The organism is Amycolatopsis sp. NPDC003676 (genome assembly GCF_053587275.1).
Map to the genome: position 1 here is coordinate 1 of NZ_JBSFNS010000004.1, position 54,771 is coordinate 54,771.

General features: G+C 68.5%; 58 protein-coding genes and 1 pseudogene (1 of these 59 only partly in view). 34 read left to right on the top strand and 25 right to left on the bottom strand.

Features of this window, described 5'->3' with window-relative positions; all coding sequences use genetic code 11:
* Window positions 1-483: 483 nt before the first annotated feature.
* Window positions 484-858: a DUF5997 family protein gene (locus ACWDNU_RS03320; protein WP_449667568.1), complete on the bottom strand. Its 375-nt coding sequence runs from the start codon at window positions 856-858 to the stop codon at window positions 484-486.
* Window positions 859-902: 44 nt separating this feature from the next.
* Here ACWDNU_RS03320 and ACWDNU_RS03325 point away from each other — a divergent pair, with 44 nt between their 5' ends.
* A complete protein-coding gene (locus tag ACWDNU_RS03325) occupies window positions 903-1,640 on the top strand; it encodes a LysR substrate-binding domain-containing protein (RefSeq protein ID WP_449667569.1) in 738 nt (245 codons plus the stop codon).
* 15 nt (window positions 1,641-1,655) lie between these two features.
* A complete protein-coding gene (locus tag ACWDNU_RS03330) occupies window positions 1,656-2,450 on the top strand; it encodes an SDR family NAD(P)-dependent oxidoreductase (RefSeq protein ID WP_449667570.1) in 795 nt (264 codons plus the stop codon).
* Here ACWDNU_RS03330 and ACWDNU_RS03335 read toward each other — a convergent pair.
* Window positions 2,444-3,316, bottom strand: a complete 873-nt coding sequence (locus tag ACWDNU_RS03335; protein ID WP_449667571.1) for a CPBP family intramembrane glutamic endopeptidase — start codon at window positions 3,314-3,316, stop codon at window positions 2,444-2,446. The genes ACWDNU_RS03330 and ACWDNU_RS03335 overlap by 7 nt on opposite strands.
* Window positions 3,317-3,342: 26 nt before the next feature.
* A complete protein-coding gene (locus ACWDNU_RS03340; RefSeq protein ID WP_449667572.1) occupies window positions 3,343-3,525 on the bottom strand; it encodes a hypothetical protein in 183 nt (60 codons plus the stop codon).
* A 147-nt stretch (window positions 3,526-3,672) separates the two neighbouring features.
* Between ACWDNU_RS03340 and ACWDNU_RS03345 the strand changes: the two genes are divergently transcribed.
* Together ACWDNU_RS03345 and ACWDNU_RS03350 are read left to right on the top strand one after the other, a co-directional pair.
* The gene (locus tag ACWDNU_RS03345; protein ID WP_449667573.1) at window positions 3,673-4,920 is read left to right on the top strand and encodes a sensor histidine kinase; all 1,248 of its coding nucleotides are present in this window, start codon (window positions 3,673-3,675) and stop codon (window positions 4,918-4,920) included.
* Window positions 4,908-5,561 (top strand): response regulator, encoded by a 654-nt coding sequence (locus ACWDNU_RS03350; RefSeq protein ID WP_449667574.1) that lies wholly within the window; start codon window positions 4,908-4,910, stop codon window positions 5,559-5,561. Before ACWDNU_RS03345 ends, ACWDNU_RS03350 begins: the two co-directional genes overlap by 13 nt.
* 229 nt (window positions 5,562-5,790) lie before the next feature.
* Here the strand turns inward: ACWDNU_RS03350 and ACWDNU_RS03355 are convergent, their stop codons facing one another.
* Together ACWDNU_RS03355 and ACWDNU_RS03360 are read right to left on the bottom strand one after the other, a co-directional pair.
* Complete coding sequence (locus tag ACWDNU_RS03355) at window positions 5,791-5,934, bottom strand: hypothetical protein (protein ID WP_370939955.1); 144 nt, start codon at window positions 5,932-5,934, stop codon at window positions 5,791-5,793.
* A complete protein-coding gene (locus ACWDNU_RS03360; RefSeq protein ID WP_344266772.1) occupies window positions 5,931-6,167 on the bottom strand; it encodes a hypothetical protein in 237 nt (78 codons plus the stop codon). Before ACWDNU_RS03360 ends, ACWDNU_RS03355 begins: the two co-directional genes overlap by 4 nt.
* A gap of 236 nt (window positions 6,168-6,403) precedes the next feature.
* On the opposite strand from ACWDNU_RS03360, the gene ACWDNU_RS03365 reads away from it, so the two are divergent.
* The gene (locus tag ACWDNU_RS03365) at window positions 6,404-7,093 is read left to right on the top strand and encodes a TetR/AcrR family transcriptional regulator (RefSeq protein WP_449667575.1); all 690 of its coding nucleotides are present in this window, start codon (window positions 6,404-6,406) and stop codon (window positions 7,091-7,093) included.
* Window positions 7,094-7,192: 99 nt separating this feature from the next.
* Here the strand turns inward: ACWDNU_RS03365 and ACWDNU_RS03370 are convergent, their stop codons facing one another.
* Window positions 7,193-8,023 (bottom strand): SAM-dependent methyltransferase, encoded by an 831-nt coding sequence (locus ACWDNU_RS03370; protein ID WP_370939952.1) that lies wholly within the window; start codon window positions 8,021-8,023, stop codon window positions 7,193-7,195.
* Between the two features lie 147 nt (window positions 8,024-8,170).
* Here ACWDNU_RS03370 and ACWDNU_RS03375 point away from each other — a divergent pair, with 147 nt between their 5' ends.
* The gene (locus ACWDNU_RS03375; protein ID WP_370939951.1) at window positions 8,171-8,602 is read left to right on the top strand and encodes a Fur family transcriptional regulator; all 432 of its coding nucleotides are present in this window, start codon (window positions 8,171-8,173) and stop codon (window positions 8,600-8,602) included.
* 29 nt (window positions 8,603-8,631) lie between these two features.
* Window positions 8,632-10,860 (top strand): catalase/peroxidase HPI, encoded by a 2,229-nt coding sequence (gene katG, locus ACWDNU_RS03380; RefSeq protein WP_449667576.1) that lies wholly within the window; start codon window positions 8,632-8,634, stop codon window positions 10,858-10,860.
* Between the two features lie 81 nt (window positions 10,861-10,941).
* Here katG and ACWDNU_RS03385 read toward each other — a convergent pair whose 3' ends face one another.
* The 3 genes from ACWDNU_RS03385 to ACWDNU_RS03395 form a co-directional block, all read right to left on the bottom strand.
* Window positions 10,942-11,838, bottom strand: coding sequence for a C1 family peptidase (locus ACWDNU_RS03385; protein WP_449667577.1), 897 nt, complete (start codon window positions 11,836-11,838; stop codon window positions 10,942-10,944).
* Between the two features lie 238 nt (window positions 11,839-12,076).
* Entirely contained in the window at window positions 12,077-12,751 is a 675-nt protein-coding gene (locus ACWDNU_RS03390) for a TetR/AcrR family transcriptional regulator (RefSeq protein WP_449667578.1), read from the bottom strand.
* A gap of 49 nt (window positions 12,752-12,800) precedes the next feature.
* Window positions 12,801-13,373 (bottom strand): TlpA family protein disulfide reductase, encoded by a 573-nt coding sequence (locus tag ACWDNU_RS03395; protein ID WP_449667579.1) that lies wholly within the window; start codon window positions 13,371-13,373, stop codon window positions 12,801-12,803.
* 60 nt (window positions 13,374-13,433) lie between these two features.
* Here ACWDNU_RS03395 and ACWDNU_RS03400 point away from each other — a divergent pair, with 60 nt between their 5' ends.
* The 3 genes from ACWDNU_RS03400 to ACWDNU_RS03410 are packed head-to-tail and all read left to right on the top strand — an operon-like array spanning window position 13,434 to window position 16,455.
* Window positions 13,434-14,600: a sensor histidine kinase gene (locus ACWDNU_RS03400; protein WP_370939946.1), complete on the top strand. Its 1,167-nt coding sequence runs from the start codon at window positions 13,434-13,436 to the stop codon at window positions 14,598-14,600.
* On the top strand, window positions 14,597-16,051 hold the full coding sequence (locus ACWDNU_RS03405) for a BTAD domain-containing putative transcriptional regulator (protein ID WP_370939945.1): 1,455 nt from the start codon (window positions 14,597-14,599) through the stop codon (window positions 16,049-16,051). The genes ACWDNU_RS03400 and ACWDNU_RS03405 overlap by 4 nt, the downstream gene beginning before the upstream one ends.
* Entirely contained in the window at window positions 16,048-16,455 is a 408-nt protein-coding gene (locus ACWDNU_RS03410) for a VOC family protein (protein ID WP_449667580.1), read from the top strand. The genes ACWDNU_RS03405 and ACWDNU_RS03410 overlap by 4 nt, the downstream gene beginning before the upstream one ends.
* On the opposite strand, the gene ACWDNU_RS03415 is transcribed toward ACWDNU_RS03410, so the two are convergent.
* From ACWDNU_RS03415 to ACWDNU_RS03445, 7 genes are all read right to left on the bottom strand, one after another.
* On the bottom strand, window positions 16,433-17,293 hold the full coding sequence (locus ACWDNU_RS03415) for a hypothetical protein (RefSeq protein WP_449667581.1): 861 nt from the start codon (window positions 17,291-17,293) through the stop codon (window positions 16,433-16,435). The genes ACWDNU_RS03410 and ACWDNU_RS03415 overlap by 23 nt on opposite strands.
* Entirely contained in the window at window positions 17,290-17,598 is a 309-nt protein-coding gene (locus ACWDNU_RS03420) for a type VII secretion target (RefSeq protein ID WP_370939942.1), read from the bottom strand. Before ACWDNU_RS03420 ends, ACWDNU_RS03415 begins: the two co-directional genes overlap by 4 nt.
* A complete protein-coding gene (locus ACWDNU_RS03425) occupies window positions 17,595-18,002 on the bottom strand; it encodes a YbaB/EbfC family nucleoid-associated protein (RefSeq protein WP_370939941.1) in 408 nt (135 codons plus the stop codon). Before ACWDNU_RS03425 ends, ACWDNU_RS03420 begins: the two co-directional genes overlap by 4 nt.
* A 29-nt stretch (window positions 18,003-18,031) precedes the next feature.
* The gene (locus tag ACWDNU_RS03430; RefSeq protein WP_449667582.1) at window positions 18,032-18,829 is read right to left on the bottom strand and encodes an ESX secretion-associated protein EspG; all 798 of its coding nucleotides are present in this window, start codon (window positions 18,827-18,829) and stop codon (window positions 18,032-18,034) included.
* Entirely contained in the window at window positions 18,826-19,152 is a 327-nt protein-coding gene (locus tag ACWDNU_RS03435) for a hypothetical protein (RefSeq protein ID WP_116203433.1), read from the bottom strand. The genes ACWDNU_RS03430 and ACWDNU_RS03435 overlap by 4 nt, the downstream gene beginning before the upstream one ends.
* A 16-nt stretch (window positions 19,153-19,168) precedes the next feature.
* Window positions 19,169-20,320: a WXG100 family type VII secretion target gene (locus ACWDNU_RS03440; protein ID WP_449667583.1), complete on the bottom strand. Its 1,152-nt coding sequence runs from the start codon at window positions 20,318-20,320 to the stop codon at window positions 19,169-19,171.
* Between the two features lie 88 nt (window positions 20,321-20,408).
* On the bottom strand, window positions 20,409-20,948 hold the full coding sequence (locus ACWDNU_RS03445) for a PadR family transcriptional regulator (protein ID WP_449667584.1): 540 nt from the start codon (window positions 20,946-20,948) through the stop codon (window positions 20,409-20,411).
* A gap of 72 nt (window positions 20,949-21,020) precedes the next feature.
* Between ACWDNU_RS03445 and ACWDNU_RS03450 the strand changes: the two genes are divergently transcribed.
* From ACWDNU_RS03450 to mptB, 3 genes are all read left to right on the top strand, one after another.
* Entirely contained in the window at window positions 21,021-22,010 is a 990-nt protein-coding gene (locus ACWDNU_RS03450) for a hypothetical protein (protein ID WP_449667585.1), read from the top strand.
* An 82-nt stretch (window positions 22,011-22,092) separates the two neighbouring features.
* Window positions 22,093-22,743, top strand: coding sequence for a superoxide dismutase family protein (locus ACWDNU_RS03455; RefSeq protein WP_449667586.1), 651 nt, complete (start codon window positions 22,093-22,095; stop codon window positions 22,741-22,743).
* A 175-nt stretch (window positions 22,744-22,918) separates the two neighbouring features.
* Window positions 22,919-24,367, top strand: a complete 1,449-nt coding sequence (gene mptB / locus ACWDNU_RS03460; protein ID WP_449667587.1) for a polyprenol phosphomannose-dependent alpha 1,6 mannosyltransferase MptB — start codon at window positions 22,919-22,921, stop codon at window positions 24,365-24,367.
* Here mptB and ACWDNU_RS03465 read toward each other — a convergent pair.
* The gene (locus ACWDNU_RS03465) at window positions 24,364-24,843 is read right to left on the bottom strand and encodes a VOC family protein (RefSeq protein WP_449667588.1); all 480 of its coding nucleotides are present in this window, start codon (window positions 24,841-24,843) and stop codon (window positions 24,364-24,366) included. The genes mptB and ACWDNU_RS03465 overlap by 4 nt on opposite strands.
* Window positions 24,844-24,894: 51 nt before the next feature.
* Between ACWDNU_RS03465 and ACWDNU_RS03470 the strand changes: the two genes are divergently transcribed.
* The 5 genes from ACWDNU_RS03470 (at window position 24,895) to ACWDNU_RS03490 (ending at window position 29,081) form a co-directional block, all read left to right on the top strand.
* Complete coding sequence (locus ACWDNU_RS03470) at window positions 24,895-25,542, top strand: TetR/AcrR family transcriptional regulator (RefSeq protein ID WP_449667589.1); 648 nt, start codon at window positions 24,895-24,897, stop codon at window positions 25,540-25,542.
* Window positions 25,543-25,551: 9 nt separating this feature from the next.
* Window positions 25,552-26,223 carry a haloacid dehalogenase type II gene (locus ACWDNU_RS03475; RefSeq protein WP_449667590.1) on the top strand — a complete coding sequence of 224 codons (672 nt, stop codon included), beginning with the start codon at window positions 25,552-25,554 and terminating at the stop codon, window positions 26,221-26,223.
* Window positions 26,224-26,249: 26 nt separating this feature from the next.
* The gene (locus tag ACWDNU_RS03480) at window positions 26,250-27,800 is read left to right on the top strand and encodes a hypothetical protein (RefSeq protein WP_449667591.1); all 1,551 of its coding nucleotides are present in this window, start codon (window positions 26,250-26,252) and stop codon (window positions 27,798-27,800) included.
* A 79-nt stretch (window positions 27,801-27,879) separates the two neighbouring features.
* Window positions 27,880-28,494: a ClpP family protease gene (locus ACWDNU_RS03485; RefSeq protein WP_037820577.1), complete on the top strand. Its 615-nt coding sequence runs from the start codon at window positions 27,880-27,882 to the stop codon at window positions 28,492-28,494.
* The gene (locus ACWDNU_RS03490) at window positions 28,491-29,081 is read left to right on the top strand and encodes a ClpP family protease (RefSeq protein WP_344266854.1); all 591 of its coding nucleotides are present in this window, start codon (window positions 28,491-28,493) and stop codon (window positions 29,079-29,081) included. The genes ACWDNU_RS03485 and ACWDNU_RS03490 overlap by 4 nt, the downstream gene beginning before the upstream one ends.
* 45 nt (window positions 29,082-29,126) lie before the next feature.
* On the opposite strand, the gene ACWDNU_RS03495 is transcribed toward ACWDNU_RS03490, so the two are convergent.
* Window positions 29,127-29,474 carry a helix-turn-helix domain-containing protein gene (locus ACWDNU_RS03495; RefSeq protein ID WP_449667592.1) on the bottom strand — a complete coding sequence of 116 codons (348 nt, stop codon included), beginning with the start codon at window positions 29,472-29,474 and terminating at the stop codon, window positions 29,127-29,129.
* A 63-nt stretch (window positions 29,475-29,537) separates the two neighbouring features.
* Entirely contained in the window at window positions 29,538-29,960 is a 423-nt protein-coding gene (locus ACWDNU_RS03500; protein WP_449667593.1) for a hypothetical protein, read from the bottom strand.
* Window positions 29,961-30,367: 407 nt separating this feature from the next.
* Between ACWDNU_RS03500 and ACWDNU_RS03505 the strand changes: the two genes are divergently transcribed.
* Genes ACWDNU_RS03505 through ACWDNU_RS03515 form a run of 3 tightly spaced genes read left to right on the top strand, consistent with a single transcriptional unit; the run spans window position 30,368 to window position 33,962 of the window.
* Window positions 30,368-31,702 carry a pyridoxal phosphate-dependent decarboxylase family protein gene (locus ACWDNU_RS03505; RefSeq protein WP_449667594.1) on the top strand — a complete coding sequence of 445 codons (1,335 nt, stop codon included), beginning with the start codon at window positions 30,368-30,370 and terminating at the stop codon, window positions 31,700-31,702.
* 60 nt (window positions 31,703-31,762) lie between these two features.
* Complete coding sequence (locus tag ACWDNU_RS03510) at window positions 31,763-33,190, top strand: MFS transporter (protein WP_449667595.1); 1,428 nt, start codon at window positions 31,763-31,765, stop codon at window positions 33,188-33,190.
* Window positions 33,191-33,200: 10 nt separating this feature from the next.
* A complete protein-coding gene (locus tag ACWDNU_RS03515; protein WP_449667596.1) occupies window positions 33,201-33,962 on the top strand; it encodes a sugar phosphate isomerase/epimerase family protein in 762 nt (253 codons plus the stop codon).
* Here ACWDNU_RS03515 and ACWDNU_RS03520 read toward each other — a convergent pair whose 3' ends face one another.
* Window positions 33,963-34,769, bottom strand: coding sequence for an RraA family protein (locus ACWDNU_RS03520; RefSeq protein WP_449667597.1), 807 nt, complete (start codon window positions 34,767-34,769; stop codon window positions 33,963-33,965). It lies immediately after the preceding gene.
* 141 nt (window positions 34,770-34,910) lie between these two features.
* On the opposite strand from ACWDNU_RS03520, the gene ACWDNU_RS03525 reads away from it, so the two are divergent.
* From ACWDNU_RS03525 to ACWDNU_RS03550, 6 genes are all read left to right on the top strand, one after another.
* Window positions 34,911-36,161: an alpha-L-fucosidase gene (locus ACWDNU_RS03525; protein ID WP_449667598.1), complete on the top strand. Its 1,251-nt coding sequence runs from the start codon at window positions 34,911-34,913 to the stop codon at window positions 36,159-36,161.
* Window positions 36,154-37,995, top strand: coding sequence for a heparinase (locus ACWDNU_RS03530; RefSeq protein ID WP_449667599.1), 1,842 nt, complete (start codon window positions 36,154-36,156; stop codon window positions 37,993-37,995). The genes ACWDNU_RS03525 and ACWDNU_RS03530 overlap by 8 nt, the downstream gene beginning before the upstream one ends.
* A gap of 278 nt (window positions 37,996-38,273) precedes the next feature.
* Window positions 38,274-39,518, top strand: a complete 1,245-nt coding sequence (locus tag ACWDNU_RS03535) for an ABC transporter substrate-binding protein (RefSeq protein WP_449667600.1) — start codon at window positions 38,274-38,276, stop codon at window positions 39,516-39,518.
* Entirely contained in the window at window positions 39,497-40,447 is a 951-nt protein-coding gene (locus ACWDNU_RS03540; RefSeq protein ID WP_449667601.1) for a carbohydrate ABC transporter permease, read from the top strand. The genes ACWDNU_RS03535 and ACWDNU_RS03540 overlap by 22 nt, the downstream gene beginning before the upstream one ends.
* Before the next feature lie 11 nt (window positions 40,448-40,458).
* The gene (locus ACWDNU_RS03545) at window positions 40,459-41,337 is read left to right on the top strand and encodes a carbohydrate ABC transporter permease (protein WP_370939921.1); all 879 of its coding nucleotides are present in this window, start codon (window positions 40,459-40,461) and stop codon (window positions 41,335-41,337) included.
* A gap of 30 nt (window positions 41,338-41,367) precedes the next feature.
* Window positions 41,368-43,311, top strand: coding sequence for a right-handed parallel beta-helix repeat-containing protein (locus tag ACWDNU_RS03550; protein WP_449667602.1), 1,944 nt, complete (start codon window positions 41,368-41,370; stop codon window positions 43,309-43,311).
* 40 nt (window positions 43,312-43,351) lie between these two features.
* On the opposite strand, the gene ACWDNU_RS03555 is transcribed toward ACWDNU_RS03550, so the two are convergent.
* Window positions 43,352-43,744 carry a nuclear transport factor 2 family protein gene (locus tag ACWDNU_RS03555; RefSeq protein WP_370939919.1) on the bottom strand — a complete coding sequence of 131 codons (393 nt, stop codon included), beginning with the start codon at window positions 43,742-43,744 and terminating at the stop codon, window positions 43,352-43,354.
* Between the two features lie 68 nt (window positions 43,745-43,812).
* On the opposite strand from ACWDNU_RS03555, the gene ACWDNU_RS03560 reads away from it, so the two are divergent.
* Window positions 43,813-44,262, top strand: a complete 450-nt coding sequence (locus ACWDNU_RS03560; RefSeq protein WP_449667603.1) for a MarR family winged helix-turn-helix transcriptional regulator — start codon at window positions 43,813-43,815, stop codon at window positions 44,260-44,262.
* A 199-nt stretch (window positions 44,263-44,461) separates the two neighbouring features.
* On the opposite strand, the gene ACWDNU_RS03565 is transcribed toward ACWDNU_RS03560, so the two are convergent.
* From ACWDNU_RS03565 to ACWDNU_RS03575, 3 genes are all read right to left on the bottom strand, one after another.
* A complete protein-coding gene (locus ACWDNU_RS03565; protein ID WP_449667604.1) occupies window positions 44,462-45,214 on the bottom strand; it encodes a GntR family transcriptional regulator in 753 nt (250 codons plus the stop codon).
* Window positions 45,215-45,290: 76 nt separating this feature from the next.
* The gene (locus tag ACWDNU_RS03570; RefSeq protein WP_449667605.1) at window positions 45,291-46,271 is read right to left on the bottom strand and encodes an acetylxylan esterase; all 981 of its coding nucleotides are present in this window, start codon (window positions 46,269-46,271) and stop codon (window positions 45,291-45,293) included.
* An 84-nt stretch (window positions 46,272-46,355) separates the two neighbouring features.
* Window positions 46,356-47,180, bottom strand: a complete 825-nt coding sequence (locus ACWDNU_RS03575; protein ID WP_449667606.1) for an amidohydrolase family protein — start codon at window positions 47,178-47,180, stop codon at window positions 46,356-46,358.
* Between the two features lie 45 nt (window positions 47,181-47,225).
* On the opposite strand from ACWDNU_RS03575, the gene ACWDNU_RS03580 reads away from it, so the two are divergent.
* Genes ACWDNU_RS03580 through ACWDNU_RS03590 form a run of 3 tightly spaced genes read left to right on the top strand, consistent with a single transcriptional unit; the run spans window position 47,226 to window position 50,996 of the window.
* Window positions 47,226-49,085 (top strand): hypothetical protein, encoded by a 1,860-nt coding sequence (locus ACWDNU_RS03580; protein ID WP_449667607.1) that lies wholly within the window; start codon window positions 47,226-47,228, stop codon window positions 49,083-49,085.
* Window positions 49,082-49,981 carry an aldo/keto reductase gene (locus tag ACWDNU_RS03585; RefSeq protein WP_449667608.1) on the top strand — a complete coding sequence of 300 codons (900 nt, stop codon included), beginning with the start codon at window positions 49,082-49,084 and terminating at the stop codon, window positions 49,979-49,981. The genes ACWDNU_RS03580 and ACWDNU_RS03585 overlap by 4 nt, the downstream gene beginning before the upstream one ends.
* A gap of 19 nt (window positions 49,982-50,000) precedes the next feature.
* Entirely contained in the window at window positions 50,001-50,996 is a 996-nt protein-coding gene (locus tag ACWDNU_RS03590) for a LacI family DNA-binding transcriptional regulator (protein ID WP_449667609.1), read from the top strand.
* Here ACWDNU_RS03590 and ACWDNU_RS03595 read toward each other — a convergent pair.
* Window positions 50,993-51,988 (bottom strand): hydroxyacid dehydrogenase, encoded by a 996-nt coding sequence (locus ACWDNU_RS03595; protein ID WP_449667610.1) that lies wholly within the window; start codon window positions 51,986-51,988, stop codon window positions 50,993-50,995. The genes ACWDNU_RS03590 and ACWDNU_RS03595 overlap by 4 nt on opposite strands.
* Window positions 51,989-52,133: 145 nt before the next feature.
* Here ACWDNU_RS03595 and ACWDNU_RS03600 point away from each other — a divergent pair.
* The 3 genes and pseudogenes from ACWDNU_RS03600 to ACWDNU_RS03610 form a co-directional block, all read left to right on the top strand.
* Window positions 52,134-52,241: pseudogene (locus ACWDNU_RS03600) on the top strand (hypothetical protein); the annotation flags it as partial.
* Window positions 52,242-52,874: 633 nt separating this feature from the next.
* Window positions 52,875-54,053 carry an MFS transporter gene (locus tag ACWDNU_RS03605; protein ID WP_449667611.1) on the top strand — a complete coding sequence of 393 codons (1,179 nt, stop codon included), beginning with the start codon at window positions 52,875-52,877 and terminating at the stop codon, window positions 54,051-54,053.
* Window positions 54,054-54,067: 14 nt separating this feature from the next.
* On the top strand, window positions 54,068-54,771 hold the 5' portion of the coding sequence (locus tag ACWDNU_RS03610) for an aldo/keto reductase (RefSeq protein ID WP_449667612.1). It continues 118 nt past the right edge of the window; only the first 704 of its 822 coding nucleotides appear in the window; the start codon lies at window positions 54,068-54,070; its stop codon lies beyond the right edge, outside the window.

Consider the following 54,771-nt stretch of genomic DNA (forward strand, 5'->3'; position numbering starts at 1 on the left):
CACCGCGGTTTCCGGGCGGCCGAGCAGCCGCCAGGTGAGCCAGTCGTGCGGCAGCAGAAGTGACAAGCACCCCCGAACCGCAGGGACGCTTTATATCGGGGTGCGGGGGAGGGGCTGGGTGACTCGATAGCGGGTGCACGGGTGCCGGTTTGTTGGCGGGAGGGGCTGGGTGCCTCGATCGTTGGGTGCGCCGGCGGCGGTTGAGCGGTGAGTGCGCACGGCTCAGTGCCTGGTTGCGTTGGGTTCGCGGCCGGGGGTAGCGCCCCCAATGTGGCATTGGGTGCATCTGACGCACCGAACGCCGCATTGGGTGCGTGGGGCGCACCGGAGGCCGCGTCGCGGCGTTCCGTGAAGGGTCCCTTGAGGGAATGCGTCGGCGACGGAATCCCCGGCTGCGTGGTCGTGAGGGGAACCCTGAGGGAATCAGAGTCCCTGAGGGGAACCCTCACGTACTTCTGCGGCAAGAAAGTCCGAAGTGGACGGTTACTCAGTCTTCTCCGCGTTCAATCGGGCGGCTTCGCGGCGGACCTCGGCTTGGGTTTCGCGTTCGCGTTGCAGCCAGGTGGGATTCTCCGACTTCAAGGCCTCGATCTGGTCCGTCGTCAGTGCCTCGGTGACGCCGCCTCGGGCCAGGCCGCCGATGGAGACTCCCAGTTTCGCGGCGACGACCGGGCGGGGGTGCGGGCCGTTGCGGCGGAGGTCGCGGAGCCATTCCGGCGGGTCCATCTGGAGGGCGTTCAGCTCGTCGCGCGAGACGGCGCCCGCGCGGAACTCTGCGGGGGTGGCTTCGAGGTAGACGCCCAGCTTCTTCGCTGCCGTCGCCGGCTTCATGGTCTGGGGGGTCTTCTGCGCCGTCATGCCCACCAGCGTAACCGGCGACCCCGCGCCGGTAGCCTTGCCACGTGACAGAAGCCGACCAGGCCTCGGCGTTCCGGCTCGCCTACGTTCCGGGTGCGACCCCCGCGAAGTGGGTCCGGATCTGGGGCGAACGCAATCCCGAAGTGCCGCTTGACCTGGTCGCGGTCACTGCTGCCGAGGCCGCCGACGCGGTGCGCGAAGGGCGGGCGGACGCGGCGTTGCTGCGGCTGTCCGAGGACCGCGAAGGGTTGCACGCGATTCCGCTCTACACCGAGACCACCGTGGTCATCGTTCCCAAGGATCACCTGGTCGCGGCGGCTGACGAGGTGTCCATTGCGGACCTCGCGGATGAGCTTGTGCTGCATCCGCTCGACGACTCGCTCGGCTGGGACGAGCTGCCCGGCAAGCCCGCACTCGAGCGGCCGGAGACGACGGCGGACGCGATCGAGCTGGTGGCGGCGGGGGTCGGCGTGGTGCTGGTGCCGCAGTCGCTTGCTCGGTTGCATCATCGTCGTGACCTCACGTACCGGCCGGTCGAGGACGCGGTGCAGTCGCGCGTCGCGTTGTCCTGGCCGGAGGGCGACACCAGCGACCTGGTGGAGCAGTTCATCGGCATCGTCCGCGGGCGCACGGTGAACAGCACTCGCGGGCAGCAGGAAACACAGGCCAAGACGGGCAAGGCGGCGCCGGCGAAGAAGAAGCCGCAGCAGCAGCGCGAACCGGCTCGTCGGCGGAATACGCCCAAGCCCGGCGGGCGCGGCAAGCCTCGTCGGCGTCGTTAACGCAGGGGAGAAGCTGTGGATCTCGGGTTGAAGGGCAAATGCGCGGTCGTCACGGGTGCTAACCGCGGGATTGGGCTGGCGGTCGCCGAGGTGCTCGCGGCGGAGGGGGCGGACCTCGCGCTCGTCGCCCGGGACCAGGAAACGCTCGCGGCGGCGGTGGAAAGCGTCGGCAGGCACGGCACGAAGGTCATCGCGGTGGTCGCCGACACCACCGACGACGCCGCGGTCGCGGCGATGGCGGAGCGGGTCGCGACGGAGTTCGGCGCGGCGGACATCCTGGTCAACTGCGCGGCTCCGGCGTCGAGCGGGGTCCGGACGCCGCTCGACGACCTGCGCGACGACGACCTGCGCACCGAGATCGAGACCAAAGTGCTCGGCTACCTGCGGTGCGCCCGCGCGCTCGCGCCGCGGATGCGGGAGCGCGGCTGGGGCCGGATCGTGAACGTCAGCGGGCTCAACGCGCGGATCGCCGCCTCGACGTTCGGCTCGATTCGCAACGTCGCGGTCGCGGCGATGACCAAAAATCTCGCCGACGAACTGGGGCCGCAGGGCATTACCGCAACGGTGGTGCATCCGGGCTACACGGTCACCGAGCGGACGCCGGAGAAGTTCGCCGAGATCGCCGCGATGCGGGGGATTTCGGTGGCGGAGCTGGAGAAAGGCCTCGCTGCCGGGGTGAGTATCGGTCGGTTGGTCACGGCGGCTGAGGTGGCGGATGTCGTGGCGTTTTTGGCGTCTCCGCGCAGCGTGGCGATCAACGGGGACGCTATCGCGGTCGGCGGCGGTGTTCCCGGGCAGATTTACTACTGAGCGACTTGGAGTTCCCGCACGGCGTGGGGGTAGCCGAGACGGCCCTTGGTCGCGGCGAGCACGATCAGCGCGGCTGCGGCGAAGGCGGCGAACAGCAGGTGCTCGGCGATTTTCGGGTCCGCGCTGGGGAATAGTTCGCCCCAGGCGAGCGACAGGTAGTTGTTGATCCCGGCGTGCAGCAGCAGCGCGATCGGCAGGCTTTCGCCGCTGCGGTTGAACACCCAGGTCATCACGAAGCTGATCGCGATGGCGGTCGCGACGAATTCCAGCACCGACCAGACCGTCACGTTCGGCCAGTGTCCCCATTCGGTGAAGAACAACGGCAGATGCCAGACGCCCCACAGCGGACCGAGGATCAGCGTGCCGCGCAACGGGCCGTACTTCGGCTGCAAGTGCGGCAGGGCGAAATCGCGCCAGCCGGGTTCTTCGGCGAGGCCGGTGGTGATCACCTGCAGGATGAAACCCAAGGCCCACACCAGGATCAGCGACGCGGCGGGGATCTGGAACGGTCCGGCGAAGGGCAGGCTGGAGATCGTCAGCGCGACTGGGACCGCGAAAAGCGCGAGTGCGTACCACCGCCAGTTCACCCGCCAGCGCAGCAGCCGGCCGGCCCACGCGCGCAGCCCGGGGCGGCCTTCGGCGAGTGCGGTGACGAGGAACGCGGCGAAGATCGGGCCTAGGTACGCGCCGGGGAGCATGCCGAGGATTTGCGTCGTGCCGAGTACTGGCGGGAATCCGAAGTGGACGATGCCGAGGCCGTTGTCCGAGAGCACGTAAGGGATCCATGCGAGCCAGCTGAGCGTGATGGCGAGGGTGAAGAAGGTCGTGATGGGGCGGCGTGCGACGAGGGCGCGTAGTGCGGTCATGAGCGAGAGAGTCCTTTGTGGATGGTTCAGCGGCGGGTGCGGTAGTTCGCGATGAGGGCGATGCCCGCGGCGAGGGTGACGACGCCGAAGATGGTGCTCAGCAGGAGGTTGACGCCGAGTGCCGAGGTGATGGCGTTGGCTGCGGCGCTGAGTACGAGCACGCCCCACAGCAGTGGCCGGGTGCCTTGTCTGGCGGGTGTTTTCGTCATGCCGGGAACGCTACGAATCGGGGCTCGCCATGACGATCCCGTGCGCGGGAGAATCCAGGTACAGCAGGCTGTACTTTCGCGCCGCACCGCGGCGTCGTGGCGGATTTCTCGGCTAGGGTTCGGCGGCGTGAGGTGCTAGGAGGTGCGATGGCAACCGCAGGCGAACCTCGGCCGCGTTCGTGGCCGGTGCGGGTCCGGGCCGCTCTCGATGCGTTGGAACACCTCGTCGGCGGGATCGGTACTTCGGTGCTGGCGTTGCTGGTGCTGCTCGGCGTGGTCACGGTCGCGCTGTTGTGCCTCGTGGGCGTCGGATTGGTGCTGGCGCGGCCGATGCTGGGCGTCGTGCACGCGGTCGCCGATCGGGAGCGGATCCGGCTCACCGCGATGAAGCCGGACGTCATCAGCCCCGGTCCGGGTCCCGAGCGGCTCGGGGCGGCGTTGCGCGACCGGACTGTGCAGCGCGAAGTGCTGTGGGTTGTGGTGCACGGCCTCGCGGGGTTCCTGCTCGGCTTCATCGGGCTGACGATCGTGCTCAACACCGCGCGCGACGGGCTGTTCCCGCTCTACTGGTACCTGCTGCCGCCGGACGACGCGACGGCCTCGCTCGGCTGGCCGGTGCACAGCCTGGCCGAAGCGCTTCCGGTGTCGCTGCTCGGCGTCGCGTGGGCGTTCCTTTCCGTCGCGCTGTTGCCCGCGATGGCGCGGCTGCAGGCGCTGCCCGGCCGACGGCTGCTGCCGGCGGGTTCGGACGCGGACGTCACGCTGCGGATCGCCCACCTCACCGCCACCCGCGCCGCCGCGCTCGACGCGCATTCCGCTGAGCTGCGCCGCATCGAACGGGCGCTGCACGACGGCACGCAGAACCGGCTGGTCGCGGTGAACGTCCTGGTCGGCGCGGCCCGCCGGGCAGCCGTGCGGGGTTCGGCGGACGTCGACGAGATCCTCGGCCGCGCGCAGGACGCCACCGAGGCCGCGCTCGCCGAATTGCGCGCGGTGGTGCGCAGCATCCTGCCGCCCGTGCTGGCCGACCGGAGCCTCGCCGACGCGTTGACCGCACTCGCCGCGGACTGCCCGGTGCCGTGCACGATCGACGCCGACCTGCCTGGCCGGTACGCCGTTTCGGTGGAAGCGTCGGTGTATTTCGTGGTCGCCGAGGCGCTCACGAACGTCGCCAAGCACAGCGGTGCCCGTCAGGTGGAGGTCGTGCTGCGTCGGGAGGACGACCTGCTGCACCTCCGCATTACCGACGACGGCCGCGGCGGCGCTGCGGAAACTGGCGGCTCGGGACTCGGCGGGATGCGCCGCCGGATCGAGGCGCTCGACGGAACTTTCGCGCTGGCGAGCCCCGCCGGCGGACCGACCACTCTGACTGTGAGCCTGCCATGCGGATTGTGATCGCCGAGGACGACCCGTTGCTGCGCGAAGGCCTCGCGCTGCTGTTGCGCGCGGAGGGCCTCGACGTCGTCGCGACGACGGACAACCCGGCTGATTTCCTTGCCGCGGTGGACAAATACGAGCCGGACACCGCGGTCGTGGACGTCCGGATGCCGCCGACGCACACCGACGAGGGCATCGTCGCGGCCGTCGAAGCCCGTCGCCGACGGCCGGGGCTGGCGGTGCTGGTGCTGTCAGCGTATGTCGAGCAGGCCTTCGCGACCGATTTGCTGGGCGGCGGCAGCGCGCGGCTGGGGTATCTGCTGAAGGAACGCGTCGGGCGAGTCACGGAGTTCATGGAAGCGCTGAACCGGGTCGCCGACGGCGGGACGGCGATCGACCCGGAGGTGGTGGCGCAATTGCTGACCCGGACGCGCGCGGATTCCGGATTGGAACGGCTCAGTCCGCGAGAACGGGATGTGCTGGCATTGATGGCGGAGGGATTGGGAAACGGCGCGATCGCCGAACGATTAGTGGTGACCGACGGCGCGGTGCACAAACATATTCGCAGCATTTTCGCGAAACTGGATTTGGCTCCGGACGACAGCGCGGATCGGCGGGTTACCGCGGTGCTGCGGTATCTGGACGAAGCCCGCCGTTGATTTTTTGCGTAACACTGGACGAATCCGTGGGGAGTTGGCTATACGCGGCATGGATCGACCGCGCACGGCGAATCCGCCGACATTCGGCGTCGCGCAGTTCACCCGGACGAGTGCAGTGTCGAACGCGCGAATCGGTGACACCGAAGTGGCCTAATCGCGTCTTGCCGCCGGGATGCGGGCGCGTGCGAGTGCCGCACCGGAGAGCCGGTGCGGTGCTGGAGAACGGCGGTTACTTGCCGGAGCCCGCCTTCTTGGCCTCGTCCGTCCCGCCGCTCTTGCCGCCTGCCGGAACGTCCTCTTCGGACCAGTCCAGCCCGGCCTCGGCGACCACGCCGTCGAAAATCGGGGTGGCCACGGCCTGCTCGCCGCTCATGACGCGCTCACCACGTCGATGATCGCGTCGGCCGCGATCCACTGCGGGTTCGCGTCTCTCGCCTGGCCGTCTACCTGGACCGGGACCCAGGTGACCGCCGTCGCGTCGTCGGTGACCGGGGCTCCGGTGACCACCCCGCGCCTGCACAGCTGCCGCCTGCCGGTGCGCTGGCCGACCAGGTAGGTGACCCGGTGACCGGTGGACAGTTCGGGCCGGTGCTGTTCGCCGTCCATGTGTTCCTCCCTGCACGCCACCCTTGTGGGCGACGCTCGCTTCATCGACGCGACTCGCTCCCCGCGTGCCGATGACGCACTCCCGGTCCATGATCTGGGTCACATCGAAGCAACGGCCGCTCTGAACACGACTGCTACATCGAGGCAACGCCGACCACTGACAGTCATCCCGCTATACCCAAAGTAACAGGTACAGCGCCGTATCCAGTATGTGACCCGGCGATACACTCGCGCGGATGACGTCCTCAGGTACTCCGCCCGACGGGCGGGCCGCCCGGTGGGCAGGGCAGCGGGAACGCCGGCGCCGGGAATTCGTGGAAGCCGGAATGCGCGCGATCGCCCGATACGGGCCGGAGGTGTCCACCGAGCAGATCGCCGACGAGGCCGGTGTCGCTCGCACGCGCATTTACAAGCATTTCGCCGACACCGCGGATCTGCAGCGCGCTATCGCGTTGCGCGCGGCGGAAATGATCGGCGCGCAATTCTCGCCGCTGTGGGGAGTTTCCGGAACTCCGCGCGATATGGTGCACGCGACGATCGGCGCGCACATCGAATGGCTTTCCGAGCACCGCGAGCTTTACCAATATCTGATGCGCCAGTCGGTGACCGGGCCGCGCGACGTCGTCGCGGACGTCAAGACCGCGATCGCCCGGCAGCTGACCGTGCTGTTCGAGTACTACCTCGGCCTGTTCGGCGCGGACCAGCGGGTCGGCGAGACCATCGCCTACGGACTGGTCGGGCTGGTCGAATCCAGCACCGCGCACTGGCTCGAGGCCCCGCGCGGCATCGACCGCGACGATCTGCGCCAGCTGCTCGCCCGCTGGGTCTGGTCGATCCTCGACGACACCCTGCGCACGGTCGGCGTGGCGCTCAACCCGGATTCGCCGTTGTCCGAGCTGGATTTCCGCATCGTCGACCGTCCGTGAAGGGTTCCGCGAATGCGTGAGGGCCACCCTGAGGGAATCAGATTCCCTCAGGGTGGCCCTCACGCACGCGAACACCCGCTCCAACCGCAGCGGGAAGCGTCAGGCCTTCCGGCCGACCGCGCCCGCGATGCACTCCTGGACCTGGTTCAGCGGCTGGTAGCGCGGGCCGTCCGGCCACCAGTCCTCGCACAGCACCAGGCCCGGGTCGACCAGTTCGGTGCCGCCGAACATCCGCCCGATCTGCTCCCAGGTGCGGAAGACGCCGCTGCCCATGGGGCTGTGCGTGAACTTCTCCTCCATCCGCCGGGCGATCTCGCTGTGCTCGGGCGTCTCCGGGTCGAGGAAGTGCGCGATCACGACGAACGACCCGGACGGCAGCGCGTCCACGTAGGTCTGCATCATCTCCGCGTAGTCGTCGCCGAGGTAGTGGTGCAGGGTTCCGTTGTGCAGCAACGCGATCGGCTTCGTCCAGTCGAGGAACTCGCGCGCGGTCTCGTTTTGCAGGATCTGCTCGGGCTTGAAGATGTCCGCGTCGATGAAGCGGGTGTTCTCGTTCTCCTCGAGCAGCGCGCGCCCGTGCGCGAGAACCACCGGGTCGTTGTCCACGTACAGGACGCGGGCCTCCGGGATGATCCGCTGCACGACCTGGTGCGTGTTCTCCGCGGTGGGCAGGCCGGAGCCGCAGTCGAGGTACTGGGTGACCCGGCCCTGGGTGGCGAGGAAGCGGCAGGCCCGGATGAGGAAGTTGCGGTTGGCCCAGGCGAGGTCGGCGACCTCCGGGGCCACCGTCGCGACCTGCTCGAGAACCCTGCGGTCGATCTCGTAGTTGTTCGTGCCGTTCAGCGCGGCGTCGTACACCCGGGCGATGCTCGCTCGCGTGATATCGACCCCGACCGGGTGCGAACTGGGCGATTCGACGGCCTCGGTCATTTCTGGCGTCACCTCGGATGTGTCGGGCGTCTCTTTGGCCTACTCACAGTAGCCCGCCGGCGCTGTCAAGCGACCGCCAGGAGGAGGACAACCGGAGTGGGTGACAGATTCTTGATTCATTCCAGAAAATCCGGCAGACTCCGGGGCATGCCGACGACCGCGGACTTCGAGCAGCTGCTGCGCGGAGTGCACTTGCGGATCACGCGCCCTCGGGTGGCCGTGCTCTCCGCGGTGCACGCCAACGCGCACGCGGACACCGAATCCGTCATCGGCATGGTGCGCGCGGATCTCGGCGAGGTTTCCCACCAGGCCGTCTACGACGTGCTGCGCGCGCTGACCGAGGCGGGGCTGCTGCGGCGCATCCAGCCGCCCGGTTCGGTCGCGCGGTACGAGGCCCGGGTAGGGGACAACCACCACCACGTCGTGTGCCGCTCGTGCGGTGCCATCGAGGACGTCGACTGCGCGGTCGGCGAGGCTCCCTGCCTGACCGCTTCGCAGACGCACGGTTTCGTCGTCGAGGAAGCCGAGGTCGTCTACTGGGGGCGCTGCCCCGCTTGTTCCGCTGTGCCGAGTTCCTGAGCAAGACCTGATTCCCGGAAGGATTTCTGTTGTCCGAATCGCTTGATTCCGTTGCCGACGACCGCACGGCGGGATGCCCGGTCACCGGCCGCATGGGGTACCCCTCCGAGGGCGCCGCGAACCGTGACTGGTGGCCGAACCAGCTCAACCTGAAGATCCTCCGGAAGCACGCCCCCGCGGCGGACCCGATGGGCGGGGACTTCGACTACGCCGAGGCGTTCAAGAGCCTCGACCTCGACGCGCTGGCCCGCGACGTCGACGCGCTGCTCACCACGTCGCAGGAATTCTGGCCGGCCGACTTCGGCAACTACGGCCCGCTGTTCATCCGGATGGCCTGGCACAGCGCCGGCACCTACCGGATCGACGACGGCCGCGGCGGGGCGGGCGGCGGCCAGCAGCGGTTCGCGCCGCTGAACAGCTGGCCGGACAACGTCGGCCTGGACAAGGCGCGCCGCCTGCTGTGGCCGGTCAAGAAGAAGTACGGCAAGAAGATCTCGTGGGCCGACCTGATGGTCTTCGCGGGCAACCGCGCGCTCGAGACCATGGGCTTCAAGACCTTCGGCTTCGCCGGCGGCCGCGCCGACGTGTGGGAGCCGGACGAGGACATCTACTGGGGCCCGGAGCGCACCTGGCTCGGCGACGAGCGCTACAAGGGCGACCGCGAGCTGGACAACCCGCTCGCCGCGGTCCAGATGGGCCTCATCTACGTGAACCCGGAAGGCCCGAACGGCAACCCGGACCCGATCGCCTCGGCGCGCGACATCCGCGAGACGTTCGCCCGGATGGCGATGAACGACGAGGAGACCGTCGCCCTCATCGCCGGCGGCCACACCTTCGGCAAGACGCACGGCGCCGGCGACGCGGACGCGAACGTCGGCCCGGTGCCCGAGGCCGCCCCGATCGAGCAGATGGGCCTCGGCTGGAAGAACAGCTTCGGCAGCGGCAAGGGCCGCGACCAGATCGGCAGCGGGCTCGAGGTCACCTGGACCCCGACCCCGACGCAGTGGAGCAACTGGTTCTTCCACAACCTGTTCACCTACGAGTGGGAGCTGACCAAGAGCCCCGCCGGCGCGCACCAGTGGAAGCCGAAGAACAACGCCGCGCAGGGCACCGTGCCGGACCCGGAGAGCGGTGAGCTCAACCGCGCGCCGAGCATGCTGACCTCGGACCTCGCGCTGCGCTTCGACCCGATCTACGAGCCCATTTCGCGCCGGTTCTACGAGAACCCGGACCAGTTCGCGGACGCTTTCGCCCGCGCCTGGTACAAGCTCACCCACCGCGACATGGGCCCGATCCAGCGCTACCTCGGCCCGCTGGTGCCGCAGGAAGAGCTGATCTGGCAGGACCCGGTCCCGGCCGTCGACCACGAGCTGGTCAACGACGCGGACGTCGCGGACCTGAAGGCGAAGATCCTCGAGTCGGGCCTTTCGGTCGCGCAGCTGGTGTCCACCGCGTGGGCGTCGGCGTCGACCTACCGCCACAGCGACAAGCGCGGCGGCGCGAACGGCGCCCGCATCCGCCTCGAGCCGCAGCGCGGCTGGGAGGTCAACGAGCCCGACGAGCTGGCTCAGGTGCTGCGCACGCTCGAGGGCGTCCAGGAGGCGTTCAACAGCGCGCAGACCGGCGGCAAGAAGATCTCGCTCGCCGACCTGATCGTGCTGGCCGGCGCGGCCGGTGTCGAGAAGGCGGCGAAGGACGGCGGCGTCGACATCACCGTTCCGTTCACGCCGGGCCGCACCGACGCGACGCAGGAGCAGACCGACGCGGACTCGTTCGCGCCGCTCGAGCCGAAGGCCGACGGGTTCCGCAACTACCGCGGCAAGGCCAACCCGCTGCCGTCGGAGTACCTGCTGGTCGACAAGGCGAACCTGCTCAACCTGAGCGCGCCGGAGATGACCGTGCTGGTCGGCGGCCTGCGCGTGCTGGGCGCGAACTACCAGAACTCGGCTGCCGGTGTGCTCACCGACCGGCCGGGCACGCTGACGAACGACTTCTTCGTCAACCTGCTCGACATGGGCGCCGAGTGGAAGCCGGCTGACGGCGAGGGCCCGCACGCGGAGTCCTTCGAGGCCCGCGATCTCGCCACCGGCGAGGTCAAGTGGACCGGCACCCGCAACGACCTGGTGTTCGGCTCGAACTCCGAACTGCGCGCCGTCGCCGAGGTGTACGGCAGCGACGACGCCAAGGAGAAGTTCGTGCGCGACTTCGTCGCCGCGTGGCACAAGGTCATGAACAACGACCGGTACGACCTGGTCTGAGTTTCCTGATCCGCTGATCAAAAAAGGGCTCCTTGCGGGAATTCCCGCAAGGAGCCCTTTTTGTCGTTCAATCGCGTGGGGTCAGCTCTGGACGAGCTTGCCCATCGCGTTGACCTCGTCGACGTCGCCGGTGCTGAAGAACGACCAGGGCACGGTCACGAAACCGCTTGCGCCCCAGCCGGATCCCCAGCTGTTCTCGATCTTCACGCCCTGGTCGTTGTAGGCCACGATGGTCACTTCGTGCCCGCCGACGACCGGGTCGCTGCTCGAATCGCCGGGCATATACGAGTAGTCGCTCGCGGTCGAGGAATCCAGGTTCATGAAGCTCTGGTGCACATTGAACCCGATCGCGACCGGCTCGCCCTGGGAAATGGCGTTCTCGATGTCGGACCGCGCCGCGTCGCCGCTCGACGACAATTGCGTGTAGCCGGACAGCTTGTAGTGCGCGGCATTCGCCTTTTCGTTCTGGTCGGGCTGGGTGGTGTAGTCGAAATCGCCCTGCCAGTAGTCGGATTTGGTGTCGATGCCCTGCTCTTGTTCCATCGGCAGCGCGACGCTCGCCCAGGTGCCCTGGTCATTGCCCTTGGCGATCTGGGAGTAAATGAACATCGGGGCCATCGGGCCGCCGGTGATGCCCTGCTCGTTCATCAGCACGCCGTAGCCGGTGTAGCCGGTGGCCCAGGTGACGCACGAGCCGACCTGGCCCTGGTCGCCGGGGGCGTTGGCGTACTGGGTGAGGTCGCCGCTGGAGGGCAGTTCGGCGGTGGCTCGGGGGTGCACGGGGAGCGCGGAGTTCGCGTGGGCGTGCATCCGGGACTGCGCGGCCTTCAGCCCGGCGACGTTCAGCCCGAGGCCGTGCTTGAGGTGCTGCGGGTGGTGCTGGGCGGCGGCCGCGGCGGCAGGGGTCGCGCCCATCGCCGCGGCCAGGCCGGCCGCGGCGAGCAGGGAAACGAGTGCGGACGTTTTTCTGATCTGCATCCTGCGTACTCCTTTGGACATGCAGAAAAAGAAATCGGAAAGGGTGGGGAGGTGGATCCGACCACTGCAAAGGTAGATCGGCGGAAATTTTCCGGGAACCTACGAAAGGAGGGAGCGCATCAACTGCCGAATTGGAGCGGATCGATCAAGCGGACATTATGCCCGTTAACGCCGCTATTCCGGCGTACTGGTCCATTATGGACTCTTGGGAAACTCGTTTTCTTCTGGTCTGAACCATTTAGTCGGGAAGCGGGGTGGTGCGCGCGCCGTTGAGAAGGGCGTCGATCGCCCACCGGGAACGCGCGTCTCCGTTGCCGGAGAACAGGTTCTCGCTCGCCGCGACGATGTGCGGATGCGTTTCGGGCGAGAGGCCGCGGACGGTTTCGGCGAGCGCGTCGTGCCGCTGGTCGGAGTCCGGGCGGTCCTTGCGGGTGCTGTGCTCGACCGCGCTGGCGGTGGCGACGAGCAGCAGCAGATCGACGGTCCACGCGGCGGGGCCGGACGGCACGCCGGCTTCGGCGAGGAGGCCGAGCACGGTGTCGACGATGGCGAGGTAGTTCGGCCCGTTCAAGGGGGTCACGAGCGCGACGCGGGCGAGCCCGGGGTGCGCGTAGAGAACGTCGCGGTAGGTGGACACGACTGTCCACAAGCGACTGCGCCAGTCGCCATCGGCGGTCGTGGCGGTGACTTCGCCGAGGAGTTCGTCGAGCACGGCGGCGTGGAGTTCGTCGGTGTCGCGGACGTAGACGTAGAGCGAGGCCGGTCCGGTGTCCAGTTCCTTCGCGAGCCGCCGCATGGTGACGCGCTCGGCCCCTTCGCGGCGCACGACGTCGAGAGCGGCCGCGACGATGCCCTCGCGGCTCAGCGCGGGCTTGGCGGGACGCTCCCGGCGGTTGTAGCCACTCGCGGTCATCCGCCCATGGTATGCGCACGCCGCCCGAACGGTCTGGACCTTGGCCGGTCTACTCGGCGAGCAGGCTGTCCAGGGTCGGCTGGACGTCGGTGCGCAGGACGGCGCCGAGATAGACGGCCGCGACTCGTTGCTGTTTGTCGACGACGAGCGAGATCGGCACGGCGGCCAGCGGGAGGCCGCGCAGTCGCAGAGCGACCCGGCCGGAGGGATCAAAGATCGACTCGTAGCCGAGCCCGAGATCCTTGACGAAGTCGGCGGCGTACTTCTGGTTGTCGCGGACGTTGAGGCCGAGCACCTGGATCCCGCGACCCCGCCCGGCGTCCGCGATGGTCTGCAAGGTGCGCGATTCGGCCCGGCACGGCCCGCACCAGGCGCCCCAGAGGTTCAGCAGGACGACCTTGCCGGAGTAATCGGCCAGCGAGATGTCCTTGCCGGGCTCGCGCAGGCTCGGGCCCTTGAGCTCCGCTACCTTTTTGCGCTGCGGCACGGGATAGTGGATGGTCGTCTGCCCGCCCGGCGAGACGAATTCGAAGGTGTCCGACTGGCTGACCGCGTCCTTCCCGGTCGCGCACGCGGTGAGGGGCAGCAGTGCCAGCAGGAGGAAGAGGCGAACGAAGCGCACGCGGCATCGTATCGCCGATACGCCCGGCGGCTTCCGATGCGGTTTTCTAGGCTGGACCCCGTGTGGGAGACAGCGAGGGACCGGCTGCGGAGCCGGCTGGCGGACGGCTTGGCCCAGTCCGGGCTCACGCTGCCCTGGTGGGTGCCGATGGGGACGACCGCCTTCACGGTGATCGGGCTGGTCGTGGCGGTGGGACAGCGGGTCGGGCCCGCGCTGCCGGTCGCGATCGCAGGGTTTCTGCTGGCCACGTCGTCGTCGCTGCTGTTCGCGTTCACCGGGCGGCTCGCGCCGTCGTGGCTGAAGGCGCTCGGGATGCTCGCCGGGATCGGGCTGCTGCTGGCGTACCCGGTGGTGCCGGACTTCGCGCCGATGCCGCTGGCCGTGCTCACCGGCGAACTGGGGTCCATCGCGACGGCGCGGGTCGCGTTCGCGGCGACCGGCGGGGCGGTCGCGCTGCTCGGGGCCGCCGCGTTGACGGTCGGGCTCGTCGGGTTCCCCGTGTACACGCTCGCGGTCGTGGTCGGGATGGCCGCCGGGTTCATGCTGCGCTGGTACGTGCGCGCGCTGGACGCCGAGCGCGGCAAGCAGGAGGCCGTGCGCGAACAGGCGAGGCTCGGCGAGCGGCAGCGGATCGCGCGCGAGGTGCACGACGTCGTCGCGCATTCGCTGAGCATCACGTTGCTGCACGTCACGGGCGCGCGGCACGGGTTGCGCACGGATCGCGACATCGACGAGGCCGTCGCGGCGCTCACCGAGGCGGAGCGGATCGGACGGGCGGCGATGGCCGATATCCGCCGCACGGTTGGATTGCTCTCGCAGGAGTCGGCGGGGACGCGGCCGTTGCCCGGTGCGGGCGACATCGCGGAGCTGGTGGCCGAAACGTGCGCGGCCGGGCTGGTCGCGGATTACGAACTGGAGGGCGACGTGACCGCGGTCGACACTACGGTGGGGCTGGGGCTCTACCGGATCGTCCAGGAGTCGCTGGCGAACGTGGTCAAACATGCCCCGGCGGAGAAAGCCTTGGTACGGCTGGAGATCAGCGCTGAAGACGCCCGGTTGACTGTCCGCAATGGACACAACGGCGGCGCGCGCAATTCGGGCGGCTCGGGGCTGGCGGGTATGACGGCGCGCGCGGGTCAGCTTGGTGCGCGGTTGACTGCTGGACCCGAGGGCGGCGAGTGGGTGGTCGACGTGACGGTGCCGTTGGCGCGCGAGGTCGTGTCGTGACCGCTGCCGCCGGGGAAATGCGGGTCTTGCTGGTCGACGATCAGGAATTGGTGCGGTCCGGGCTGCGGTTGATCCTGCGCCGCCGCGACGGGTTCGTGGTGGTGGGGGAGTGCGCGGACGGCGACGAGGTCCCGGCCGCGCTCGAAGCGGCCGGCGGGGTTGACGTTGTGGTGATGGACCTGCGGATGAAGCGCGTCGACGGCATCGAGGCGACGCGACGGCTGCGCGCGTCCGGCCCGCGGCCGCCGGTGCTCGCGCTGACCACTTTCGACGACGACGAGCTGCTCGCCGGAGTGCTGCGTGCGGGTGCCGTCGGGTACGTGTTGAAGGATTCCTCGGCGGAGGACCTGATCCGCGCGGTGCGAGCCGTCGCGATGGGCGAGGCGTGGCTCGATCCGGCGGTCACCGGACGCGTGCTCACGACCTATCGCCAGGCGGCTTCCGATCGCCCGACGGTGCCGTCCGGGTTGTTGACGCCGCGCGAACTGGATGTGCTGACGGCGGTCGCGCGCGGGCTGACGGACGCGGAAATCGCCGGAACGCTGGGGATTTCCGCGAGTACCGTCGAGGCGCATTTCGAGCGGGTGTGCGCGAAACTCCGCCTTCGCGACCGGGCGGCGGCCATCGTCTACGCCTTCGACCACGGCCTGGTCACGCCCGGCTCGGCCCCGGCTCAGGCCGGTCCGGACTCGCTGCGGTTCAGTGTCCTGGGCCCGCTGCAGGCTTGGCGGGGACCGAACCTGCTGGACCTGGGCCCGGTGCGGCAGCAGGCGCTGCTGGCGGCGCTGGTCCTGCGCCCCGGCGAGACGGTCAGCCCTGGGGAGCTGCTCGACGGCGTGTGGGGGCTGGAACCGCCAGGCACCGGTGGCCGGGTGGTGCCGGTGTACGTACATCGGCTGCGGAAATGCCTGCGTGCGGTTGGTGAGCGAACGGAAGACTCAGTAATAGGCAGCGATCGCGGTGGATACCGCTTCGCCCGGGAGCGAGTGCGGCTGGACGTCACCGAGCTGACCGATCGAATCTCGGAAGCCACGACCGCCACTCATAGCGGCGATCCGGCTGCCGCCGTTGATGCTTACGCCGGTGCGTTGGCTCTGTTCCACGGCGAGCCGTTGGCGGGGCTGCCGGGCCCGTTCGTCGAGGGGGAGCGGCTGCGGCTGACCGAACGGCGGTTGACGTTGGTGCAGGAGAAAGCCTTGCTGCAGTTGAAACTCGGGCGGACCGACGAGGTGGTGCACGAGCTGTCGGCGCTGCTGGCGGTGCATCCGCATCGGGAGCCGCTGGCGGTGCTGCTGATGCGGGCGCTCCATGGCGGTGGCCGCCGGGCCGATGCGCTGGCCGTGCATCGGCGGATGCGGGAACGGCTGCGGACGGATTTGGACGTCGAACCGGGGGCGGAGCTGGACCGGGAGCTGCGGGTGGTGCTCAGCTCGGATCGGGGTCCCTCGTGAGTGAACACGGGACCCTGCACCATGTCGAGTTGTGGGTGCCGGATCTCGGCCGCGCGGTGGCGTCGCTGGGATGGCTGCTGGAGGAACTGGGATATCAGCGGTTCCAGGACTGGGCGGCCGGACGCAGCTGGCGGCTCGGGCCGACGTATCTGGTGGTCGAGCAATCCCCGGCGCTGACCGCGGACCGGCATGATCGCTGCCGTCCGGGGCTGAATCACCTCGCTTTTCACGTCAAAGACACCGCGACGGTCGAGCAGTTGGCCGCCGACGCCGCCCGGCGCGGGTGGCAGCTGATGTTCCCGGAGAAACACCCCCATGCGGGCGGCGCGGAGCATTATGCCGCGTATCTGCAGAACGACGACGGCTTCGAGGTCGAACTCGTCAGCTCTGCTGGGCCGAGCTGACCGGAGTGCGCGGGCTGTACTCGTCCGAATCCGCGTACTGCGAAGAAGCCGGATAACGCGAAGAAGTCTGCGAAGAATCCGAAGAGCTGGAGTCCTCAGAACCGCTCTTCGAAGCCTCGCTCAGCTTCGTCATCAGCTGCGTAGCGGCCTCCAGCCCCTGCGTCACCGACGTGATCAGCTGCAGCAAATTATCCGAATCCGACAGCAGAACCCCGAGCTTCTGCGCGATCTGCCCGCCGTACTGGGTAGCGATCGCCACCGCCTGCGGGATCGCCGCCGCGATGCTCGCGCCGAACGTCGCCTGCGCGGCGGCGAACGCCTGCGTCATCAGCTGGATAATCTGCCCGACGGCCTCCGAAATGAGCCCGCCGACCTCCTGCTGCGCCTTCGCGACGACCTTCCCCGCGCCAGTAGCCGCCTTGGCCATCGCGATGCCCGCCTGGCCGACCGCTTCGACGCAGTCCGCGTGTTGCGAGCTGTTGTCGCGGTAGCTGGACGCCGAAGAACCACTCCATCCCGACGTTTCCGGGCCCGCGGACTGCCGGTAGTCGTCCGCGACGGACGACACCTGCTGACCGCCGCCTTCCATGCCCTGCGAGTGCGACGACACCGAGTCCGGGTTGCCCTGCAACTGTTTCAGCGGCTCCTCCAGGAACCGCACCAGTTCGGTGATCATGCCGAAGCCAGCCGACGTCAGCGCGGCGAGCGGGTCCTGCGACGCGCCGAGCAGGTCGAGCGCGGTGGCGCCGCCGCCGAGTCCCGCGGACACCCAGTCGTGGTTTTCGACTGCCTGCGTGGTGGTTTTCAGGTCTGCCAGCACCTGGCTGGAGTCGGTCACGGGAGGTCCTTCCCCGGCAGCGCGGCCGCGTTGCCCTGGTCGCGGCGTTCGTAGCTTTCCGCCGCCTGAGTCAGGTTCGCGCTCACTTTGTCCACAGTGGATGATGCGTGCGAGACGGCGTCGTTGGTCTTGCCGACCGCCGACTGCAGGCCCGCGGTGAGGAACTGCACGAAGACGCCGAGCGCCTGGTCGCCGAGTCCGGACGGGGCACTGCGGGCGACATTCCCGAGCCGGTCGGCAAGATCGCCGACGGTGGCCGCGTGCCGACGCAACTGCGCGGGGTCGACCTCGAAGCCGGCGGTCACGAGATGATCCCCGGGTTCGCGAAGTAGTCGTCTTCCTGGCGCGGTGCCGCGGGGGCGGCCTCGACCGGCAGGTTGTCGCGGACGAGTTGGAGCGCGGGGCCGTCGCCGACGTAGTCGGTCATGATGTCCACGACCTGGGCACCGGCCTGGCGGTGCGCGTCGTGCACGGTGGCCAGGATGAGCCGGGCGAGCGCGTCCGCTTCCAGCGCGCGGGCGGCGGGGCTCAGGCGCAGGTCGGTCAGCGCGCCGCTCGGGCCCACTTCGACCTCGACCTCGCCGCGCGGAGAAGCGGCCCGGCCGCCGACGCGGCTGAGGCTCGCGCTCGCGGCCTCGGCGTTGGCCTGCAGCCGGGACAGGTTTTTCTGGTAGTCGGCGAGCCAGGCCGCCGAGTCTTGGATCGGCACGGAAGGTCCTCCGGTCGGTTTCGGTGTGGTCATCGCGGCCGCCGCGCGGCGGTGGCCAGCTCGCCGAGGGCGAAGCGCAGGTCGGCCGGGCGCAGCGAGTTCACGCTGAGCCAGCCGTCGCGCGCGGGGTTGATCCGGACTCGGCCGCGCGGTCCGTCCATCCAGGACAGTTCGCGGCCCTCCCGGGTGCGCCCGTCGCGGGTCGCGCCGAGCTGGCCGCGGCCGGTCAGCGGGACGACCAGGCCGACGAGGCTGTCCAGCGCCGCCGGGTCGCCGCCGCTGTCGCGGACGAGATCGCGCAAGCGGTGGGCGCGGGAGGTGTCGTCCTCGTCGTCGGAGAGCGCTATCGCCTCCTTGACCGCGTGCGCGGGCAGCGTGACCGGCATCGTGCGGGCCGCCTCCACCTGCGGGATTTCCGCGAGCACGGCGTCCACCAGCGCGGTCTCGTCCACCCGGCGCACCGACAGCGTGTCGGCCTCGAGCCGCTGCCGGCAGATCAGCGCCGAGGACCGGTAGACGAGTGCGGTGACGGCGGTCGCCCCCTCGGCGTCCGCCACCACCAAATCAACGATGCCGCGACGTTCGCGCAGCGCGGTCACGGCTTCCGCGGCGAGACCGTCCGGCCCGGAGTCGTCGGCGAGCCCGCGCGCCTGCAGCGCCTGCCCGGCGGTGGCGAACAGGATCTCGCGTTCGCCTTCGATCCGGCCGTAAGACGGGACCTGCAACGGAAACGGCCAGCTCGCCCCGGCGTGCGCGGCCAGCAGGTCGGCTTCGACGAGTCCGATGTGGACGGTTTCGTCGCCGACACGGGGCAGTGCGGCGGTCATTCGGCTTGCCGTTCGAGCCGCTGGAATGCTTGCTGCACCCCGGATTCGTGCTCCTGATAGCGCCGGATGCCTGCCTGCAGCGCCTCGTGGAACCCGGTCAGTTCGGTGTCGGCCGCGCCCAGCTCGCCAGTGAGACCGGCGTGTCCGGCGGCCTCGCGCAGCCGCTGCGCCAAATGCAGTGCGGGCGGTGCGGTGCCCAGTTGCGGGAGCCGGTCGGCGAGCCGTCCCGCCGAACCGACGAGTTCCCCGGTCTGCTCGCCGAGTCTGCCCAGCGCGGCGACCTGGCGGTCCAGCGCGTTCGGGGCGACCTCGTGGCCAGTCATCGGGTGCTCCTGTCTTTCACAGCCCAATCACCGGGCTGATGGTCTTGTCCTCGGGGTGCAGGAGCGGCTGGTCGAGCACCGGCATCTTGTTCTTGTGCTCCTCTTCCTCCTCCTGCGCGGCGCCCGCGCCGCGGCCGGGCATCATGCCGTTGCCGCTGGCCGCGCGAGCGGCGGCCATCTCCGCCATCGCGGCGTTGCGGGCGAGCATCGCGCCCTCCATGCCGAGCGCGGAGCGAATTCCGGCGGACAGGCCGGATTCGACCGGCGCCGCCGTGGTCAGCGCGCCCCACGGCATGCCACTGCCCGCGCCTGATCCGGCTCCGCCGAGCGGACCGGCGTAGCTCGACGCGCTGGTCGAATCGTCCGCGCCGTAGGAATCCGCGGTGGTAGCCCCGGCGGGCGGCGGATTGATCGCGTGCGAACTCTTGTGCAGACTGGCTTCGTAGCGCTGCATCACGTGCACCGCTTCGGCTTTCTGGTCCGCCGCAGCGACATTCGAGGCGAACAGGCTCGCCCCGCCGCCCGCGACCGCGCCGATCGCCGCGCCCATCAACGCGCCCGGACCGGCGCCGATGCCGCCCGCCCCGGCCCCGAGGATCCCGCCGATGACCGCGCCCGCACCCGCTCCGGCCGCCGCGGCGGCGACTGCGCCCCCAGTCGGGTCGCCTGGCGGCTTCGGCATGGTGTTGCGCGCGACGGCGAGCGAATCGCCCGCGTTCTGGGCCGCGCCGCCGACCGTCCCGGCGCGGTCGCCGATCCCGGACGCGCGGTCGCCGAGCGAACCCAGCCGTCCGGACGCGCGTTCGGCGGCCTGTCCGCTCCAGTTCTCGTGCAGCGTCTCCTGCTGCGATTTGAGCGAATCGGCGTGCGTGCGCATTTCCGAACCGTGCCGCTGCCATTCCGCGGCGACCGTGCTGACGTCGCCGACGTCGGCCTTCTCCCACAGCATTTGGTACAGCTGCTGGTGCGTGTAAGCGTTCCAGTTGGTGCTGCCGGGCGGGACCGGGGCGCCGAAGTAGCCCTCCCACACGTTGCGCAGCGCGGACACCACGGGCCGCGCCAGGTCGCCGACCGGCCCCGCCTTGTCGAGTCCCGCGAGCGCCGAGTCCGCCAGGTTTTCCACCCCGGCCGACGCGGCGTCGACCACTGATCCGGATTCTCCGGTCATACCCCCGCCTTCGCCTCTGCCCGGCCGGCTTCCGCCGGGCACTCGCGCACGGTAAGGGGCGGCGATGAAATCACGATGAAAGCTGTGATCACCGGGGCGGGACGAGGTCTCCGCTCTCCATCCGGTCGGCGGTGCGGGCGAGCCACGCGGCGTCGTGGCGGAGCCGGGAAACCAGGAAATGCACCTCGATCATCTGCATTTCCGGCAAATCGGCGTTATCGAGCGTCGCGGAAAGCTCGCGGTGCTGGTCTCGGACCCGTTCTGCCCGGTCTCGCAGCAGGGTGACCGCGCGTGCCGGCGGGAGGGCGCCGAGGTAGGCCAGCGCGATCAGGAACCGGGAGTCGAGGTTCGGGTCGGCGTCGCGGAGCTGCCGTTCGATCCGTTCGCGGAAATCGGCGAGGCCGTCATCGGTCAGCCGCACCGGCTGCGGGTCGCCGTCGCCGTCCGGTGCGACGAGTCCGTGCCGGGTCAGCGTGCCGACCAGCGTGTACACCGTCGACGTCTTCGGGTTCAGGAACGGGTAGCGCGTGCGGAGTTCGCGCAGGAGCGCGTACTGGTGGCGCGGGGTTTCCACGAGCAGCCCGAGCATCGGCAGCACCAGCGGGTTGTCGAGAGCGTTCGTCGGCACCGGACCAGGGTAGCGCACGCTAGTCGTATACGAGTACGGTTGTTCGTATACGACTACTGGAGAGGGGCGGTCATGATCACCTTTGGTGTGTGGCCCGGCGTCGTCAGCACGGATCTGGTGCGGCTGGAAACCTTCATCGACGCGCCGCCGGAGGACGTCGAACAAACCGCGGAAGCGTTGCGGGACCTGGCGAAGGGCGCGGAACGGTTCTACGTCCGGTGCTATCGCAGCTACCGGGGCCCGCATGAGCCGACGCCGCCGGACGCGGTGCCGTACCTCGGCGACGGGCGAGTGGTGGACTACGTGCTCGGCTACGGCAGCCCGGAAGTCGATCCGGACGGGTTCGCGGACGCGGTGCGCGCGGCGGTTCGCGAGGTTGCCGAGTTGGGCGGCGGGAAACTGCAGGTCTGCGAGGAGGTCAACGTTCCTGCGCCGCTGGACGGCGGCAGTCCTGGCTGTTACGAGGCGCTCGGCGCCGGGCTTGCGGCTGCGTTGGATGAACGGGCGCGGCTGGGGGTCGACGTGATGATCGGGTTCAATGCCGCGGTCGCGCTGCCCGGCGATCCGTTTTGGGAAGCGGTGCGCTCGGCGGTAGACCCAGAAGTGCTGAATCGCATTGATTTTCTCGGATTGGACTTCTTTCCGGACGTCTTCCGTCCGGTGCCCGCCGACGCATTGGTCGGCGCGGTGACTCACGTCGTTCGGTCGTTTCGAGAGTCAGCGTCGGCGATTGGTATCCCAGCGAGCGTGCCGATGCACATCACCGAGACCGGTTGGCCGACTGGACCGGAGAATTCGGAGGAGCAACAGGTGCGCGTGATGGAATCCGTTGCGCGCACGGTGTTCGGACTGGCATCCGAGGTGGGCGTGGACACGTATGAGATTTTCGGGCTGCGCGACGGGTTGTCGAGCGGTCCGCGGGAGAATCGGTTCGGATTGCTGCGCGACGATTATTCCCCGAAACCGGTGTACGAGACGGTGAAGCGGCTGATCGCCGAGCATTCTTCCGGATCGGGAGTTCCGCGCAAGATGGACATTCCGCCGCGTGCCGGATTCTTTTAGTTCCATCTGGCCCCTGGTCACGGAGAAGGCGAGGCCCGATTCTGTATCGGTCATAGCTCACCAGTGCCCTCAGGGAGATACCGTGCGCAGAACTAAGTTGGTGGCAGGCGCGTTGGGTGCCTGCGCACTGGTCATTGGCGTGGCACCGGCGGCGAGCAGCCAGCTCGGGCAGCAGTCGCCGGACACCGCCCGGCAGCCCGCCGGGGCGGCTTACCGCGACGGCGACTCCGCCTCCGCCACGCTGAAGGACGCCAAGGGCAACGAGGTCGGCTCCGCGTGGTTCACCGCCGACAGCCGGGCGAACGCCGTCTGGGTCGAGGTGTACCTCACCGGTCATTTCACCCCCGGTTTCCACGGCATGCACGTCCACGAAAAGGGAAACTGCACCGTCGGCGACCCGAAAAACCCGTTCACCGCGGCGGGCGGCCACCTGATGCCGATGGACCACCACACCGGGTTGCCCATCGGCCAGCTTCCGTCGGTGCTCGTGCGGTCGAACGGCCGCGGGTACACGAAGTTCGTGCTCGACACCTTCACCTTGGACCAGCTGTTCGGTCCTAACGGGACCTCGATCATCGTGCACTCGAAGTCCGACAATTTCGCGAACATCCCCGCCGACCGCTACGCCGTCCGGAACGACCCCAGTGCCCCCGTTCCGGACGAAAAGACCAAGGCGACCGGCGACGCGGGCTCCCGGTACGCCTGCGGCGTCATCACCCGCGACCAAAACTGACCAAGTCCTTTGTGGACTCAAGCTGGGCGTGGTACGTGAGGGGAACCCTGAGGGAATCAGATTCCCTCAGGGTTCCCCTCGCGGCCGGTAGCCGGGGTGTGCGCGGCGGCGGTGGCGCGGGGGCTGGTGCGGGTGGCGGCTACTACGATCGCCGCATGTCGTGCGCAGGTCTTCGATGAGTAGTCAGCCGGTCACGCTCTCGCGGCCCGTGCGGTTCTTCGGTTTCGCGTCCGCGGCGAGCGTGCGCTGGACCGGTTTCGGCGGGGTGCTGCTGCTGGCCGCCGCGGTGTACGCCGGGGCCGCCGGGATGTCCGGGGTGCTGCCGTTCGCGGGCGGGATCGCCGGGGTCGGGCTGGTCGTGCTCGCGTGGGCGCTGCTCGGCGGGCGCGTGCTCGCCTCGGACACCCCCGACGCTGGTTGGCTGAAGTGGACGCTCGCGTTGTGGTGCGGGCCGTTGCTCGTCGTGCCGCCGCTGTTCAGCGGGGACGTCTTCAGTTATCTCGCGCAGGGCGCGGTGGCCGCGCACGGGTTTGACCTCAACGTCGTCGGCCCGCAGCAGGCGCTGGGTTCGGCGTCGGACATCGTCGGCCGGGTCAGCGTTTACTGGCGCGAGACGCCGTCGCCGTACGGGCCGCTGTTCGGTGCGGTCGAGCGGGTCATCGCGCAGGTGTCCGGCGGGAATCCGATCGTCGGCGTCGCGCTGCACCGGCTCGTCGAGGTGGCCGGGCTCGTGCTGGTCGCGTGGGCAGTGCCGCGGTTGGCAGCTGCCGCGGGCGCGTCGCCGCGGGTCGCGTTGTGGCTGGGCGTGCTGAACCCGCTGGTTCTGTGGCACGTGGTCGCCGGGATGCACAACGACGCCCTCATGGTCGGCCTGATGGTCGCGGGCGTGGCGGTCGCGCTGGACGCGGTGGGCGATCGGATCCGCTGGTGGCCGCTCGCCGGCGGCGTGCTGCTCATAGCGCTCGGTGCCGAGGTGAAGGTGCCCGCGCTGGTCGCGTTGGCCGCGGTCGGCACGGCGCTTGCCCGTCGCCGCGGGCGGATCGGCGAATTCCTGCTCGCTGGCGCGGGGATGGTGGTTGTCTTCGTGGCGGTGTCCGCGGCGGTTTCGCTGGCGACCGGGATCGGGTTCGGCTGGGTGTCGGCACTGACGACCTCGGGGGAGGTCAACAGCTGGATGGCACCCACGAACTGGTTCGGCTTCCTCGTCGGCGGCATCGGTTCGCTGTTCGGCGCGCACATCACGCAGACGATGATCGGCGTCGGCAAGATCATCGGGTACGTGCTCACCGCGGCCGGAATCGCCGTGGTGCTGCAGCGGCAGTGGACCGGCCGGATCGACGCGGTCCGCTCGCTCGGACTGATGCTGAGCGTAGTCGTGATTTTCGGGCCCGTGGTGCAGCCGTGGTACCTGCTGTGGGCGGCGATTCCGCTTGCCGCTTCGTTGCCCGCCGGTCGTGTGCGGTCGGTGCTGATCACGCTCGTCGCGGTGTTCTCTCTCGTGCTTCCGCCGGTGGGCGGCAATTTCAGCGGCCGCGTCGGGTTGCTGGTGCTCGCGTACGTGATCGGGCTCGCGGTGGTGGTCGCGGCGTTCTTCGGGCTGCGGAAAGCATCCACAGTGGACTAATGCTTGGCCAGCCACACCTGTTCGGCGGCTCGCGCGGACGCGATCGCGTCGTCGATCACCAGCGGCGTCGCCGGGTCGAGGGTGGTGTGGGATTCGGTGGTGTAGAAACGGATTTCGTGCCCGTCTGGGTCGTGGAGGCCGGGCAGGATCCAGCCGAGGGTCGCGAAATGGACGCCCGCGTGCTGTTCGCCGCGGCGGGTGAGATCGTCGGCGAGTTCGGTGATGGCGGCGCGATCCGGGACGCCGATGGAGAAGTAGTCGAACCCGGCGGCGGCACGGGCGAGGTCCGGGTTGAGCACGAGGCCGAGGTCCGGTCCGCCGCGCGGATGCGTCAAGGTGACGCCGGTGCGGCGGCCGTCTTGGCGGAACTCCAGGGCGACCGCGTAGCCGAGCCGGTCGGCGTACCAGGCTGACGACCGGTCCAGGTCGGCCACCGGCAGCTTCAGGTGATGCACTCCGTCGAGGGTGGGAATCATCGTTGACCTCCACTGATGCAGTAAGACTGCAATGCAGTTATGATGCATCCGATGAAAGACCAGGTCAAGGCCGACGCCAGGGCCGAGTTCGGAGCCGCTCGCATCGCGCGGACCGAGGCGCTCGTCGTCGCTGCGGCGAGGGAGCTGTTTCTGGAACACGGCTACGCGGCCACCGCGCTGACGCAGGTCGCGCGCCGGGCCGGGGTCGCGCCTAGGACTGTGTACGTCCGCTTCGGCACCAAGGCGGCGTTGTTCCGGCGGGTCATCGACGAAGCGCTCGTGGGAGACGCGGAGCCGGTCGACGTTGCGCACCGGCCTCGGGCGCGGGACGCGATGACCGCCGAGACTTTGGCTGAACGGCTGGACGCGCTTGCCGACGTCACGATCGGAATCGCAGACCGCGCCGGAGCATTGCTCGAAGTGGCGGCGCAGGCCGAAGGCGCGGAGCCGGAAATCGCCGAGGCGGCGCAGTCCGGGCGGCGCGAAACGGCGCGACTGTGCCGGGAATTCTGGTCCCGCGCGGCGCGTGATGGCCTTCTTGTGTCCACTATGGACATTGAACAACTCGCAAGCACCACGGATGCCTTGCTGTGCGCGGACATGATAGTGCACCTGCGTCGCGTCCATGGCTGGGCAGCGGCGGAATACGGACGCTGGCTGCGAACGGCGCTGGTTGCCCTGTGCGGGACGTCCGGATAGGTTGCGATCATGGACATCGATGTGCTCGTGTTCGACGTGCTCGGCACGCTCGTCGACGAACCGGCCGGAATCCGCGCGGGGATCCGGAAGTTCGGGCCGTCTCTCGCTGAGGCAGAGGTCGAACAGCTGCTTTCGGTGTGGCAGAAGCATGTTGAACAGGAGCAGGGCCGGATCGTCGCCGGGGAACGGCCGTATGCCGCGAGCGACGTCATCGACCGGGAAGCCGCGCAGGCTGTCGCGGACGCAGTCGGTACCGGGGACGCGGCCGAACTGGCGCTCGCGGCTCGGCAGCTCCCGCCGTGGCCGGACACTGTGGACGGGCTCGCCCGCCTTGCCGAACGCTTCCCGCTGGTCGGACTCTCCAACGCGAGCCGGACCGTACTGCTCGACCTCTGCGCGAACGCCGGGCTGCGCTGGCACACCGTGCTGTCCGCCGAGGACGCCCGCACCTACAAACCGGCTCCCGACGTCTACCGGCTCGCCATCGACGTCGCCGGACGCGCGCCGGAGCGGCTGCTGATGGTCGCCGCGCACGCCTGGGACCTGCGGGGGGCGCAGGAAGCGGGATTCCGCACCGCGTACGTCGGCCGCCCAGTCGGCGACCCGCCCGCTCTCGCCGACCGGTTCGACCTCCAGGCAGCCGGACTCGCGGACCTCGCCGACCAGCTTGGTCGCGACTGAGTCTCGGACCAGGCATGATTTCGGGCGTGACTGCGCCCCGGGTGACCGATCTCAGCGACTTCGAACGCCGGTTGGTCGAATCGGCCCGGGAAGGCGAACTGCTCGGCGCCGACCAGATCGACGTCGCCGACCTCGCCGAAACCGAAAACCCGGACCACCTCGTGCGCGCGGAGGTGCTGCGGGACGTGCTGCTCGGCAGGCACGGCGACCTCGACCCGCGCGGAATCATGCTGGCCCGCGCCCGCATCACCGGCGAACTGAACCTCGACGGCGCCACCGCGACCGCCGGACTGATGCTGCTCGCCTGCGTCTTCGACCAGCCGGTGCTCGCGCGCCAGGCGACGTTGCCGCACCTGTATTTGATCGGCGGGCGCATGCCGGGCCTGCACGCGTCCCGGGTGCGGATCGCGGGCGACCTGCATCTGTCCGACGGCATGCGGATCACCGGCACCAACTCCGACGGCGCGATCCGGCTGATCGGCGCGCGCATCGGCGGGAGCTTGTTGTGCCGGGACGCGGAAATCTCCAACCCGGACGGGCTCGCGCTGGAGGCGAGTTCGGCGGAGCTGGGCAGCGGCCTGTACCTGCACCAGGGAACGCGGATCACCGGTTCGTCGGCCGACGGCGCGATCCACCTCAACGGCGCGTGTGTCGGCGGACCGCTGGAATGCCAAAGCATCAAGGTCTCCAACGACCTCGGACCGGCCATCGAGGCGGACACCCTGACGGTCGGCCGCAGCATGCTGATCCGCGACTCGGAACTGAGCGGCAACGGCGAAATCGGCGCGGTGCGGTTGCAGGGCGCGCAGATCGGCGGGCAGCTCGAGTTCTCCGCGACGACACGCGTCACGTCGCCGGAAGGGCGGCTGCTGGGGCTCTCCGATGCGAAAGCCACGACAGTGTTCATGCCGGGCAACCTTGTGTGTCCCGACGGCAGCACCGGGGCCGATTGCGACCATTCCGAACTGGCCTGGCTGGACGGATTCACTTACACGGCAATCGATCCGTCCTTCGGCTGGCGGCGGTGGCTGCACCTGCTTCGCTGTCACACCGAGTATTACGACGCTACCGGCTACCAAAAGCTGGCGGCAGTTGAGCGGACCGCGGGCCACGACGGCAATGCGCGCACCATCCTGATCGCTCAGCAAGACGACCTGCGCCGCCGTTCGCCGGACGCTCTCGGCGGGCGGATGTCGCGGCTGTTCCACTGGATCTGGGGTGCCCTGGCCGGATACGGCTACCGCGCGCGGCGTACGGCGGCGGCGTTGCTGCTCGCGCTCGTCGCGGCCGGAGTGCTCGGTTTATGGGCTGGGGCAACGGAAACCCGGCCCGGGCACCATGCCGCGGAACGGGTCGCGAGTGGTGCCGCGTGCTCGCCGGTCGAGTTGATCGGCTTGGGGCTCGACCGGGGCCTGCCGATCGCGCCGACGGGTCTGCGGAGCCGATGCGACCTCGACACGGCGAGCGTTTCCGGCCAGGTCTTCACGGCCGCGATCTGGGGCGTGCAGGTCGCGGTGTGGGGTCTGGCGACGCTGGCGCTGGCCGGGTACACCAACCTCGTCCGCAAAACCGGCTGACTTCCCGCGCTGCTCACAGCAGATCTGCCGTCGGCAGCGAAAGCGGCGGCGGCCGGGTCCGCGACGGCACAGTCGAGGCATGACCAACGAATCGACTCCGCCGATGTTCGACCAGCGGCTCCGGGAACGGTTCCTGAGCCAGCGGGTCCTCGTACTGGACGGTGTGCTCGACGACGACAACGGGACGGTCCTCGCGACCCAGATGCTCTCCCTCGCCGGCGAAGACCCGGTCAAGGACATCGCGTTGTGGATCCACTCGCCCGGCGGTTCGGTCCCGTCGATGCTCGCGATCCGCGACGTGATGCGGCTCGTGCCGTGCGACGTGTCGACGCTCGCCCTCGGGCTGGCGTGCAGCGCCGGGCAATTCCTGTTGTCCGCGGGCACTCCCGGGAAGCGATTCGCCCTGCCGCACGCACGAATCCTGATGCACCAGGGTTCGGCGGGAATCGGCGGCTCGGCCGTGGAGGTCGAGGTTCAGGCCGACGACCTGCGCTACACCCGCGACACCGTGCTGGGCCTCACCGCGCAGGACACCGGGCAGCCGTTCGACCGCATTTTCGCCGATTCCCTGCACGACCGGTGGTACACCGCCGCCGAGGCGCAGGACTACGGCTTCATCGACCAGATCGTCGACCGCCTGGAGCAGGTCGTGCCGGTGCGCACGCACGCGATGGGCCTGGGGGTACGCGCATGAGCACCTACACCATCCCGAACGTCGTGACCCGCAGCCCCGGCGGCGAGCGGATCATGGACGTCTACTCGCACCTGCTGTCCGAACGGATCGTCTACCTGGGCACGGCAATCGACTCGGGCGTCGCGAACGCGTTGATCGCGCAGCTGCTGTTCCTGGAGTCGGACAACCCGGAGCAGGAAATCAACCTGTACATCAACTCCGAGGGCGGCGACCCGGCCGCGATGCTCGCGCTGTACGACACGATGCGCTTCATCAAGGCCCCGGTGGCGACGACCTGCGTCGGTCAGGCCGTCGCGACTGGCGCGGTGCTGCTGGCCGCCGGTGCGGAGGGGCGGCGGTCGGTGCTGCCGCACGCGCGGGTGGTGCTGCATCAGCCCGCCGCGCAGGGACGCGGGACGATCCCGGACCTGATCCTGCAGGCGGACGAGGTGGTCCGGGTCCGGACGCAGCTGGAGGAGATCACGTCGCGGCACACCGGCCACGACGTGGCGGAATTGCGGCACGACACCGACCGGGACCGGGTGTTCGACGCGGCCGGCGCGGTGGAGTACGGGCTGGCGGACCAGGTGATCGCCGCTCGTCCGTGAGGCGGGGTCCGCAGGCCGGTCTGGGGTTCCGGCCTGCGGCTTCGTTCAGGCGGCCATCAGCACGGGCCCGGCCGGACGGCGCGCCGGCCGCGGTCCCACCACGCTGATCCGCCGGATGTCCCCGGCGATCCCGCTCAGCAGACCGGCCAGGTTCACCCCGAGCGCACCGGTCACCGCGGCGATCATCTCGCTCGACGGTTCCTTCCGGCCGCGCTCGATCTCGGACAGGTACTGCGGCGAGATCCCGGCCCGCTCGGCGACGTCGACGAGCCGCTCGCCCTGGGTCTCCCGTTCGGCGCGGAGACTGCGGCCGAGCACCTCGCGCCACAGCGGTTCGGCCTCGTCGTCCCGGACGAGGGCGCGGCGCTGGTGGAAAGGAAGGATGTCCGCCATAGGCCCAGCCTGGCATCCGCCGGGGCCGGATGGACAGCCGTTCCGCTCAGGGCAGAACGGCCTTCACCCGACGAGCTGGTTGCTGAGCATGATCACGCCGAGGAGCACGGCGATCGTCGAGATCGCGATGCCTGCTGCCGACAATGGTTTCGCGGTGCGCCGTCCGATGACGCCGACGAGTCCGCAGGCCAGCCCGGCCAACCCGAACGGGAGCGCGAGGTACGCCCGGATGCCGGACAGGTCGATCGGCAGCAGCGGGAGCACACAGCCGAGGAGGCCCAGCACCAGCGCCGCGACGCCCAGCCAGACGCCGTTCGCCGGAGCTGGCCACGGTTGGGGTGGCGGGTAGCCCGGGTATTGCTGGGCTGGTGGATAGCCCGGGTATTGCTGGGCGTTCGGCTGAACGGGCCAAGGCTGACCGGTTCCTGGTTGCGCGGGGGCCCAGGCCTGGGGCGTCGGTTGTGGGGTGGGTTCGGCGGGCGGCATGGGCCAGGGTTGACTGGCTTCTGGTTGTGCGGGGGCCCAGGTTTGCGGTGTTGGTTGTGGCGTGGGTTCGGCGGGTGGCATGGGCCAGGGCTGACCAGCTCCCGGTTGCGCGGGGCCCCAGGACTGCGGCGTCGGTTGGGGCGCGGGTTCGGCGGTCGGCGTGGGCTGCGGTGGCGAACCCGCCGCCGCTCCCTGCGCGTCCGCCGACGGCGTTCCCGCGGGCGGGGCGGATTCCCCCGTCCCCGGCGGAGCGGGTTCGGGTGCCGGGCCATCGGTCATCGGGAGCTCCTCACCGCGCGGAAGAAACGTCGTCACACCTTAGATCGCGGACGGGAGAAGCCCAATCCGCTGCCCGCGGGTCGATAGGCTGCCCGAGAGGCAGCAACCGGCGACCGACGAGGTGACGCATGGACCGGCGCGAACTGATCGACCAGGCTCTCCGCGGCGTCGAGGCGTGGGAACGCAAATGGGGTCCCTATACCCCGTCCCCGGCGAGCCAGCCGGACGTCGATCTCCCCGCGCTGCTCGACACCTACGCCGCCCGGATGGACGCGTCCTTCCCCTTCTTCCACCCCCGCTACGCAGGCCAGATGCTGAAACCGCCGCATCCGGTCGCGGTCGCCGCCTACCTCGCCGCGATGGTGGTCAACCCGAACAACCACGCGCTTGACGCCTCGCAGGCCACCTCGCCGATGGAGGTCGAGGTCATCGCGGACCTGGCGCGGATGTTCGGGTTCGCGCAGCCGTCGCTCGGCCACCTCACCTCCAGCGGGACCATCGCGAACCTCGAAGCCCTCTGGGTCGCTCGTGAACTGGCTCCGGGCAAGGCAGTCGTCCATTCGCAGGACGCGCACTACACGCACGGACGCATGTGCCAGGTGCTCGGCGTGGAATCCCGCGCGGTGCGGGCACTTCCAGACGGGCGCGTTGATCTGTCAGCGGTCGAAGCTGAAGTCCGCGGCGGCGGAGTGGGCACGGTGGTGCTGACTCCGGGAACTACCGGGCTTGGGGCGGTCGACGACATCCAGCAGGCCCTTGCGCTGAAGGAACGTTACGGCGTCCGCCTGCACGTCGACGGTGCCTACGGCGGGTTCTATACCCTGCTGGACGAGTACGAGGCCTACCGCGCGATCGGCGCGTGCGATTCCGTCGTCGTTGATCCGCACAAGCACGGGCTCCAGCCGTACGGCTGCGGGGCGGTGCTGTTCGCCGACCCGGCGGTCGGCCGGTTCTACAAACACGATTCTCCCTATACCTACTTCACTTCCGACGAACTGCACCTCGGTGAGATATCCCTGGAATGCTCACGCGCGGGTGCCGCAGCTGGCGCGCTTTGGCTTACCCTGCAGGCATTTCTGCTGGAACGCGATCGCGGCCTCGGGAAGCTGCTGGCCGCCTGCCGTCGGGCGGCGAACGATTTCGCCGCCCGCATCAAGGAATCCGACCGGTTCGCCCTGCACCTCGAGCCTACTTTGGACATTGTCACCTACTGGCCTCGCCGGGTCCGGATGAGCGAGATCACCGAAGCCGCCAACACCATCCTCCAGAACGGCATGGCCGACCCGGAAAACCCGCTGTATCTGTCCACTTTGCGCGTCGACGCGGACGCTTTCGCCGCGCTGCACCCGGAGATCGAACGCGACGCCGAGACGGTGACGATCCTCCGCTCGGTGCTGATGAAGCCGGAGCACGAGGCCTGGATTCCGCAGCTCAAGCAAGCGCTCGACCGGTTGGCGGAGTGAGTCCCGGACAGCGGGACTGACCCGCTCGATCCGGACGGACCGCCGGTTACATCGGTGCGCATGGCTGAGGAACCGCGCACCGCAGAGCGGTCGAAAGGGTATTACGTGCTGATCGTCGTGGCGATCGCACTCCTGACCGAGAACGCCAACTTCGAGTTCACCCTCGTCGGGGTGGGCCTGCCCGACATCGCCGCCGCCTTCGGCACCAGTCAGGTGGCGCTGGTGATGACCGTCGTCTTCGTCGCGTCGCTCGTGTTCCTCCCGATCGCCGGGAAACTCGCCGACGCGCACGGCAAGAAGAAAGTCCTCCTGGGCGCGGCCATCATGTTCGGCGCCGGATCGTTGATCTGCGCGCTGGCGCCGGTGTACTGGCTGTTCCTCGCCGGACGCGTGCTCCAGTCCGCGTTCGTCGTCGCGTACGTCGCCGGTTACGGCCTCATCCGCGACCTCTTCCCGCCGCGATTGGTACCGCTCGGCGTTGGCGCGCTCGGTGTCGGCACCGGCGTGGCCGCGTTCGGCGGTCCGCTGCTCGGCGGGTATTTGGTCGACGCTTACGGGTTCCGCAGCGCCTTCTGGTTCACGCTCGGCTACGACGTCGTCGTCTCGACGCTCGTGCTGCTCGTCGTTCCCGAAACTCGGGTACGGATCAAACGGCGCATCGACGTCGCCGGTGGTTTGCTGCTCGGGGCCGGGATGGCGGTGCTCGTGCTCGGGCTGGTCGAAAAGCACTACCTCGGTTACGCCGTGGCGCTTTCGGTGGTATTGCTGGTGCTCTTCGTGATCGTCGAGCGTCGTCGCGCTGAACCGCTGATCGATCTGACGCTGGTATCTCAACCCAAGGTGTGGCTGACGCTGCTTGCCTCCGGTACTGCCATTTTCGTCACCACTGCCAACAGTTCCGTACTCATTCCGCAGTTGCTCCGTACTCCGCACGTTCCCGGCGTCGCGGAGCGCGGTCTCGGCATGACCGCCTTGGAATACGGCGTGAGCTACGGCCTGCCCTTCGGACTCGTCGGCGCCGCCGCCGGTTACGCCGCCGGATGGGTGTGCCGCAGATTCGCTCCGAGAACTGCTTTGCTCACCTCGATCATCGGCACTCTCGGGGGAGTCGTGATGATCCTTTTCGGACAGTTGAGCGGTCCGGTGCTGATCGTGGTGATCGCCGCGCTCATGGGCATCGGGCTCGGGTTTCTCTACGCCGGTGCCAACAATCTCGTCATCGAGGCGGTGCCCGCGGAAGCGCAAGGCGTCACGACTTCGTTGCTGTACACCGCTCTCGGCGTGATGAACACGCTCGGTACGGCCATCGTCGGCGCGGTTACCTCCGCCCATCGAGTCCAGCTCGACTCCGGTTCCTCAATTACCAGCGATACCGGATATCAGGCGGCGTACTTCGTTCTGTTCGGGGTCGGCGTGCTCGCGCTATTGCTGACTTTCGTGATGCGACACGGCCGAACTCCGGCTACTGGCGGGACGGCAGCCGGGTAAGATTCCTGTTGTGACGGAATGGAAATTCGCGGTGAGCACGCTGGGGATGCCCGGCATTCCGGTACGCGAGTCGGCCGCGATCGCCGCCGCGCACGGATGTGCCGGGCTGGAAATTAGGGTGCACGCCGACGAGGAAGTCCACTTAGGACTTACCAATGCCGCTGCCGTTCGCGAACAGATCAGCGACGCGGGGCTGGAGATTTCCGCGCTGGCCGGTTACGTCCAGGTCTGCGCACCCGGACCCGGCGTAGTCGGTGAACTCCGCGCGCTGATCGACCTCGCCGCGCGACTGCACGCCCCCGCGATCCGGGTCTTCCCCGGCGGCACCGGCGAAGACGGCCGTGCGGTGGACCGAATCGCCGCGGTGCTGCCGGACCTCGCCGCGGCGGGAGTCCGGCTGCTCGTCGAGACCCACGATTCCCATCTCACCGCGGAATCCGTGCTCCGCCTGGTGAAACCGTTCGCCGACCCGGCCCGGGTGGCGGTCCTGTGGGACGCGCTGCACCCGTGGCGGGCCGGCGAACCTCCGGCGCGGACCCGGGCACTGCTGGGGGAGTACCTCGGATACTTCCAGCTGAAGGACGCGACCGCCGGGCTGACGCCGGTTCCGCCGGGCGAGGGGAGGGTCCCGCTCGCGGAATGCGGACGTCTGCTGCGGCCGTGGTCCGGCTGGATTTCCCTGGAATGGGAACGCGCCTGGCATCCGGAAATCGCGCCGATCGACGTCCCGCTGCGCGCGGCGGCGAAATGGCTGACGCGCTGGGGCGGTTGATCAGCCGACGGTCCGCGCCGCCGTGTACTCCTCCAGCCCCGGTCCGGTCAGCGGGTAGTAGTCCGACAACCGCCCGCCCTCGTCGAGCCGACGCCGCGCGAACGCCTCTTTGTCCTGGTGGGCAAGGGAATCCTCGGCAATAGCCAACGCTTTCTGCTGCGGCACCACCACCGCACCGTCCTCGTCGGCCACGATCAGATCGCCCGGCGTCACCAGCGCGCCACCGGCACCGACGGGGACGTTGAACGCCGCCGGGAACAGCTCCGTCTGCGACGCGTAATGCGGCGTCACCCCCGTGCACCACACCGGCACGCCCAGCGCACGGATCCGCGCGGCGTCGCGCACTCGGCCGTCCACCACGATTCCCACGCCGCCGCGCAGCTTGAAGTAGCGCACCAGCATGTCGCCGAGACAGCCGGTGAAATGGCTGCCGAACGCCGAAACCACCAGCACGTCGCCCGGTTTGATCGACTCCAGCACCTGCCACAACGCCGTCTTGCGCTCGGCGTCCTCCTGCGCGGTGCCGGAGAAGACGTCCTCGCGCTGCGGCAGGAACTGCAGCGTCACCGCGCCGCCGACCACCTTGACGTCCGGCGTCCGGTGCAGCGGGACCGGACCGTCGAGGAAGGTCCGCGTGATGCCCATCTGGTGCAGCTTCGCGCACGCCGTCGCCGCGCTCACGTCGTCCAGCGCCTCGACCATCCGCGCGGTCGGCCGGGTGAACGTCGCGGTCTGCACCGGCGCCAGCTTCGAGTCGTAGGTGTCGGTTTCCCCTGCTGGGACAGCCTGCCGGCCGTTCGCGTCCATGGCGTGCCTCTCCGCGCGTCGCCGTCCGAGTGACGGTGACATTATCGTCTATCGATGGTAGATGTAACCGCCGACGGCCGAGCGCTGTCAACCTCGGAGACCCCCGAGGACCCCCGCAGGTCCCGCTGAAGGGAGACCGCTGTGCCCGCAGCCCCGGATTGGTTCGAGCCGGCCCGGTTCGGATTGTTCGTCCACTTCGGCCTCTACAGCCTGGCCGCGCGGCACGAATGGGTCCGCAGCCGCGAGGCGATCCCGGACGCCGAGTACGACCGCTACCTCGAACGCTTCGACCCCGACCAGTTCGACGCCCCGGCGCTGGCCAGAGCCGCCCGCGCGGCCGGGATGCGCTACGCCGTGCTGACCGCCAAGCACCACGACGGCTTCTGTCTCTTCGGCTCGAAACTGACCGACTACCACTCGGTCCGCGTCACCGGCCGCGACCTGGTCGCCGAGTTCGCCGACGCGATGCGCGCCGAAGGAATCCGCGTCGGGCTGTACTACTCGCTCCTCGACTGGCACCACCCGGACTTCGAGATCGACCGCTACCACCCGCTGCACGCCGACGCCGCCGCACGGGAACAGCCGCGCGACATGGCCCGCTACCGCGAATTCCTGCACGGCCAGGTCACCGAACTGCTCACCGAGTACGGCGACATCGATCTGCTGTTCTTCGACTTCACCTACCCCGCGAAGGGTCCTGAAGACTGGGGCGCGGCGGAACTGCTGGCCCTCGTCCGCGAACTGCGCCCAGGCATCCTGGTCAACGACCGCCTCGGCATCCCCGGCGATTACGTGACGCCCGAGCAGTACCAACCGGACCGTCCGCTGGAGCGCGACGGCGTGCCGGTGCGCTGGGAGGCCTGCCACACGCTCAACGGATCCTGGGGCTACGACCGCGACAACCACGAGTACAAAGACCCCGCGCTGCTGGTGCGGATGCTGGTCCAGTCTGTGGCGTGCGGGGGAAACCTGCTGCTCAACGTCGGTCCGACGGGCCGCGGCGCGCTCGACCCGCGCGCCCGCGAAACGCTCGCCGCGATCGCCGGGTGGATGCAGCTCCACGAACGCTCAGTGCACAACGCCGGTCCGGCGGAGTTCACGCCGCCGTCGAACGTGCTGTACACGCAGGTCGGCGACCGATTGTACGTGCACCTGCTGTCCTGGCCGCTCAAACACCTCCATCTGCCGGGGCTGGCCGGTCGCGTCCGGTACGCGCAGCTGCTGCACGACGGTTCGGAGGTCCGGTTCCACCAGCTCGACGGGGAAAACCACGAGCACAACAACCTCGCGCCGCCGAGCCAGGACGCGGGCACGCTCACCCTGACCCTGCCGATCATCGCGCCGGACGTGTTGCTCCCGGTCCTCGAACTGTTCCTCGACGCCGATGCGTGAGCGACTGTCCGATGTGGACTTGACCGAGCCGAACCTGCCGGACGTCACCGATCGCGCGGTCTGGGACGCAGCGGAATCCTCGACGCGGCAAGACATCCTGGTCGCCGCAGCCATCGAACTCGACCGCCCTATGCCGCAATTGCTGGCCGGAGATTGGGCGCGCCCGCTGCGCGACGGCAACCGCAGCGCGTACGAAACGAAGGCCCGGCAGCTGAAGGAACGCGTCACCGTGCTGGTCCTGGCCGCCGTGCTGACCGGCGAAGTCGCGCCGGCCACCGCGCCGCCGGGGGAGTGCCCGCACCTCGACGCGGCGATCGACGGCCTGGTCGCGCTCGCCGAGGCGACCAGCTGGTGCTGGGCCCCGCACGACCGGTTCACCGCGGCCCGCGGCGACGTCCTCCCGGACCCGGACGAACCGTTCCTCGACCTCGGCGCGGCCGACGTGGTGTCCCTCTTCGCCTGGGCCGACCAGGTACTCGGCCCGCATCTGGACCTGCGCGCACCGGGCCTGCGCCGACGTCTTCGCCGCGAGGCGGACCGGCGCGTGCTCGGCCCGTTCGAGCGGATCCGGGACTGGGCGTGGATCGGCGCGGACGGCACCGCGAACAACTGGAATCCGTGGATCCACGGCGCGGTTCTCGCCGCCGCGGTGTTCCTGTGCGACGACCGGCCGCGCCGGATTCGGCTGGTGCGGCTCGTCCGCGAAGGACTCAACCACTACCTCGCCGCGCTGCCCGACGACGGTGCCATCGACGAGGGCATCGCGTACTGGTGGCAGGGTCCGTGCCGGTTGTTGGAAGCGTTGGATCTGCTCGCGGAAGTCGGCGGTCCGGACGTCCGCGCGCCGTTCGCTGAGCTGCTGCGATATCCGCAGCGGATGCACCTCGGCGAGGATTGGTATGTCAACGTCGGAGATGCCTCCGCACGGCTGCTGCTGTCTCAACCCTGGCATGTGCCATATCAATGGGGCCGGTTGCTCGGTCAACCCGAGACGGCGGCGCACGCGGCGGCCGGTGCGCGGTTGTCCGGTCGCGCCGTGCATCCGGTGGCCGGGCTCGGCCGCGCGCTCGCCGCGTTGCGGGATCCGCACTGGTGCCGGGCCGCTCTCGACGGCAGCCCGGAGACCCCATGGCTGGCGCGCGAATCGTGGTTCCCGCGAGTCCAGATTCTGGTGGCACGCGAGGAAACCGGCCGTGTCGACGGGCTCGCGGTGGCGGCGAAGGCCGGGCACAACGGGGAGCACCACAACCATCTCGACGTCGGCACGTACTGGGTCGCGCTCGACGGGCGTCCGATGGTCGTCGACGCCGGACGGCCGACGTACACCGCCGCGACGTTCGGCCCCAACCGGTACGCCGCGTGGCCGTTCCGCAGCGGCTGGCACAACGTCCCCGAACCCGGCGCGGAGCAGGTGCCTGGCTCGCGGTACGGCGCTCGCGCGGTGACAGTCGATCTCAGCGAGCCGAGCTTGCGCGCGGAACTGAGCGGCGCGTACCCGGACGGTGCGGTGCCGAGGTGGCAGCGGACAGTCCAGTTGTCCCGGGCGGAAGGCGAGGTGGTGGTCGAGGACGAGTGGGACGGAGATCCGGAACCCGTTCTGCTGCACCATCTCCTCGCCGGTTCGGTCGTATGCGGCGACGGCTGGGCTGTGGTTGCCGCAGACGGGCGGACGCTGCGGCTGGCGTGGGATCCCGCGGTGGCGGTCGCGGAACTGTGCGAGCAGCCGCTCGACGATCCGCTCTTGCGGCTGAGCTGGGGAAACGTCCTCACGCGGCTCACCCTGCGGGTCACCGATCCGGCCGCGCGCCGGGTCGAGGCACGCTGGCGACGGTGAAAATCCGGTCTTGAACAGGCCGAGGACCAGGTCTACGATCATCTATCGATAGACGATGGATAGGGATTGATCATTTCCCGCATCGACCCGGCGTCCGGGGTTGGCGTCGGCGGGTGTGCCCAGCGCTGAGCAACGCTGTCTTCGTGCGCCCACGTGGTTGCGATTTCCGTTGCGGCACAGGCGTTTCGCTTCCGTTTCGTTATTGACCGTACCTAGGGCGCGTGGTTTCATCTCGACTATCGATTACTCGCGATTACGCAATGGAGCGTGTGGCTGACATGAGAAAACACTGGCACCGAGGCATCGCTGCCGTTGCGGCGACGATCGTGCTCGGCTCGACCGCGGCGTGCGGCGGCGGGTCGTCCGACGCGTCCGGCGAGACGACGTTGCGGGTGATCGTCAACATCACCCCGAACCTCACCCAGGAGTACTGGAAGGGCCTGTTCGCCCAGTATGAGCAGAAGCATCCGGGCGTGCACGTCAAGCTGGAGCTGACCGGCACGATCTCGGCGGGCGCGAAGCTCAACCAGGACCTCGCCGCGGGCGATCCGCCGGACATCGCCCAGCAGATCATCCCGACCAAGGAGAACGCGCAGCTCTTCACGGACCTCAGCGACCAGGAGTGGACGAAGGACACCCCGCTCGCACAGCAGCACGAAATCGAGGGCAAGCGCTACCTGGTCGGTGTCGGCGAGCAAATCCAGTCGCTGGTGTTCTACAACAAGGCCGCGTTCGCGAAGGCCGGGGTCGACCCGGGCGCGATCAAGACTCTCGACCAGTTCACCGAGGCGATGGGCAAGCTTAAGGCAGCGGGCTTTCAGCCGCTGCAGACTGCGGGGCAATGGGTGCCGGGCGCGCAGTTCTCCATGATGGCCGACGCGGGCGTGCTCACCGCCGATCCGGAGTGGACAGTGAAGCGCACGGGCAAGAAAGTCAGCTTCGCTGACAGTGGCTACGTGAAGTACCTGCAGCGCTACCAGAGCTGGATCCAGCAGGGCTACCTCCAGAAGAGCGCGCTTGGCCTCACCTACACCGACGGGCAGGCCGCGTTCCTCGCCGGCAAATCGGCGATGTACGTGATGGGCTCGTACTTCGTTCCCTCCGCGGACAAAGCGAAGAAGAGCGACGAGATCGGCGTGTTCAGCATGCCGACCGACGGTGCGTACCCGTCCGGCCAGTTCGGCAACGTCGCGGACCCGTACGTGGTCGCCGCCGCCTCGCCGCACCCCCAGGAGGCGACCGAGCTGGTGCGCTGGCTCGTCACCGACAAGGAGGCCGTGCGCAGCCAGCTCGCCGCGGACGGCAACCTGCGCAAGGGCTTCAGCTACGAGATGTCGAGCCTGGGCAAGCAGGTGCAGCAGATCCTCGAAGCCGCGCCGTCGGTGCTCGTGAAGGCGGGCGAGCGCCAGCCGATCGACGGGTACACCACCGAGCTCAACACCCAGGTGCAGTCCTTGTACACCGGCTCGTCGGCGCAGCAAGTCGCGGAGGGTTTGGACAAATGGTGGAACTCGCAGAGCTGACGAGGCCGGTCGAAGCACCGCCGGCCCCGCGTCGGCGGAACACCCGCCCGCGCCGAGTACGGCTGCGCGCGGCGGCCGTCTCGCTGGGCATGAGCGGTCCGGCGGTGCTGCTCTACACCGTGCTCACTGTCGTACCGGTCGGGGTCGCGATATATCTCAGTTTCACCGACTGGAATGGCTTCTCCAAGGCGGTGTTCGTCGGACTGAAGAACTACGCGAAGCTGTTCTCAGACCCGGCATCGGGCCGCGCGTGGTACGTCACCGGCATCATCTCGGTAGCGGGCACGGTGCTGATGGTCGGCGGCGGGCTGGTGTACGCGCTGGCGTTGCGCGGACGGTCCAAATGGAACTCGTTTTTCCGGGCGCTGGCCTACTATCCGCACGTGATCAGCGCGCTGATCCTGGGCTATCTGTGGGCGGCGATCCTCGGCACCAACGGCGCGATCAACAGCACGCTGCAGAAATTCGGGCTCGGTCCGATCGGCTTCCTGTTCGACGAGAAGCTCGCGCTGATCGCGTTGATCTGGGTCATCGTGTGGGCCGGATTCGGCTTCAACGTGGTGCTGTTCGTCGCCGCGCTGCAGACGGTACCCGCGGAACTGCTGGAAGCGGCGGCGATCGACGGCGCGTCCAAGGCGCAGATCAACCGGCGGATCGTCGTCCCGATGATCGCCCCGGTGGTCACCGTCGCGACCGTGCTGAACCTGGTCGGCCTGATCCGCGCCTACGACCTCGTCGTGAGCCTCACCGGCGGCGGCCCGGCCGGTTCGACCCAGACGTACGGATATCTGATCCTCGCCAAATCGTTCGAGGGCACCAAAATCGGCTACGCGACCGCGCAGGCCGTGTTCCTGATGGTGGTCTCGGCCGCGCTCGCCCTGCTGGTCACGGCGTTGCGCAACCGGCAAGACCAAGCCGCGGCCGGATAAGGGGGCAAGCAGTGGTGGTAAAGGCGCAGCCGCGGGCTGTTCCGGCGAAGCGGGTCACGGATCGCGAGGGCGGCGTCGTCCGGTTCGTCTTGCTCGCCGGGCTCCTCGTGGTCATGGTGGTGCCGGTTTACCTGTTGCTGGTCAACAGCTTCAAACCGCAGGAAGACATCGTCAACAACCCGTTCGCGCTGCCGGTCGGGAACTTCACCTTCGATTTCGTCAAGGCCGCGGCGACGAGCCCGGACTTCAATGTGCTGCAGGGCTACGGATTCACCCTGTTCCTCGTCGTCATGGTGGACATCTTCTGCATCGCGCTCGCCGGACCCGCGGCGTACGTGATCGCGCGGAGCCTGAAGAAGCGCACCCAGTTGCTGCTGCTGTACTTCCTGGCGGGCACGTTCATTCCGGGCGCGGCACTGGTGATCCCGGTGATCTACGTATTGCGTTCGGTCGGCCTCGCGAACACCGTGACCGGCCTGATCGCGCACGATGTCGCGTCCACGCTGCCGGTGAGCATTTTCCTGTTCGTCGGCTTCATCCGCACCATTCCGGTCGACATCGACAACGCCGCGACCATCGACGGCGCGGGCCGCTACCGGACGTTCTGGATGATCATTTTCCCGCTCATGCGCCCGGCCGTGGTCACCGTGCTGATCCTCAATTCGATCGGCATCTGGAACGACTTCGTCAGCCCGCAGATCCTGCTGAGCCCCGGCTCCGGCCACTACACGGTGACCACCGCGATCTACGCCGGGATCAGCCAGTATTCGACCGACCTGACGAAGGTGTTCCCGAATCTTCTGCTGGCGATCGCGCCGGTGATCATTTTCTTCATCTACATGCAACGGCACATCATCAGCGGCCTCACCGTCGGGGCCGTGAAGGGCTGAGTCTCTCTCATGAGGAGTAAGGACAATGCAGTGCTGAGGAAGGTCGCGGTCCTGGCGGCCGCATTCGTCACGACGCTCGCCGTCGCCCCCGCCGCTTCGGCCGCCGGGCGCACGTTCTACGTGGCCACGAACGGCCACGACACCGCGAACGGGCAGGCCCCGACCGCGGCGTTCCAGCACGTCCAGCGATGCGCCGACGTGATGGTGGCCGGTGATACCTGTGTCATCGCCGGCGGCACCTACCGGGAAACGGTGAAGCCAGCCAATTCCGGTACCGCCGGAAAGCCGATCGCCTATCGCACCGCGCCCGGCGAGAAGGTCACGCTGAGCGGCGCGGAGCCGGTGCGCGGCTGGGCGAAGGTGTCCGCGGCCGACGTCGCTGCCATTGCCAAGACGGACCCGTTCGCCGCGAATTCGCCGTTCAGCCAGGCGGTTTCGGCGGGGAATGTCTACAGCACCGCGGTGGATCTCGGCAGCGATGTGACCACTGTGCAGGTGTTCACCGACGGAACCATGGGCGTCGAAGCGCAGTGGCCTTACCCAGGTCTCGACCTGGTGACGCCGAAGCTGGCGTACGCAGGCGCGGGCAGCGCGGACGCGACCATCGTCGACCCGGGCATGACCCGTCCGGCCGGATACTGGAACGGTGCCCGCGCGCTGACCGGGTACTGGTACGTGTCGGCAACGTCCACAGTGGCCAGTTCGGCTGTGGGCTCGGTGACGTTGGCCGCGGCTCCGCCGTGCACGCACAAGGTCGTGCCGAAGGACACGCGGTACTCCCTGTTCGGCAAGATCGGCGAACTGGCGAACCCGGGGGAGTGGTTCTACGACACCGCCGCCAAACGGCTTTACGTGTACAGCACGGACAACCCGGCCGCACACAACCTTGAGGCGAAACGGCGCAAACTCGCCTTTGACCTCACCAACAGCAGCTATACGAATCTGACCGGACTCACCCTGTTCGGCGCTTCGGTCCAGACCGGTTCTTCGAGCACGAATGTGGTGCTGGACAAGATCAATGCCCACTACCTGTCGCACTACACCGACATCACCCAAGGCGCGACGGACTGCGGTTCCACCGTCACGCGCGGCGTCGCCGACACCGGTCTGGTCATCAACGGCACGAACAACCAGGTCGTCAACAGCAACCTCGCATACAGCGCAGGAAATGCGATCGCGTTGCGTGGCCAGCACAACACCGCTTCCAACAACGTGATCCACGATGCTGATTATCTCGGCACCTACGCGGCAGGCATCGCCGTCGCGGGCAACAGCCAAACCGTGCAGCACAACACGATCTACCGCGTTGGCCGGAGCGGCATCAACCTGCAATGGGACGTCGCAGCGGGTACGACACCCGGACCGGACCGGATCGCGTACAACGACATTTCCCAATACGCGCGGCTGAGCCTGGATACGGCGGCGATCTACACCTGCTGCGCCTCCGACATGCTGCAAACGTCGATCGACCACAACATCCTGCACGACGGCACGCCCACACCTGGCGTGAACCCGTTCGCCGTCGCCGGGATTTATGCCGACAACGGCCAGAGCAACCTGACCATCGCGAACAACGTGGGATGGAACAACCTCGAGAAAACCGTGATGCTGAACGGTCTCGGTTCCGGCTCGCGCAACAACCTCGTCTACAACAACACGGGCGGCGCGACGTTGTTCTACGTCAAGGGACCGGGGCAATCGACCGGAACCAAGCTGTACAACAACATCGGCGAGATCGTCGGCCTGGCCGGTGCGACGGACGGCGGAATGCTGATCTCGAACAATCTCCCAGCGGACACCGACCCGAAGTTCGTCGACGCGGCTACGCACGATTACCGGCTGAGCGCGGATTCCCCGGCACGCAACGCGGCGATCCCGTTGCCAGGCATCAACGACGGCTCCACCGACCCGACGCCAAGCCTCGGCGCGTATCAGTACGGTGCTCCTAGGTGGACCGCCGGAGCAACGCGGTAAAGCGCACGGCGCCCGGAACGATCCGGGCGCCGTTTGCTTTTCAGTTCTCCTGGATCCACGCCGGACTGATGCCCATCTCGGTAAATCGCCAGCCTTCCGCGGTCTTGGCCGCAGCAGTAGTCAGCCGCAAGCCGCTGCGACGATGGGGCGGCTCGCCGTCGCGGTAGAAGTAGACGAGCTGGTTGGCAGTCGCAGTGGCGTGCTCGCCGTCGAGGTCGATCAGGATGTCGCTGTGCACGTGCTGGGCGAGTTCGTCGCGCTGCTGGGTGAGGAACTCGGTCACCTCGGCCAGCCCTCTCAGCTCGCCGCGCGGGGAATGAACGGCGATGTCGGGATGGTAAACGCGGTCGATCTCGTCGTGTCGCCGCTCGTCCAGCATCCGCGCGAGACGGGCGAACAGTTCGGCGACGTCGAGACGATCAGTGGTCGGCATGAGGACTCCTTCAATGTTGGTGCGACCAACACTAGAGCAAAATTGTTGGTCGCGCCAACACTGCTAGCATGAGCGGCATGGACGAGATCCCGCGCCGCCTGACGGAGAAGCCGAGCTGGCTGCTCACCCAGCTGACCGTGCACGCCCGCCGGTTGGTATCTCAGGGCTTCGCCGAGGCCGGGGCGCGCGGATACCACTACCGGATCCTCGCGGCGCTGGACGAGTTCGGCCCGGCCAGCCAGGCGGACCTGGGCCGCCGCTGCCGGGTAGACCGCAGCGACGTGGTGGCGGCGGTCAACCAGCTGACCGAACTGGGCTACGCGGAACGCACCCCGGACCCGGATCACGGGCGGCGCAACATCGTGCACCTGACCAAAGCCGGAGGCCGCCAGCTGCGCCGAATGGACAAAGTGCTGGACGGGGTCCAGGGCGAGCTGCTGGCCGCGTTGTCGGCGGAGGAACGGGCGACGTTAGCGGGGTTGCTGGGCCGGGTGCTGGCTGACCACGAGGCTGACTGAGCACGCCAGGCCCGCAGCGCGATGCGGAGGTACGTGAGGGGAACTCTGAGGGAATCAGATTCCCTCAGAGTTCCCCTCACGTACCTTGCGGGAGCCGAAGCCGCGGGTCCGATGGCCGCGCACCTGTCCGGCACACACTCAGGTGTTTCTCGCGAGTGCTCGTCCCGGTTCTCACCGCGATGAACACTCACCAGCCCCCTCACTTCTTCCGGCTGGCACTCCCGCGAGCAGCCCGCTTCTTCTGCGCCCGAGGATCCGGCACCGGCGACTGCCCGGCCGCGTGCGCCGCGAAAGCCTCCGCCGCGGCTTCCCCGTCGCGTTCGCGCAGCAGCGACACCAGCCGGCTGTGCTCGTCCGCCATCGCGTGCCAATCGCCGTCGAACAGCGGGTCCGCGATCGCCCGCAGCGCGCGCAGGCTCGGCTCCAGCACCTCCCACATCCGGGTGAGGAACGGGTTCCCCGGAATCTGGCTGACCAGCGTGTGGAACGCGATGTCGGCGTCGCGGAATTTGCCGACGTCGTTGAGCGCCACCGCGCGGTGCATGTCCTCGACCAGTTCGTCGAGCGCGGCGAGGTGCTCGTCGGTGATGTGCTCGGCGGCGAGCTGCGCGGCGAGCCGTTCCAGCGGTTCCCGCACCTGCCGCGCGTGTTCGGCGTCCTGTTCGGAGATCTCGACGACGAAATTGCCGCGCCGCGGGATGTGCGTCAGCAGGCCTTCGCGGGCGAGCTGTTTGACCGCCTCGCGGACCGGGGCCTGGCTCACGCCGAGCCTGCGCGCGATTTCCGATTCGACGACGCGTTCGTTCGGCTCGAGTTCGCCGTCCACGATCGCCTGGCGCAGCAGTGCGTACACCCGGTCGGAGATCAGCGGGTTGCGGAACTGGTCCTTGTTCGTGGCCAGCGTGGAGGCGAAACCCGCTGGTGCGTCGTCGGTTTGCCGTGTCGTTGCCATGAGATTCCCATCGTGCGCTGCCGGAACCGTCCTGCCATGATAGGCGGGATCGCCTAACAGGTATCGATGGACCGGGTCAGTTCCCGAGCAGCCCGGCCAGCCAGGCCAGTTTCACCGTTTCGTGCGGGGCCGCGCCGCCCTCGTGGTCGTTGAACGGATAGCTGCGGATGCTCTTGTGTTCCGGCGCGAGCCCATTGAGCGCACCGTAGTGATTGAACGCGGCGAACACCGTCGAGGGCGGGCAAATGTGGTCCATCAGCGCGGTGGAAAACAGCGCCGGCGCGTTCGCCCGCCGGGCGTGGCTCGCGCCGTCGAGATAAGCGAGCGTGCGGTTCACCGTTTCCGCGTGCTGCCGGCGCAGCTTCACGAACTGCTGCACCTCGACGTACGGCGGTTTGTCGGTGATCGTGGTGGCGCGCGGGAAATGGCACAGGAACGGCACGTCGGGCATCGCCGCGACGAGATCCGGCACGAGTCCGGCGGCGGCCAGCGCGATCCCGCCGCCCTGGCTGGTGCCGGTGACCACGACGCGCGCCGGATCGACCTCCGGATGCGTGCGCACCGCGTCGACCGCGCGCACGGCGTCGGTGTAGACGCGGCGGTAGAAGTGGCGATGCGGGTCGAGAATGCCGCGGGTGAGGAACCCCGGGGCGGCGATGTCGCCGGTCGACGGGTCGGGGTCGGGCGTTTCCGCGCCCTGGCCGCGGGTGTCCATGATGAAGTGCGCGTACCCGGCGCTGGCCCACAACGTCTTCTCGTGCGGCACCCCGCGGCCGCTGCCGTATCCCAGGTATTCCACGACCGCGGGCAGCGGACCGGTGCGCGTGACCGGCAGTTGCAGCCAGCCGCGGATCGGGGCGCCGCCGTAGCCGCGGAAGGTGACGTCGAAGGTGTCGATCGTGGCGAGGCCGTTCGGCGTCGGCTCGAAGGTCGCCTCGACGTCGGCAGCCCGCTGCTCGGCGAGCGTCTTCGCCCAGAACTCGTCGAAGTCGGCCGGTTCGGGGAGCGTCGGAAGGTAGCGTTCCAGCTCGTCGAGGGGCAGGTCGAAGAAGGCCATTGCGTCGGATCTCCAGGACTCCCGGGGCGACAGTCAATCATCGCCTATCGATCGTTGAATCGAACCAGGCGCGCGGGAACGTTGTCAACCGGCCAGCCGGTAGATCCGGCGCGGCGTGCTGACCAGGATTTCGTCCCGTTCCGCCGGGGAAACGGCCGCCATCGAGCGGGCCAAGGACTCCGCGCGGGAACCGCGCGGCAGACAGATCGGCCAGTCGGAGCCGACGACGCACCGCTCGGCGCCGACCGCGTCGAGCACCTGCCTCGCGATCGCCGGAGTGCCGTGCTGCTGGGTCAGCAAGCCGGACAGCTTCACGACCACGTTCGGCACCGTCGCCGCTTCTTGGAGTTCTCGCTGCCATTCGCCGAGGTCAGACGGGTTGCCGAGATGGTCGACCACGACGGTCAGCGTCGGGTTTTCCGTTGCCGCTTCGGCCGCGGTCCGCAATGCGTGCCGGTGAAGATTGAGTTCGAGGACGAGCCCCGCGTCGGCCAGCATCGGCACGAGCGCGCGGGCTTCTGGCGGGGTAGCGGTCCAATCCGCGCCGCCGATCCGCATCCCGTTCGGCGGTTCCGGCTGGGCGAGCAACGTACGAAACTCGGCGGCTTCGCAGACGTGCAGATTCCCGACGTAGCCCGCGATCAGTTCAGGGTTCCGCCGTCGTAGTTCCCGCAGGGCGGACGTCTCCCCGGAATCCCCGCGCGACGCTTCGACCAGCACAGTTCCGGTGATGCCCAGCCCCGCGCCCGCGTCCTCCAGGTCTCTTGAGCCGAATGCGCGGCAGTGCGGCGAACCGGGCTTGATCCAGGGAAACCCGGCGGCCGGGTCCCACAGATGCGCGTGGCAGTCGAACATCTCGCGGCCTCCGGGAGTATTGACACGGGGAATCCCGGTCTCGATGATAGCCATCGGTTATCGATCAGCAATAGAGAGCGGGTGGCGACGGTGCAGGACGTGCCTGAGGTACGGGCCGGTCGCGAACTGACGGCGGTGCCCGAGTGGGCGCGGCTGGAACGGGACCTGTTCGCTGCGCTGGACCGGGCGTGGCCGGTGTTCTCCGCCCGCTACACCGAAGGCGACGGCCGGCTGGTCTTCCGCGACAAGCTCGGCGAGGGCCACGACGACCGCGACGGCGTCGACGACTTCTACGAACCGTTCTTCAACTGGCCGACCCTCTACCTGCTCGGCGGCAGCGCGGAGATTCTCGACGCCGCACACCGGCATTGGCGCGGCGTTACCGCGCAGCTGACGGAAATGGGCATGGTCGTCGACGGCATCGAGCGCGGCTACGACTGGTTCCACCAGGGCGAAGGCCTGCTGCTCTACTACGCGCTCTGCCTGGCGCGCCCCGATGACGCCGAGTTGCGCGACCTGGCCGTCCGGTTCGCCGACCTGTACCTGCCCGGAGGGCCGAATTACTCCGCCGAACACCGCGTGATCCGCGCGCCGCACACCGGCGCGGTGGGTCCGCGCTGGGGATTCAGCGACCACGAGGAGTACTTCCCGTGGAGCGAAGCGCTGCGCCCGTACGGACTTCCGCTGGACTGGCTGGGCATCACAGAGTTCGACGACCTCAAAGACCCGGCGAAGGCCCGTGCTTACGGCCGGGAAATGTGGGAGCGAATGGGCCGCGGCGACGTAGTCGTAAACCTGGCCGTGACCAGCCTGGTTACTACCGCTTTCCTGCTGACCGGCGAACAACGGTACGCAGATTGGGTCGCTGAGTACGTCGGCACCTGGCTCTCCCGGCTTGAAGACCGCGAAGTGCTGCCGGACAACGCAGGCCTGCACGGCGAAGTCGGCGAACACCTGGACGGCCGCTGGTACGGCGGACACTACGGCTGGGCTTGGCCGCACGGCCTGAACCCAGTCGGCACCGCCACACTGGTCGCGGCAATGAACGCCGTACTGCTAACCGGCGACGAGTCCTTTTTAGACCTTGCCCGCAACCCGCAGGACGCTGTCCTGAAGCAAGCAGAACCGCGCACCGGTTCAGAAATGGGCACGCTGAAGAAACGCTGGCAACCACACCTGCGCGAACTGGACGGCCGCCCGACCCTGATGGTCCCGCAACGACACGACGACTCCGGCTGGTTCGACTACAACATCATGCCGACACAGCTGCCCGTCTCGCTGTGGCAGTTCAGCCGCAACTCCGCCGACTTCGACCGGATCGAACGCCTGCGCGCCGAGTCCACTTGGGACTGGACGACCGTCCACACGCAACGCCTCAAGGACGAAGCCGGTCACGAAGAACCGTGGTTCGAATACCTGCACGGCCGCAATCCCGAATTCCCGGAACGAATGCTGCGCAGCGCTCTCGACAGCAGCGCAGCCAAGCTGGCCGCGATCGAGCAGGATCTTTTGCCTGTCCCCAGCGCTTTGGACATCCATCACTGGCAGGACCACAACCCCGTCGTCACCGAGGCGCTGCTGCAGCTGACCACCGGGTCGCCGCAGATCCTGTACAACGGCGGCCTCGCCCAACTGCACCTGCGCTACTTCGACGCAGACCTCCGTCGCGCCGGCCTGCCGGAAGACGTCGCCGCGCTGGTGTCCGACATCGCGACCGAGCACACCGTCGTCGACCTGGTGAATCTCGGTACCACCACGCGGAATCTCGTGCTGCAGTCCGGCACTTTCGCCGAACACCGGCTGGAATCGGTACGGGTCGACGACGCTCCGGCCATTCCCATCAACGGCCGGTACCTGCGAGTTGAACTGCCCCCGTCGAGCGCAGTCCAACTCACTTTGTCGATGACGCTGCGGGCTTCGACGCCGACCATGCGCGCACCCTGGGAGAACGAACGATGAACGTCGACCTGCCGCGCCTAGGCATCGGCACCGCGCCGTTGGGCGGACTGTTCGAAGAGGTGTCCGAAATGGACGCCGCAGCGACTATCCGCGCCGCCGTCGACAGCGGGATCACCTACTTCGACACCGCCCCGCGCTACGGCCACGGCCAAGCGGAGGAACGACTCGGCCGCCTGCTGCCGGAAGTCCCTCGCCCGGTGATCTCCACCAAAACCGGCTGGCTGCTGCGCCCAGAGTCCACAGTAGAACCCGTGTGGACCGAACGCGGCATCCGAGAGTCGCTGGAATCCAGCCTCACTCGCTTGCAACGGTCCTCTGTGGACATCCTCTACCTGCACGACCCAGACGAATTCCCGGACGAAGTCCGCGCATCGGCATACCCAGCCGTGCGAAAACTGCGTGCCGAAGGTTTGACTCGAGCCATCGGCTTCGGTATGAACCACGCCGAAAAACTGGCCGCATATGTCGCCGAATACGAAGTGGACGTCGTCCTCATCGCAGGCCGATTCTCCTTGCTAGACCACGATGCGCTACGAACCCTGCTGCCACTGTGCGCCGAACGCGGCACCGAGGTGGTCGTCGGCGGCGTATTCAACACCGGCCTGCTAGCCGACCCGAACTCCGCCGCGATGTTCAACTACCGCCCAGCGCCCGCCGAACCACTGGCCCGCGCGCGCCGCTGTGCGGAACTATGCGCAGATTTCGCCGTCCCCCTCACCGCGGCCGCCATCCAGTTCCCTTTCTTGCATCCCGCAGTCCGGTCCGTCGTAGTCGGCTGCCGATCCGTCGCCGAGGTCACCCGCAACGCGACCGACTTCCGGATGCCGATCCCGGATGAGCTGTGGAAACGGCTCGCCTCCGAAGGTTTCGTACCGCCGGAACTGCTGCCATCCTGAGCCCGAGTACTGTTCCGGCATGCCGGGCAGAAACCGGGTGACGCTGCGTGAGGTCGCCGAGCACGCACAGGTGTCCGTCGCGACAGTTTCGCGTGTGCTGGCCGGAAACTACCCCGTTGCCGCTGAAACCCGCCGCCGCGTCGAACAGTCGATCCAGGCCCTCGACTACGTCGCCAACGTGCACGCCCGGGCCCTTGCGGGCGTCGCCCCGCGGACGGTCGCGTTCGTACTGCCAGACATCCGCGCACAAGCCTTCGCCCATGCCGCCCAAGGTGTCGAAGAGGCAAGCGCTGAACACGGTGCACTCAGCCTGATCTGCACCACACAAGGCGACCCGGAACGAGAACGCGCCGTATTCCACCTGCTGCGAGAACAACGAGCCAGCGCAGTAATCCTGATCGGCGGCGTAATCGACGACGAGGAATACCGCAAGAAAATCACCGACCTGTCCAACGGGCTAACCGCCGCCGATTCCCGCCTGGTCCTATGTGGACGACCTCCGGTGGACGACGTCCCCACCGTCGAATACGCCAACGAAGCCGGTGCCTACGCGGTAACCCAGCACCTGCTCTCGTCAGGCCACCAAAGAATCCTCTTCCTAGGCGGTCCGACCTCCGGCCCCGCAACCACAACGGTCACCGATCGCCTGGCAGGCTACCGGCGCGCCCTGGGCCACGCCGGGTGGGTGCAACCGTCCGACTTCACCCGAGAATCCGGCTACCAGCAACTTTGCGCCCGGCTGCCCGAAGATTTCACCGCCGTGTTCGCCGCTACCGACCTAGTCGCCGCGGGTGCGCGCGCCGCCCTGCACTCGCACGGCCTACGCGTTCCAGAAGACGTCTCCCTGGTCGGCTACGACGATCTGGAGCTAGCGGAGGACTTGGGCCTGACCACCGTCCGGGTGCCCTACGAGGAACTGGGCCGCGCCGCCGTGCACCTCGCCCTTTCCGGCCGTACGGAACATCCTGTGCTGGAAACTTCCGTCGTAGTCCGAACTTCCGTCGCCCATTTCTAGGCGAGCCGCGCCAGTTCAGCCCGGTGCACCGGATACGCAGCTGGTTTCCCCGCGACGTATAGCTCCAACTCCCGCACCGCACTAACCCCGAGCCGCGCCAGTTCATTGCCGCGCGATCCGGCCAGATGCGGGGTGAGGAAGACGTTCGGCAACGTCCACAGTGGATGACCGGGCGGCAGGACTTCCGGCTCCGTCACGTCCAATACCGCTTTGATCCGCCCGGCCGCGAGTTCCCGAGTAAGCGCCGCGGTATTGACGAGCGCACCCCGGGCCGTGTTGACGAGCGTCGCGCCATCGCGCAGGAGAGCCAGTTCAGCAGTGTCCAGCAGATTCCGAGTCTCCGGAAGATCCGGAGCCTGCACGGTCACAATGTCACTGGCCGCCAACAGTTCCGGAAGCTCAAGCAACTCCACCCCGAGCCGCGCCGCCCCTTCCTGATCGAGGAATGGATCAGTCGCCGCGACCCGAAAATCGAATGGCCGCAACAGTTCGATGAGCCGCCGCCCAGTCCTAGACGCCCCGATGACGCCCACACGCGCACCGTAGTTGCCCGGCTCCCCGCCCGACGCCGGATCCCCGGGCGTCCGATGGCTCCGGTAGCTCTCGCGCTCCCGGAACGCGTCCTTGCCCGCGAACAAAATCGCCGCCAACGAAAACTCGGCCACCGGAAGCGCGTTCGCGTCGGCCGCTGAAGTGATGCGCAGACCACGCTCCCAACAGGCTTCGGTGACATGCGCCTTCACCCCGCCAGCCGCATGAAACGCCGCCCGCAACCGAGGCGCCCGCTCAAGCACCTCGCCGGTAATCGGCGGACACCCCCAGCCAGTGATCAGCACCTCGACGTCCGAGAGTTCGACCTCCCCGAAATCCTCGACCACCACGTCGGGATCGAGGTCCGCCACCGCACGCACCCGTTCGAGCACCGGAGCGGGAAAGAGACCGGGCACATAGCGGGACGCCATCGCGAACAACGCACGAGGCCGCTGCGTCATGGGTACCTCCGGGGATAGTAAGCGCTTTCTATCCTAGTCAGGAGGACCGGTCGATTGCATACCGCAGACCGGCTACATGAAGTCAGTCAACTGAATCTGACCGACTGACTCCAGTCGACGACATCCCCACTGCCCGTATCCGGTGCTCCGTACCGCCGACTCGGGTTACCTGATCCGTCGTCTGGTGGACGTTTCGCAGGACGTCATGGTCGGCGAGGTCGACTGCGGCACCACATTCGGCAAACAACATCCGACAAACAACATCCGGCGGACTGTATGCAATCGACGACATTCCGCCGACGCGACGGCTATCTGCAGGATCCGGCCGACTGCCTCTCGCTGAAGGCTCTTTGACTGTCGCGCGCCGGGGACCTCCACGATCGTCGCGCGCAGAAGACCTTCCTGGCTGCCGCCGAGCCGAAGCTTTCCTTCGCCGTGGTTTGTCGAACGCGTTCCTGGCCGTGGCCCGCCGAAGACCTCCCTGGACGCTGACCGTCGAGTCGGGAAGTCGCACGGATCCCGCCGATTGGATCCTGCGGTGCGGCGTAGCGGCGACCGTCGTCGGGATTCCGTCGCTTGTCGACCAGTCGCAGGTATGCCGGTCGATTGCATACCGTCCGCTCGTCTTTTGGCCGGCAGTCGACGAGGTCCGGAGCCATGCCGAGCGAGGATCGCCGCCCATGGTCCGATCGGCCTGGGCTTCATGCCAATCCGGGCTTCATCTCCGCCGCCTTGAGGCCCGCGCACCTCGCCCGTCCGCGTCAGCCGCAACTGTGACCCTCATCAACAACGCGCGCCAACAACAAGGCGCGTATGCAACTATTGCTGAAGCCGACAAGCGGCACCAACACGCAGACCGAGACGCACACCAAGGAGACGCGGGCTCATGCCATTAGCACTGGTAGCGCTGGCCATCGGGGCCTTCGGGATCGGCACCACCGAGTTCGTGATCATGGGCTTGCTCCCGGAGATCGCCGCGGACTTCGGGGTTTCCATCCCGTCCGCGGGCCTTCTGGTGACCGGGTACGCGCTCGGGGTCGTCGCGGGCGCGCCGGTGATGACCATTCTCGGCACGAAGATCAATCGCAAAACCATGCTCATGCTGCTGATGGGCCTGTTCGTCGCGGGGAACCTGCTGTCGGCGGTCGCGCCGGCGTTCGGGGTCATGCTCGTGGGGCGGATCGTCGCGTCGCTGGCGCACGGGGCGTTCTTCGGGATCGGCTCGGTCGTCGCGGCGGAGCTGGTCGCGCCGGACAAACGCGCGGGCGCGATCGCGATCATGTTCACCGGGCTGACCGTCGCCAACATTGTCGGTGTGCCGCTCGGGACGTTCGTCGGGCAGGCGGTCGGCTGGCGGGTGACCTTCGGGATCGTTGCGGCGCTTGGCGTTGTCGGGCTGGCGGGAGTCGCGAAGCTGGTGCCGGATCTGCCCCGGCCGGAAGGCGCGCATCTGCGCAAGGAGCTGGCCGCGTTCCGGAACGTCCAGGTTGTCCTCGCGATGGCCATGACGGTTCTCGGCTTCGGCGGTGTCTTCGCGGCAATCACCTACATCGCCCCGATGATGACCGAGGTCGCCGGATACTCGGCGGGCGCGGTGACCTGGCTGCTGGTGCTGTTCGGCATCGGGATGTTCCTCGGCAACCTGACCGGCGGCCGGTTCGCGGACCGCAAGCTCATGCCGATGTTGTACGTCAGCCTCGGCGGCCTCGCGATCGTCCTGGCGCTGTTCACGGTCACCGCGCACAGCAAGATCCTCGCCGCGGCAACGATTCTGCTGATCGGAGCGCTCGGGTTCGCCACCGTGCCGCCGCTGCAGAAGCGCGTTCTCGACCAGGCGCACGGCGCGCCGACGCTCGCCTCCGTCGTCAACATCGGCGCCTTCAACCTCGGCAACGCACTGTCCGCGTGGCTCGGCGGCGTCGTGATTTCCGCCGGATTCGGTTACACCGCACCGAACTGGGTCGGGGCCGCGCTCGCTGCTTCCGCGCTCGGCCTCGCGATCTGGTCGGCCGCCCTCGAGCGCCGTCCGCGCGTCGCGGTGGCCGAACCCCTTGTCCAGCACTGAGAAAGGCAATTCGCATGACTGTCCCTAACGTCCGCCTCAACAACGGCGTCGAAATCCCGCAGCTCGGCTTCGGCGTCTTCCAGGTCCCGGACGACCAGACCGCCGCCGCGGTGACCAGCGCTCTCGAAGCCGGCTACCGCAGCATCGACACCGCCGCGATCTACGGCAACGAGGCCGGCGTCGGCCGCGCCATCGCCGAGTCCGGGATTTCGCGCGAGAACCTCTTCGTCACCACCAAGCTGTGGAACGAAGACCAGGGCTACGACTCCACCCTCCGCGCCTTCGACGCCAGCCTTGCCAAACTCGGTCTCGACTACGTCGACCTGTACCTGATCCACTGGCCGACGCCCGCCCGCGACCGCTACCTCGACACCTGGCGCGCACTGGAACACCTCGCCAAGGACGGCCGGATCCGTGCCGCCGGCGTGTCCAACTTCCAGCCCGCGCACCTGCGCCGTCTGCTCGACAACAGTGGCCTCGTGCCCGCGGTCAACCAGATCGAGCTGCACCCCGGCCTCCAGCAGACGGAACTGCGCGCCTTCCACGCCGAGCACGCCGTCGCGACCGAAGCGTGGAGCCCGCTCGCCCAGGGCGCCGTCCTGAACGACCCGGCGATCACCGAAATCGCCGCGCGCACGGGGAAGTCCGCGGCGCAGGTGGTGCTGCGCTGGCACCTGCAGCTGGGCAACATCGTGATCCCGAAGTCCGTGACGCCCGC

Excerpts from the sequence above, each read along its gene's own strand:
- ACWDNU_RS03320 (WP_449667568.1), bottom strand. The coding sequence starts at position 858 with ATGACGGCGCAGAAGACCCCCCAGACCATGAAGCCGGCGACGGCAGCG.
- ACWDNU_RS03335 (WP_449667571.1), bottom strand. The coding sequence starts at position 3,316 with ATGACCGCACTACGCGCCCTCGTCGCACGCCGCCCCATCACGACCTTC.
- ACWDNU_RS03340 (WP_449667572.1), bottom strand. The coding sequence starts at position 3,525 with ATGACGAAAACACCCGCCAGACAAGGCACCCGGCCACTGCTGTGGGGC.
- ACWDNU_RS03345 (WP_449667573.1), top strand. The coding sequence starts at position 3,673 with ATGGCAACCGCAGGCGAACCTCGGCCGCGTTCGTGGCCGGTGCGGGTC.
- ACWDNU_RS03350 (WP_449667574.1), top strand. The coding sequence starts at position 4,908 with ATGCGGATTGTGATCGCCGAGGACGACCCGTTGCTGCGCGAAGGCCTC.
- ACWDNU_RS03355 (WP_370939955.1), bottom strand. The coding sequence starts at position 5,934 with ATGAGCGGCGAGCAGGCCGTGGCCACCCCGATTTTCGACGGCGTGGTC.
- ACWDNU_RS03360 (WP_344266772.1), bottom strand. The coding sequence starts at position 6,167 with ATGGACGGCGAACAGCACCGGCCCGAACTGTCCACCGGTCACCGGGTC.
- ACWDNU_RS03365 (WP_449667575.1), top strand. The coding sequence starts at position 6,404 with ATGACGTCCTCAGGTACTCCGCCCGACGGGCGGGCCGCCCGGTGGGCA.
- ACWDNU_RS03370 (WP_370939952.1), bottom strand. The coding sequence starts at position 8,023 with ATGACCGAGGCCGTCGAATCGCCCAGTTCGCACCCGGTCGGGGTCGAT.
- ACWDNU_RS03375 (WP_370939951.1), top strand. The coding sequence starts at position 8,171 with ATGCCGACGACCGCGGACTTCGAGCAGCTGCTGCGCGGAGTGCACTTG.
- ACWDNU_RS03385 (WP_449667577.1), bottom strand. The coding sequence starts at position 11,838 with ATGCAGATCAGAAAAACGTCCGCACTCGTTTCCCTGCTCGCCGCGGCC.
- ACWDNU_RS03390 (WP_449667578.1), bottom strand. The coding sequence starts at position 12,751 with ATGACCGCGAGTGGCTACAACCGCCGGGAGCGTCCCGCCAAGCCCGCG.
- ACWDNU_RS03430 (WP_449667582.1), bottom strand. The coding sequence starts at position 18,829 with ATGACCGCCGCACTGCCCCGTGTCGGCGACGAAACCGTCCACATCGGA.
- ACWDNU_RS03435 (WP_116203433.1), bottom strand. The coding sequence starts at position 19,152 with ATGACTGGCCACGAGGTCGCCCCGAACGCGCTGGACCGCCAGGTCGCC.
- ACWDNU_RS03440 (WP_449667583.1), bottom strand. The coding sequence starts at position 20,320 with ATGACCGGAGAATCCGGATCAGTGGTCGACGCCGCGTCGGCCGGGGTG.
- ACWDNU_RS03450 (WP_449667585.1), top strand. The coding sequence starts at position 21,021 with ATGATCACCTTTGGTGTGTGGCCCGGCGTCGTCAGCACGGATCTGGTG.
- mptB (WP_449667587.1), top strand. The coding sequence starts at position 22,919 with ATGAGTAGTCAGCCGGTCACGCTCTCGCGGCCCGTGCGGTTCTTCGGT.
- ACWDNU_RS03465 (WP_449667588.1), bottom strand. The coding sequence starts at position 24,843 with ATGATTCCCACCCTCGACGGAGTGCATCACCTGAAGCTGCCGGTGGCC.
- ACWDNU_RS03470 (WP_449667589.1), top strand. The coding sequence starts at position 24,895 with ATGAAAGACCAGGTCAAGGCCGACGCCAGGGCCGAGTTCGGAGCCGCT.
- ACWDNU_RS03475 (WP_449667590.1), top strand. The coding sequence starts at position 25,552 with ATGGACATCGATGTGCTCGTGTTCGACGTGCTCGGCACGCTCGTCGAC.
- ACWDNU_RS03485 (WP_037820577.1), top strand. The coding sequence starts at position 27,880 with ATGACCAACGAATCGACTCCGCCGATGTTCGACCAGCGGCTCCGGGAA.
- ACWDNU_RS03490 (WP_344266854.1), top strand. The coding sequence starts at position 28,491 with ATGAGCACCTACACCATCCCGAACGTCGTGACCCGCAGCCCCGGCGGC.
- ACWDNU_RS03495 (WP_449667592.1), bottom strand. The coding sequence starts at position 29,474 with ATGGCGGACATCCTTCCTTTCCACCAGCGCCGCGCCCTCGTCCGGGAC.
- ACWDNU_RS03500 (WP_449667593.1), bottom strand. The coding sequence starts at position 29,960 with ATGCCGCCCGCCGAACCCACCCCACAACCGACGCCCCAGGCCTGGGCC.
- ACWDNU_RS03505 (WP_449667594.1), top strand. The coding sequence starts at position 30,368 with ATGGACCGGCGCGAACTGATCGACCAGGCTCTCCGCGGCGTCGAGGCG.
- ACWDNU_RS03510 (WP_449667595.1), top strand. The coding sequence starts at position 31,763 with ATGGCTGAGGAACCGCGCACCGCAGAGCGGTCGAAAGGGTATTACGTG.
- ACWDNU_RS03520 (WP_449667597.1), bottom strand. The coding sequence starts at position 34,769 with ATGGACGCGAACGGCCGGCAGGCTGTCCCAGCAGGGGAAACCGACACC.
- ACWDNU_RS03530 (WP_449667599.1), top strand. The coding sequence starts at position 36,154 with ATGCGTGAGCGACTGTCCGATGTGGACTTGACCGAGCCGAACCTGCCG.
- ACWDNU_RS03535 (WP_449667600.1), top strand. The coding sequence starts at position 38,274 with ATGAGAAAACACTGGCACCGAGGCATCGCTGCCGTTGCGGCGACGATC.
- ACWDNU_RS03540 (WP_449667601.1), top strand. The coding sequence starts at position 39,497 with ATGGTGGAACTCGCAGAGCTGACGAGGCCGGTCGAAGCACCGCCGGCC.
- ACWDNU_RS03555 (WP_370939919.1), bottom strand. The coding sequence starts at position 43,744 with ATGCCGACCACTGATCGTCTCGACGTCGCCGAACTGTTCGCCCGTCTC.
- ACWDNU_RS03560 (WP_449667603.1), top strand. The coding sequence starts at position 43,813 with ATGAGCGGCATGGACGAGATCCCGCGCCGCCTGACGGAGAAGCCGAGC.
- ACWDNU_RS03565 (WP_449667604.1), bottom strand. The coding sequence starts at position 45,214 with ATGGCAACGACACGGCAAACCGACGACGCACCAGCGGGTTTCGCCTCC.
- ACWDNU_RS03570 (WP_449667605.1), bottom strand. The coding sequence starts at position 46,271 with ATGGCCTTCTTCGACCTGCCCCTCGACGAGCTGGAACGCTACCTTCCG.
- ACWDNU_RS03575 (WP_449667606.1), bottom strand. The coding sequence starts at position 47,180 with ATGGCTATCATCGAGACCGGGATTCCCCGTGTCAATACTCCCGGAGGC.
- ACWDNU_RS03585 (WP_449667608.1), top strand. The coding sequence starts at position 49,082 with ATGAACGTCGACCTGCCGCGCCTAGGCATCGGCACCGCGCCGTTGGGC.
- ACWDNU_RS03590 (WP_449667609.1), top strand. The coding sequence starts at position 50,001 with ATGCCGGGCAGAAACCGGGTGACGCTGCGTGAGGTCGCCGAGCACGCA.
- ACWDNU_RS03595 (WP_449667610.1), bottom strand. The coding sequence starts at position 51,988 with ATGACGCAGCGGCCTCGTGCGTTGTTCGCGATGGCGTCCCGCTATGTG.
- ACWDNU_RS03605 (WP_449667611.1), top strand. The coding sequence starts at position 52,875 with ATGCCATTAGCACTGGTAGCGCTGGCCATCGGGGCCTTCGGGATCGGC.